This is a genomic window from Citrobacter sp. wls711 (assembly GCF_005281055.1).
Classification (GTDB): domain Bacteria; phylum Pseudomonadota; class Gammaproteobacteria; order Enterobacterales; family Enterobacteriaceae; genus Citrobacter; species Citrobacter gillenii.
Genome location: NZ_SZXC01000023.1, coordinates 1 through 56715, shown reverse-complemented (window position 1 = coordinate 56715; position 56715 = coordinate 1). Strand labels below are relative to the sequence as shown.

The 56715-nt window shown below is 53.2% G+C and carries 59 protein-coding genes (1 of these 59 only partly in view); 34 read left to right on the top strand and 25 right to left on the bottom strand.

Annotated features, from left to right (window positions below):
- Positions 1–108 carry the beginning of a high-affinity branched-chain amino acid ABC transporter substrate-binding protein LivK gene (gene livK, locus FDW98_RS08810; protein ID WP_096759228.1) on the bottom strand. Its footprint begins 1002 nt before the window's first position, so 108 of the gene's 1110 nt are visible here — the first part of the coding sequence; its start codon is at positions 106–108; its stop codon lies off the left edge, out of view.
- 424 nt (positions 109–532) lie between these two features.
- On the opposite strand from livK, the gene panM reads away from it, so the two are divergent.
- The gene (panM, locus tag FDW98_RS08805; protein ID WP_096759501.1) at positions 533–916 is read left to right on the top strand and encodes an aspartate 1-decarboxylase autocleavage activator PanM; all 384 of its coding nucleotides are present in this window, start codon (positions 533–535) and stop codon (positions 914–916) included.
- Between the two features lie 86 nt (positions 917–1002).
- Here the strand turns inward: panM and FDW98_RS08800 are convergent, their stop codons facing one another.
- The 5 genes from FDW98_RS08800 to ftsY form a co-directional block, all read right to left on the bottom strand.
- Positions 1003–2106: a branched-chain amino acid ABC transporter substrate-binding protein gene (locus FDW98_RS08800; protein ID WP_138140553.1), complete on the bottom strand. Its 1104-nt coding sequence runs from the start codon at positions 2104–2106 to the stop codon at positions 1003–1005.
- A 322-nt stretch (positions 2107–2428) separates the two neighbouring features.
- Positions 2429–3283, bottom strand: coding sequence for an RNA polymerase sigma factor RpoH (gene rpoH, locus FDW98_RS08795; RefSeq protein WP_096759226.1), 855 nt, complete (start codon positions 3281–3283; stop codon positions 2429–2431).
- Between the two features lie 253 nt (positions 3284–3536).
- The gene (ftsX, locus tag FDW98_RS08790; protein ID WP_096759225.1) at positions 3537–4595 is read right to left on the bottom strand and encodes a permease-like cell division protein FtsX; all 1059 of its coding nucleotides are present in this window, start codon (positions 4593–4595) and stop codon (positions 3537–3539) included.
- The gene (gene ftsE / locus FDW98_RS08785) at positions 4588–5256 is read right to left on the bottom strand and encodes a cell division ATP-binding protein FtsE (protein ID WP_096759224.1); all 669 of its coding nucleotides are present in this window, start codon (positions 5254–5256) and stop codon (positions 4588–4590) included. The genes ftsX and ftsE overlap by 8 nt, the downstream gene beginning before the upstream one ends.
- 2 nt (positions 5257–5258) lie before the next feature.
- The gene (ftsY, locus tag FDW98_RS08780; RefSeq protein ID WP_096759223.1) at positions 5259–6779 is read right to left on the bottom strand and encodes a signal recognition particle-docking protein FtsY; all 1521 of its coding nucleotides are present in this window, start codon (positions 6777–6779) and stop codon (positions 5259–5261) included.
- A 150-nt stretch (positions 6780–6929) separates the two neighbouring features.
- Between ftsY and rsmD the strand changes: the two genes are divergently transcribed.
- Together rsmD and FDW98_RS08770 are read left to right on the top strand one after the other, a co-directional pair.
- Positions 6930–7526, top strand: coding sequence for a 16S rRNA (guanine(966)-N(2))-methyltransferase (gene rsmD, locus FDW98_RS08775; RefSeq protein ID WP_096759222.1), 597 nt, complete (start codon positions 6930–6932; stop codon positions 7524–7526).
- Positions 7516–7791: a DUF1145 family protein gene (locus FDW98_RS08770; RefSeq protein WP_096759221.1), complete on the top strand. Its 276-nt coding sequence runs from the start codon at positions 7516–7518 to the stop codon at positions 7789–7791. The genes rsmD and FDW98_RS08770 overlap by 11 nt, the downstream gene beginning before the upstream one ends.
- Before the next feature lie 66 nt (positions 7792–7857).
- On the opposite strand, the gene FDW98_RS08765 is transcribed toward FDW98_RS08770, so the two are convergent.
- The gene (locus tag FDW98_RS08765) at positions 7858–8229 is read right to left on the bottom strand and encodes a DUF2500 domain-containing protein (RefSeq protein ID WP_096759220.1); all 372 of its coding nucleotides are present in this window, start codon (positions 8227–8229) and stop codon (positions 7858–7860) included.
- 141 nt (positions 8230–8370) lie between these two features.
- On the opposite strand from FDW98_RS08765, the gene FDW98_RS08760 reads away from it, so the two are divergent.
- Complete coding sequence (locus FDW98_RS08760; RefSeq protein WP_096759219.1) at positions 8371–8997, top strand: lysoplasmalogenase; 627 nt, start codon at positions 8371–8373, stop codon at positions 8995–8997.
- Positions 8998–9072: 75 nt separating this feature from the next.
- On the top strand, positions 9073–11283 hold the full coding sequence (zntA, locus tag FDW98_RS08755) for a Zn(II)/Cd(II)/Pb(II) translocating P-type ATPase ZntA (RefSeq protein WP_096759218.1): 2211 nt from the start codon (positions 9073–9075) through the stop codon (positions 11281–11283).
- A gap of 101 nt (positions 11284–11384) precedes the next feature.
- Here zntA and tusA read toward each other — a convergent pair whose 3' ends face one another.
- Positions 11385–11630 (bottom strand): sulfurtransferase TusA, encoded by a 246-nt coding sequence (gene tusA, locus FDW98_RS08750; RefSeq protein WP_003827551.1) that lies wholly within the window; start codon positions 11628–11630, stop codon positions 11385–11387.
- Between the two features lie 169 nt (positions 11631–11799).
- Here tusA and FDW98_RS08745 point away from each other — a divergent pair, with 169 nt between their 5' ends.
- Positions 11800–12465 carry a 7-cyano-7-deazaguanine/7-aminomethyl-7-deazaguanine transporter gene (locus tag FDW98_RS08745; protein ID WP_096759217.1) on the top strand — a complete coding sequence of 222 codons (666 nt, stop codon included), beginning with the start codon at positions 11800–11802 and terminating at the stop codon, positions 12463–12465.
- A gap of 72 nt (positions 12466–12537) precedes the next feature.
- A complete protein-coding gene (locus FDW98_RS08740; protein WP_096759216.1) occupies positions 12538–13095 on the top strand; it encodes a DcrB family lipoprotein in 558 nt (185 codons plus the stop codon).
- Positions 13096–13098: 3 nt separating this feature from the next.
- Here FDW98_RS08740 and FDW98_RS08735 read toward each other — a convergent pair whose 3' ends face one another.
- A complete protein-coding gene (locus FDW98_RS08735; protein ID WP_096759215.1) occupies positions 13099–14316 on the bottom strand; it encodes an MFS transporter in 1218 nt (405 codons plus the stop codon).
- A 132-nt stretch (positions 14317–14448) separates the two neighbouring features.
- Between FDW98_RS08735 and FDW98_RS08730 the strand changes: the two genes are divergently transcribed.
- The 20 genes from FDW98_RS08730 to acpT all read left to right on the top strand — a co-directional run bounded on the left by FDW98_RS08730 (position 14449) and on the right by acpT (position 31640).
- The gene (locus FDW98_RS08730; RefSeq protein ID WP_096759214.1) at positions 14449–15498 is read left to right on the top strand and encodes an AI-2E family transporter; all 1050 of its coding nucleotides are present in this window, start codon (positions 14449–14451) and stop codon (positions 15496–15498) included.
- A gap of 415 nt (positions 15499–15913) precedes the next feature.
- On the top strand, positions 15914–16291 hold the full coding sequence (locus tag FDW98_RS08725) for a hypothetical protein (protein WP_137398837.1): 378 nt from the start codon (positions 15914–15916) through the stop codon (positions 16289–16291).
- A gap of 68 nt (positions 16292–16359) precedes the next feature.
- On the top strand, positions 16360–17421 hold the full coding sequence (locus FDW98_RS08720; protein ID WP_096759212.1) for a class I SAM-dependent methyltransferase: 1062 nt from the start codon (positions 16360–16362) through the stop codon (positions 17419–17421).
- A 40-nt stretch (positions 17422–17461) separates the two neighbouring features.
- On the top strand, positions 17462–18184 hold the full coding sequence (locus FDW98_RS08715; RefSeq protein WP_096759211.1) for a beta-ketoacyl synthase chain length factor: 723 nt from the start codon (positions 17462–17464) through the stop codon (positions 18182–18184).
- Positions 18181–18996, top strand: a complete 816-nt coding sequence (locus FDW98_RS08710; RefSeq protein WP_096759210.1) for a 1-acyl-sn-glycerol-3-phosphate acyltransferase — start codon at positions 18181–18183, stop codon at positions 18994–18996. The genes FDW98_RS08715 and FDW98_RS08710 overlap by 4 nt, the downstream gene beginning before the upstream one ends.
- Positions 18977–19234 carry a phosphopantetheine-binding protein gene (locus FDW98_RS08705; RefSeq protein WP_096759209.1) on the top strand — a complete coding sequence of 86 codons (258 nt, stop codon included), beginning with the start codon at positions 18977–18979 and terminating at the stop codon, positions 19232–19234. The genes FDW98_RS08710 and FDW98_RS08705 overlap by 20 nt, the downstream gene beginning before the upstream one ends.
- A 12-nt stretch (positions 19235–19246) precedes the next feature.
- On the top strand, positions 19247–19498 hold the full coding sequence (locus tag FDW98_RS08700) for an acyl carrier protein (protein ID WP_096759208.1): 252 nt from the start codon (positions 19247–19249) through the stop codon (positions 19496–19498).
- Positions 19499–19504: 6 nt separating this feature from the next.
- Positions 19505–20086 carry a hypothetical protein gene (locus tag FDW98_RS08695; protein ID WP_096759207.1) on the top strand — a complete coding sequence of 194 codons (582 nt, stop codon included), beginning with the start codon at positions 19505–19507 and terminating at the stop codon, positions 20084–20086.
- A complete protein-coding gene (locus FDW98_RS08690; protein WP_096759206.1) occupies positions 20083–21444 on the top strand; it encodes an AMP-binding protein in 1362 nt (453 codons plus the stop codon). The genes FDW98_RS08695 and FDW98_RS08690 overlap by 4 nt, the downstream gene beginning before the upstream one ends.
- Positions 21431–21784, top strand: coding sequence for a hydroxymyristoyl-ACP dehydratase (locus FDW98_RS08685; protein ID WP_096759205.1), 354 nt, complete (start codon positions 21431–21433; stop codon positions 21782–21784). Before FDW98_RS08690 ends, FDW98_RS08685 begins: the two co-directional genes overlap by 14 nt.
- Complete coding sequence (locus tag FDW98_RS08680) at positions 21775–23466, top strand: glycosyltransferase (protein WP_096759204.1); 1692 nt, start codon at positions 21775–21777, stop codon at positions 23464–23466. The genes FDW98_RS08685 and FDW98_RS08680 overlap by 10 nt, the downstream gene beginning before the upstream one ends.
- Positions 23467–23468: 2 nt before the next feature.
- Positions 23469–23891 carry a thioesterase family protein gene (locus tag FDW98_RS08675; RefSeq protein ID WP_096759203.1) on the top strand — a complete coding sequence of 141 codons (423 nt, stop codon included), beginning with the start codon at positions 23469–23471 and terminating at the stop codon, positions 23889–23891.
- Entirely contained in the window at positions 23888–24493 is a 606-nt protein-coding gene (locus FDW98_RS08670) for an outer membrane lipoprotein carrier protein LolA (RefSeq protein ID WP_096759202.1), read from the top strand. Before FDW98_RS08675 ends, FDW98_RS08670 begins: the two co-directional genes overlap by 4 nt.
- Positions 24462–26783: an MMPL family transporter gene (locus FDW98_RS08665; RefSeq protein WP_096759201.1), complete on the top strand. Its 2322-nt coding sequence runs from the start codon at positions 24462–24464 to the stop codon at positions 26781–26783. The genes FDW98_RS08670 and FDW98_RS08665 overlap by 32 nt, the downstream gene beginning before the upstream one ends.
- Positions 26776–27450, top strand: a complete 675-nt coding sequence (locus FDW98_RS08660) for a DUF3261 domain-containing protein (RefSeq protein WP_226794594.1) — start codon at positions 26776–26778, stop codon at positions 27448–27450. Before FDW98_RS08665 ends, FDW98_RS08660 begins: the two co-directional genes overlap by 8 nt.
- A 1-nt stretch (position 27451) precedes the next feature.
- Positions 27452–28621 (top strand): beta-ketoacyl-[acyl-carrier-protein] synthase family protein, encoded by a 1170-nt coding sequence (locus tag FDW98_RS08655; RefSeq protein WP_096759200.1) that lies wholly within the window; start codon positions 27452–27454, stop codon positions 28619–28621.
- Positions 28618–29094 (top strand): 3-hydroxy-fatty acyl-ACP dehydratase, encoded by a 477-nt coding sequence (locus tag FDW98_RS08650; RefSeq protein WP_096759199.1) that lies wholly within the window; start codon positions 28618–28620, stop codon positions 29092–29094. The genes FDW98_RS08655 and FDW98_RS08650 overlap by 4 nt, the downstream gene beginning before the upstream one ends.
- Positions 29091–29822, top strand: coding sequence for a 3-ketoacyl-ACP reductase FabG2 (locus FDW98_RS08645; protein WP_096759198.1), 732 nt, complete (start codon positions 29091–29093; stop codon positions 29820–29822). Before FDW98_RS08650 ends, FDW98_RS08645 begins: the two co-directional genes overlap by 4 nt.
- Entirely contained in the window at positions 29819–31048 is a 1230-nt protein-coding gene (locus tag FDW98_RS08640; RefSeq protein ID WP_096759197.1) for a beta-ketoacyl-ACP synthase, read from the top strand. Before FDW98_RS08645 ends, FDW98_RS08640 begins: the two co-directional genes overlap by 4 nt.
- A gap of 1 nt (position 31049) precedes the next feature.
- Positions 31050–31640: a 4'-phosphopantetheinyl transferase AcpT gene (gene acpT / locus FDW98_RS08635; RefSeq protein ID WP_096759196.1), complete on the top strand. Its 591-nt coding sequence runs from the start codon at positions 31050–31052 to the stop codon at positions 31638–31640.
- Here acpT and FDW98_RS08630 read toward each other — a convergent pair.
- The gene (locus FDW98_RS08630; protein WP_096759195.1) at positions 31632–32138 is read right to left on the bottom strand and encodes a phenolic acid decarboxylase; all 507 of its coding nucleotides are present in this window, start codon (positions 32136–32138) and stop codon (positions 31632–31634) included. The genes acpT and FDW98_RS08630 overlap by 9 nt on opposite strands.
- A 99-nt stretch (positions 32139–32237) precedes the next feature.
- Between FDW98_RS08630 and FDW98_RS08625 the strand changes: the two genes are divergently transcribed.
- Both FDW98_RS08625 and nikR read left to right on the top strand, forming a co-directional pair.
- Positions 32238–33098: a LysR family transcriptional regulator gene (locus FDW98_RS08625; protein ID WP_096759194.1), complete on the top strand. Its 861-nt coding sequence runs from the start codon at positions 32238–32240 to the stop codon at positions 33096–33098.
- Between the two features lie 82 nt (positions 33099–33180).
- Positions 33181–33582: a nickel-responsive transcriptional regulator NikR gene (nikR, locus tag FDW98_RS08620; protein WP_096759193.1), complete on the top strand. Its 402-nt coding sequence runs from the start codon at positions 33181–33183 to the stop codon at positions 33580–33582.
- Between the two features lie 505 nt (positions 33583–34087).
- Here the strand turns inward: nikR and rcnR are convergent.
- On the bottom strand, positions 34088–34360 hold the full coding sequence (gene rcnR / locus FDW98_RS08615) for a Ni(II)/Co(II)-binding transcriptional repressor RcnR (RefSeq protein ID WP_000019951.1): 273 nt from the start codon (positions 34358–34360) through the stop codon (positions 34088–34090).
- A 122-nt stretch (positions 34361–34482) separates the two neighbouring features.
- On the opposite strand from rcnR, the gene FDW98_RS08610 reads away from it, so the two are divergent.
- Positions 34483–35598 (top strand): nickel/cobalt efflux protein RcnA, encoded by a 1116-nt coding sequence (locus FDW98_RS08610; RefSeq protein WP_001572377.1) that lies wholly within the window; start codon positions 34483–34485, stop codon positions 35596–35598.
- A gap of 257 nt (positions 35599–35855) precedes the next feature.
- Here FDW98_RS08610 and FDW98_RS08605 read toward each other — a convergent pair whose 3' ends face one another.
- The 7 genes from FDW98_RS08605 to pcoA form a co-directional block, all read right to left on the bottom strand.
- A complete protein-coding gene (locus FDW98_RS08605; protein ID WP_000723070.1) occupies positions 35856–36290 on the bottom strand; it encodes a hypothetical protein in 435 nt (144 codons plus the stop codon).
- 217 nt (positions 36291–36507) lie between these two features.
- Positions 36508–37908, bottom strand: coding sequence for a copper resistance membrane spanning protein PcoS (gene pcoS / locus FDW98_RS08600; RefSeq protein WP_001211180.1), 1401 nt, complete (start codon positions 37906–37908; stop codon positions 36508–36510).
- Positions 37905–38585 carry a copper response regulator transcription factor PcoR gene (pcoR, locus tag FDW98_RS08595; protein WP_001188930.1) on the bottom strand — a complete coding sequence of 227 codons (681 nt, stop codon included), beginning with the start codon at positions 38583–38585 and terminating at the stop codon, positions 37905–37907. Before pcoR ends, pcoS begins: the two co-directional genes overlap by 4 nt.
- A gap of 54 nt (positions 38586–38639) precedes the next feature.
- Entirely contained in the window at positions 38640–39518 is an 879-nt protein-coding gene (pcoD, locus tag FDW98_RS08590) for a copper resistance inner membrane protein PcoD (protein WP_229692861.1), read from the bottom strand.
- Between the two features lie 55 nt (positions 39519–39573).
- The gene (gene pcoC / locus FDW98_RS08585; RefSeq protein ID WP_000025662.1) at positions 39574–39954 is read right to left on the bottom strand and encodes a copper resistance system metallochaperone PcoC; all 381 of its coding nucleotides are present in this window, start codon (positions 39952–39954) and stop codon (positions 39574–39576) included.
- A 39-nt stretch (positions 39955–39993) separates the two neighbouring features.
- On the bottom strand, positions 39994–40884 hold the full coding sequence (pcoB, locus tag FDW98_RS08580) for a copper resistance outer membrane transporter PcoB (RefSeq protein WP_074133539.1): 891 nt from the start codon (positions 40882–40884) through the stop codon (positions 39994–39996).
- Between the two features lie 5 nt (positions 40885–40889).
- On the bottom strand, positions 40890–42707 hold the full coding sequence (pcoA, locus tag FDW98_RS08575; RefSeq protein WP_000925242.1) for a multicopper oxidase PcoA: 1818 nt from the start codon (positions 42705–42707) through the stop codon (positions 40890–40892).
- A gap of 234 nt (positions 42708–42941) precedes the next feature.
- On the opposite strand from pcoA, the gene FDW98_RS08570 reads away from it, so the two are divergent.
- Both FDW98_RS08570 and FDW98_RS08565 read left to right on the top strand, forming a co-directional pair.
- Positions 42942–43391, top strand: a complete 450-nt coding sequence (locus tag FDW98_RS08570) for a copper resistance protein (RefSeq protein WP_001023257.1) — start codon at positions 42942–42944, stop codon at positions 43389–43391.
- Between the two features lie 288 nt (positions 43392–43679).
- Positions 43680–44417 (top strand): peptidoglycan DD-metalloendopeptidase family protein, encoded by a 738-nt coding sequence (locus tag FDW98_RS08565; RefSeq protein WP_000287501.1) that lies wholly within the window; start codon positions 43680–43682, stop codon positions 44415–44417.
- A gap of 33 nt (positions 44418–44450) precedes the next feature.
- Here FDW98_RS08565 and FDW98_RS08560 read toward each other — a convergent pair whose 3' ends face one another.
- The 7 genes from FDW98_RS08560 to silC all read right to left on the bottom strand — a co-directional run bounded on the left by FDW98_RS08560 (position 44451) and on the right by silC (position 54119).
- Entirely contained in the window at positions 44451–44648 is a 198-nt protein-coding gene (locus FDW98_RS08560) for a DUF2933 domain-containing protein (RefSeq protein ID WP_000843494.1), read from the bottom strand.
- A gap of 40 nt (positions 44649–44688) precedes the next feature.
- Positions 44689–47136, bottom strand: a complete 2448-nt coding sequence (silP, locus tag FDW98_RS08555; RefSeq protein ID WP_023331515.1) for an Ag(+)-translocating P-type ATPase SilP — start codon at positions 47134–47136, stop codon at positions 44689–44691.
- Positions 47137–47262: 126 nt separating this feature from the next.
- A complete protein-coding gene (locus tag FDW98_RS08550; RefSeq protein ID WP_137397184.1) occupies positions 47263–47703 on the bottom strand; it encodes a DUF411 domain-containing protein in 441 nt (146 codons plus the stop codon).
- An 86-nt stretch (positions 47704–47789) separates the two neighbouring features.
- Positions 47790–50936 (bottom strand): Cu(+)/Ag(+) efflux RND transporter permease subunit SilA, encoded by a 3147-nt coding sequence (gene silA, locus FDW98_RS08545; protein WP_137397185.1) that lies wholly within the window; start codon positions 50934–50936, stop codon positions 47790–47792.
- A 10-nt stretch (positions 50937–50946) separates the two neighbouring features.
- Positions 50947–52239 (bottom strand): Cu(+)/Ag(+) efflux RND transporter periplasmic adaptor subunit SilB, encoded by a 1293-nt coding sequence (gene silB / locus FDW98_RS08540; protein WP_000157620.1) that lies wholly within the window; start codon positions 52237–52239, stop codon positions 50947–50949.
- A gap of 113 nt (positions 52240–52352) precedes the next feature.
- Complete coding sequence (cusF, locus tag FDW98_RS08535) at positions 52353–52706, bottom strand: cation efflux system protein CusF (RefSeq protein WP_137397186.1); 354 nt, start codon at positions 52704–52706, stop codon at positions 52353–52355.
- Between the two features lie 27 nt (positions 52707–52733).
- On the bottom strand, positions 52734–54119 hold the full coding sequence (silC, locus tag FDW98_RS08530; RefSeq protein WP_137397187.1) for a Cu(+)/Ag(+) efflux RND transporter outer membrane channel SilC: 1386 nt from the start codon (positions 54117–54119) through the stop codon (positions 52734–52736).
- A 189-nt stretch (positions 54120–54308) separates the two neighbouring features.
- Here silC and silR point away from each other — a divergent pair, with 189 nt between their 5' ends.
- Both silR and silS read left to right on the top strand, forming a co-directional pair.
- Complete coding sequence (silR, locus tag FDW98_RS08520) at positions 54309–54989, top strand: copper/silver response regulator transcription factor SilR (RefSeq protein ID WP_137397188.1); 681 nt, start codon at positions 54309–54311, stop codon at positions 54987–54989.
- The gene (gene silS / locus FDW98_RS08515; protein WP_032433718.1) at positions 54982–56457 is read left to right on the top strand and encodes a copper/silver sensor histidine kinase SilS; all 1476 of its coding nucleotides are present in this window, start codon (positions 54982–54984) and stop codon (positions 56455–56457) included. The genes silR and silS overlap by 8 nt, the downstream gene beginning before the upstream one ends.
- Positions 56458–56715 lie beyond the last annotated feature (258 nt).

Here is a 56715-nt window from a genome sequence, read left to right as displayed (position 1 = left end):
ACCTGACATTGCCCCGACCACAGCGACTTTGATCTCCTCCGCCATAGCCGTGTGCGACATTGCCAGTGCGATTACCCCTGCGATGATTGTCTTCGCATTCCTTTTCATTCCTGAATCCCCATTCGTGATGTTGTGTATTTATTTTGTATTTATATGGTTAAAAAGCAGACTGTGCTTTTTTTGAACTGTACTATTTTTACCAGTCTCATTAATGGTTTAGCACAGTTTTTTAAGCAAAATAACGCTAAAATCTCTATTTTTCAGTCGATTAAGAAAAGATAATATTCTGCTTTTCACTATAGATAAACAAAAAAAAGCACGCTTGTCAGCATAAAATAATGGCACAAAGAGCGGAATAAAATGCTGCATTCCAGGGTAATATCCTGCCTGTTTTTCAATGCCTAATGTTTCAAACTGTCATTATCGTTGTTATAAAATTAATCACCTGGTTATTCACATAAAAAAGAGAAAGCATCCGGGGGAAGTATTTCGGTACACTGATTTCATCTTTTGTGACTTGGACATGCTGTCAATGAAGCTGACCATCATTCGTTTAGAAAACTTTAGCGCTCAGGACACTATCGATCTGGGCAAAATCTGGCCGGAATATTCCGCCTCATCTCTACGCGTCGATGACGCTCACCGGATCTATGCCGCGCGGTTTAATGAACGCCTGTTAGGCGCAGTACGCGTAACCCTGAGCGGTACGCAAGGCGCGCTGGATTCCTTACGCATACGCGAAATCACCCGCCGTCGCGGCGTCGGGCAGTATTTGATCGAAGAAGTGATCCGCGAAAACCCTGACGTGAGTTCATGGTGGATGGCAGATGTAGGCGTGGAAGACCGCGGCGTGATGGCCGCATTTATGCAGGCATTAGGGTTTAGCGCACAGGCGGATGGCTGGGAGAAGCGGTAATAAAAAAGCCGGATGGCGCTGACGCTTATCCGGCCTACGAAGTGCTCGCTGTAGGCCCGGTAAGCAAAGCGCCACCGGGCAGTTACTCATTTAGCGTCTGTAGCCGTACCATTAGCATGCCAGTCAAACACGCCGAACTCGAAGCCTTTCAGGTCACCCTTCGCATCCCATGATAGCGGCCCCATCACGGTTTCAACAGAGTTTGCTTTCAGGTATTTAGCAATTTCAGCCGGATCGTCGGAATGGTTCAGACCAGCCTGCAATGATTGCAACGCAGCGTAGGTGGTCCAAACAAACGCGCCGCTTGGATCCTGTTTCTTGGCCTTGATGGCATCCACGATCGGTTTGTTCGCCGGAACCTGGTCATAGTTCTTCGGCTTGGTCACCAGTAAGCCTTCCGCAGATTCACCGGCGATGTTAGACAGCGACACGTTCGCCACCCCTTCTGGTCCCATAAACTGGGTTTTCAGGCCAGCAGCACGCGCCTGACGCAGGATCTGCCCCATTTCCGGGTGGTAGCCACCGTAGTAAACAAAGTCGATGTTATCTTTCTTCAGACGCGCCACCAGGGTGGAGAAGTCTTTCTCACCGGCGGTGATACCGTCAAAGAACACCACATCAGCATTCGCTTTCTTCAGATTGTCTTGCACAGAGCGCGCCAGACCTTCGCCGTACTGCTGCTTGTCGTGAACGATGGCAATGCGTTTCGGCTTCACTTTTTCAACAATATATTTAGCGGCGGTTGGCCCCTGATCAGAGTCCAGGCCAGTGGTACGCATCACCAGATTATAGCCACGCGCGGTCAGTTCCGGCGCGGTTGCCGCCGGGGTGATCATCAGAATGCCTTCGTCTTCATAGATATCTGACGCGGGCTGAGTAGAAGACGAGCACAGGTGACCGATAACGTATTTAATCCCGTCGTTAACCACTTTGTTGGCAACCGCTACCGCCTGTTTCGGGTCACAGGCATCGTCGTATTTCACCACGACCAGCTTGTCACCCTTCACGCCGCCTTTGGCGTTAATGTCTGCAATCGCCTGTTCTGCACCGGTAAACTCCTGGTCGCCATACTGCGCCACCGGACCCGACATCGCGCCGACGACGGCAACTTTAATATCCTTAGCAAAGGCCATATTGCTCAAAGACAGGGCGATACATCCTGCCAATAACGCTTTACCCTTCATATTCATCCTGACAATCCCCATTATTGTGGTTATTACGTGTGTTGTGATGTTGTTGTTCAGCACTTTATTTCGATTATTGGATAGCTACCCGTGCTTTAGCAGCATACTCTGCTAAAACATACCCGATTTTTATTATTTTGGAATAGCTAATTTTACATCCAGATAACAGATTCGTGTCGGTGGGAGGGGAGGAAAGGCCCGTTTGCCCGATAAGCGAAGCGCCATCAGGCAAACGTGTTGCCGGATGGCAGCGTAAACGCCTTATCCGGCCTACAAAAAACAAAACCCCCGAATTCACATTCGAGGGTTCATTGGCAATTCGCGAAAATTACGCTTCGATTGCCGCGCGGAGTTTTTTCATCGCGTTCTTTTCAAGCTGACGCACACGTTCAGCGGAAACACCGTAGCGATCGGCCAGCTCCTGCAACGTCGACTTGTTGTCTTCGTCGAGCCAACGGGCACGGATGATATCCTGGCTACGTTCGTCCAGACCTTCCATCGCGTAAGTCAATTTGTTCGCCGCCTGCTCTTCCCAGTTATCGTCTTCAATGCCGTCAGCAAAGTTAGACGATTTGTCCTGCAGATAAAGCACCGGAGCCATCGGCTGGCTGTCGGACTCGTCGTCCGAAGACATGTCAAACGTCATGTCCTGCGCCGCCATACGGGATTCCATTTCGCGGACGTCTTTGCTGGAAACCCCCAGCTCGCGAGCGACCATTTCAACTTCATCCTGGTTAAACCAGCCCAGACGCTGCTTAGTTTTACGCAGGTTAAAGAACAGCTTACGCTGTGCTTTGGTGGTCGCGACTTTAACGATACGCCAGTTACGCAGAACGTATTCGTGGATCTCTGCTTTGATCCAGTGCACGGCGAAAGACACCAGGCGCACACCCACTTCCGGGTTGAAACGGCGCACGGCTTTCATCAGGCCGATATTACCTTCCTGAATCAGATCCGCCTGCGGCAGGCCATAGCCCGCGTAGTTACGAGCAACATGAACAACAAAGCGCAGGTGAGACAGGATCAGCGTTTTAGCTGCTTCCAGATCGCCCTGGTAATGCAGCTTTTCAGCCAGTGCCCGCTCCTCGTCAGCCGACAACATCGGCCACGCGTTTGCAGCCCGGATGTAAGATTCCAGGTTACCAACAGGGGCTAAAGCTAAATTTTGCATTTCTTTGGTCATTCAAATCCTCTCAATCTATATCATCTGGCGCGTTGAAAAATCGACAGCAACAACCATGCCAGAGCTTATGAGCAACGAGAATATCATTCAATCTTTTATCAGACAGTGATTTTATCCACAAGTTCCATGTCGTACTGTGTATACATTACGCACAAAATGTGACATCACAATGACTATGTCGGGAAGAGACAACAGGACTCTTTCCCTGCAGAGCGAACTTCTCAGTGCAGGGAAAGATTATACCAGAGATTTTTTAATCGGGGGTAAAGTGGCGTAAATGTTGGACCGTGGCAAGCCAGGCTGCCACCCAGCCAATCATTGAGCACACCAGCAGCAGCAGCAGGCACTCGTCGAATGATAAGCCGTTGATATCAAATTTAGTTCCAAAAACCTGTGCCACTTCAGTGACCGCTGAAGACAGACGCATCACCAAAATTTCTGACAAAATCAGTGAAAGAAAAGCGCCCGAAAAGCCAAGCAGCGCTCCGCCGTAGAGGAACGGTCGCAGGATAAACCCATCCGTTGCGCCAATCAGTTTCTGTACGTTGATGGTATCGCGACGGGCAAAAATGCTCAGTCGTACGCTGTTGCCGATAACCAGGAACACCGCAGCCACCATCAGCACGCCAATCATTGCCGAAACGCGCCCCACCAGACTCGTCAACGCCGCCAGCCGCGCAAACCAGCTGTCATCCATGCGCACTTCATCAATACCATTGATTTGTGCCACCCGATCACGCAGCGTGTTCAGCGACTCCGTGCCCTGGAAATCCAGTTTTGGGATAACCACCGCCACGGCCGGCAGCGGGTTCTCTTCCAGCATATCCAGCGCACCGCCAAAACCAGACCAGTTACGGAATTCACCCAGCGCATCGTCGCGGGAAAGATAATTCACCTTCTCCACGCCCTGCTCGGCCTGCAATTGACCAACCACCCGCGCCGCCGCGTCATCATCCAGCGTTTTCTGCAAATACACGGTGATCTGTGGGGACGGATAATACTGGCTTGCCGCCTGGTTTACGTTCTTATAGACCATGTAACACACGCTCGGCAGCGTCAGAGAGATGGCGATCACCATCACCGTCAGGAACGTCGCCAGCGGCTTACTTTTCAGGTCCTGTAACGCGCCCTGGAACGCATAGCGCACCTGCTCGTTAAAGACATTGGTTTTACGTGAGTTCGGCTTTGGTGAGGATTTTGCCCGCTTCGGCGCGTTGCGTCCCCCGTCACCTGGCGCACCGCCCGATTTACGAAAACGATCCAGTCGCCCGCCGAACTGTTTGATTTGATTAATAGCGTCACGTCTATTCATGCGCCAGGCCTCCATGCAGGTGTCCGTCGCTCAGGACCATCTGGCGATAGGAACGACGGGAGATCAGCCCAATGTCGTGCGTCGCCATTAATACCGTAACCCCGACGCGGTTGAACTCTTCGAACAGGCGTAAGATCCCCTCCGACAACGCGTCATCAAGGTTCCCGGTCGGTTCATCCGCCAGCAGTACTGCAGGCTTATTCACCACCGCACGGGCGATCCCCACGCGCTGTTGTTCACCGCCGGAGAGTTGAATCGGGAAATTCTTCGCTTTGTCCAGCAGCCCGACCTTGTCCAGTGCCGCTGACACGCGGCGACGAATATCGTCCCCGCTGGCACCCGCGATAATCAGCGGAATCGCCACGTTGTCAAAAACGGTCCTGTCCATCAGCAGATGGTGATCCTGAAAAATCATGCCGATCTGGCGACGCAGAAACGGCACTTCACGGTTTTTCAAACGGCTGATGTCATGCCCGCTGAAGGAAATTTTCCCGGCACTGGGCCGTTCAATCCCACAGATCAGCTTCAGCAGGGTACTTTTCCCCGCACCGGAGTGGCCGGTCAGAAACGCCATCTCGCCAGGCTGCATATGGAATGTGACTCCCTGCAGCGCTTGTCTCCCACCGAGATAGGCCTTGCTGACATGTTCAAAGCGAATCATTGTTAATCCTCTCGGGCAAAAAGTGCCTCTATAAAATCGTCCGCTTTAAACGGACGTAAATCCTCGATACGTTCGCCCACACCGATGTAGCGGATAGGGATGCCAAACTGGTCGGCAACCGAGAAAATTACCCCACCTTTCGCCGTACCGTCTAGCTTGGTCAGGGTAATACCGGTCAAACCCACCGCTTCATGGAACAGTTTGGCCTGGCTTATAGCATTCTGCCCGGTACTGGCATCAAGGGTCAGCATAATTTCATGCGGCGCATCTTCGTCGAGCTTTTTCATCACGCGAACGATTTTTTTCAATTCTTCCATCAGATGCGCTTTGTTCTGCAAGCGACCTGCGGTATCGGCAATTAACACGTCTACGTTACGCGCCTTCGCCGCCTGGATGGCATCAAAGATAACAGACGCGGAATCCGCGCCGGTATGCTGTGCAATCACCGGAATGTTGTTACGCTGACCCCAGACCTGCAGCTGCTCGACCGCCGCCGCACGGAAGGTATCTCCCGCTGCCAACATCACCGATTTGCCCTGCTGCTCGAACTGACGTGCCAGCTTGCCAATGGTGGTGGTTTTACCCACGCCGTTCACACCAACCATTAAGATAACAAACGGCGTCTTACCATCCACATTTAGCGGTTCATCAACCTTCGCCAGAATCTCGCCCATTTCATCTTTCAGCAGACCGTACAGCGCTTCAGCATCTTTAAGCTGCTTGCGGCTGGCACCTTCCGTCAGGTTGGCGATGATCTTCCGGGTGGTTTCGACCCCCACATCGGCGATCAGCAACTGCTCTTCCAGTTCTTCAAACAGATCATCGTCGATCTTTTTACCGCGGAACAGACTGATAAATCCGGAACCGAGGTTTTCTTTGGTTTTTAGCAGGCTGCGTTTCAGACGCGCAAAGAAACCTTCTTTCGTCGGTTTCTCCTGTTCCTGTACCGCTTCTTCTTCTGCTGGCTCTTCTACAGCAGGTTCTTCTACGACAGGTTCTTCTACCGGCACAACCATGACGGCTTCTTCTGCCGCTTCAGCAGCCAGCGCCTGCGCTTCCAGTTCTTCGTCGGTCAGCTGCGGTTCGTTTTCCGCTTCTTCTTCAACCGCTTCAACAATTTCAACAGTTTCCGCTTCCGCCTGCCATTCTTCTGGCGAAATTTCTTCGGTTTTTACTTCTTCCGGCAGCGGTAACTCTTCGTGTTCGATAACCGCCGTTGGCGCAGGGGCTTCAACAACCGGTTCAACCTCCGGCTGCGGTTGCTCGACCACAGGTTCCGGCTCAGGCTGCAGTTTTTCGATTTCTGCAACCTGTTCAGTGACCTCCACAACCTCAGCCGCAAAGGCCTCCGTTTCGGCTTCGCTATGGGTTTCCTGCGCGCGCGGCTGTTCCTCAACAACGGCAGCTTCTTCTACAACCTGTTGTTGTTCTTCGTTTTTTAATTCTGTCTCGTTTTCCGGTGCCTGCTCTTTTTGACCAAAGCCCAGCCAGGAAAAAAAGCCACGTTTTTTCTCTTTCGCCATTTGCGACTACACTCCCCGCTGTTGCTTCATGGCACAGCGTCAACGCTATGTACATAGCAGCTAAAAAAATGATGAAATAGTCTATCACTTAACTTAACTCACATCACCGCCTGGAATGACATGCTATAGGCGGATTGAGCAATAATAGAAATGAAAAAACCGAATCACTCAGGCAGCGGCCAGATCCGCATTATTGGCGGGCAATGGCGCGGCCGTAAACTCCCGGTTCCGGACAGCCCGGGTCTGCGACCCACTACTGACCGTGTCCGCGAAACGTTGTTTAACTGGCTGGCACCAATGATGGTCGATGCCCAGTGTCTGGACTGCTTTGCTGGCAGCGGTGCGCTGGGGCTGGAAGCACTCTCCCGTTATGCCGCAGGCGCAACGCTTCTGGAAATGGATCGGGCGGTGTCTCAGCAGCTACAAAAAAATCTCGTCACGCTGAAGGCCAATCACGCCCGCGTCGTCAACACCAATACGCTGGCGTTTCTGGCTCAGGCAGGGTCGCCGCATAATGTAGTGTTTGTTGACCCGCCGTTTCGTAAAGGATTACTGGAAGAAACATTAACGCTTCTGGAAACGAATGGCTGGCTGGCAAACGAGGCGTATATTTACGTTGAGAGCGAAGTCGAAAACGGCCTGCCGCCGGTTCCGGTTAACTGGTCGTTGTATCGTGAAAAAGTCGCCGGCCAGGTTGCCTATCGCCTGTATCAACGTGAAGCACGAGGAGAACACCATGCTGATTAACCTGGGACGCCTGCTGATGCTGGGCGTCTGGGCATTCTTGCTGCTCAATCTTTTTCAGCCCTTCCCGCGCCCGCTCAATATCTTCGTTAACGTGGCGCTGGTGTTTATGGTGCTGATGCACGGCATGCAGCTGGCGCTGCTAAAAAGCACCCTGCCGAAAGACGGCCCGCAGATGACCACCGGCGAGAAAGTGCGTATTTTCCTGTTCGGCGTGTTTGAGTTGCTGGTGTGGCAGAAGAAGATTAAAGATCAGTTGAAGAAGTAGCCGTGATCTTTTCGCCCGGCGGCGCGTTGCGAGTCGGGCCCACAGACTTGTAGGCCGGATAAGGCATCAGCCGCCATCCGGCAGTCGTTGGGTAAAATCAACAAAGCGCGACCCTTTGTAACTCAGCGTGCCTTTATCGCCGACCGTTAACGCATGATACTGCTGTGCATCCAGGCGAAAGGTCTGCTCCATTCCCCCGCTAAGTGACTTAAAGCTCGCTTCATAACGCATGCTGGTACCCGCTGGGGTCACTTCCTGCTGGCGCGAACGTCGGTCATTCAGCGGTTTTTCCCGCTTATTGCTCACCACAACCTGCTTTTGCACCAGTGGCGCGGCATCATTATCCGCTTTTTCCCGGCGCTGCTGGACAAAGCGAAACGACGCGGCGACAACGATTAATACAATGATAACAATGAAAAAAAGGGGTGGCTTACTCATTTTATTAACCCATCAGAAAATGCGGAAATAAGCATACCCTGCCTGTTATGGTGTTGTCATCTGGCGGTATCGGCCTCTACACTGGACAGAAGAGCCGTAGGCACCCCGCTTACGAAAAAATAACGAATTCAAGGAACTAAGATGCTTTGGTCGTTTATCGCTGTTTGTCTTTCCGCATGGCTGTTCGTGGATGCGTCCTATCGTGGCCCCACCTGGCAACGCTGGGTCTTTAAACCCCTGACATTATTGCTGCTGTTGCTGCTGGCCTGGCAGGCGCCAATGTTTAATGCCATCAGCTATCTGGTGCTGGCCGGCCTGTTGGCCTCGCTGCTCGGCGATGCGCTGACGCTGTTGCCGCGTCAACGTCTGCTGTACGCCGTAGGGGCGTTTTTCCTGTCGCATTTGCTCTATACCATCTATTTCGCCAGCCAAATGACGATGTCATTCTTCTGGCCTCTGCCGCTGGTGCTGCTGGTGTTGGGTGCCCTGCTGATCGCCGTGATCTGGACGCGGCTGGAAGAACTGCGCGTCGCCATCTGCACCTTTATCGGCATCACTCTGATGATGGTCTGGATGGCTGGCGAGCTGTGGTTCTTCCGCCCAACCGCCCCGGCGCTGTCGGCATTTATGGGTGCCTCATTGCTGTTCATCGGCAATATTGTCTGGCTGGGTAGTCATTATCGCCGCCGCTTCCGCGCCGATAACGCCATTGCCGCCGCCTGCTACTTCGCCGGACATTTCCTGATTGTACGTTCACTGTACCTTTAAAAACGCTTGACTCTGGAGTCGACTCCAGAGTGTATCCTCCGGTTAATACGAAATGATTATCAACCGGAGGATGCCATGTCGACGCCCGATACCAATGGCAAAAAGGCCCCACAATTTTCTTCATTCAAGCTCGCACCAGCACCGCAGAAGGTTGATGACTGCTGCAGTGAAGGCCGTTGTTCTACAGCCACACCCTCACCCACGCCCGTATCCAATACGGTGGACGGCACGCGCTATAGCTGGAAAGTCTCAGGCATGGATTGCGCCGCCTGCGCGCGTAAAGTTGAAAATGCGGTCCGCCAGGTCAGCGGCGTCAACCAGGTTCAGGTGCTGTTCGCTACCGAAAAACTGGTGGTCGATGCCGGGGGCGATATTCGCCAGAACATAGAAAACGCGGTGCAAAAAGCGGGCTATACCCTGCGCGATGAGCAAGCACCGGAAGCCGCACCCGAGTCGCGGTTTAAAGAAAATCTGCCGCTGATCACGCTCATCGTCATGATGGCGATTAGCTGGGGGCTGGAGCAGTTCAATCATCCCTTTGGTCAGATGGCGTTTATCGCCACGACGCTGGTCGGGCTGTATCCCATTGCCCGTCAGGCGCTGCGCCTGATGAAAACCGGCAGCTACTTTGCCATTGAAACGTTAATGAGCGTCGCCGCCATTGGTGCGCTGTTTATTGGTGCCACGGCGGAAGCCGCGATGGTACTGCTACTGTTTTTAATTGGCGAACGCCTGGAAGGATGGGCTGCCAGCCGCGCCCGCAAAGGGGTCAGCGCGCTGATGGCGCTAAAACCCGAAACCGCAGTCCGCCTGCGCAATGGCGAGCGCGAAGAGGTGGCCATTAACAGCCTCCAGCCCGGCGACGTGATTGAAGTGGCCGCAGGTGGGCGCTTACCCGCCGATGGCAAACTGGTCTCCGGCTTTGCCAGCTTTGATGAAAGCGCCCTGACCGGCGAATCTATTCCGGTCGAACGCGCCACGGGCGATAAAGTCCCGGCGGGCGCCACCAGCGTTGACCGCCTTGTCACGCTGGAAGTCCTGTCTGAACCAGGCGCCAGCGCCATTGACCGCATCCTGAAGCTGATAGAAGAAGCCGAAGAGCGTCGGGCCCCTATTGAGCGATTTATTGATCGCTTCAGCCGCGTTTACACTCCGGCCATTATGGCAATCGCCCTGCTGGTCACTCTTGTTCCCCCACTGCTGTTTGCTGCTTCCTGGCAGGAGTGGATTTATAAAGGGCTGACGCTGCTGTTGATTGGCTGCCCGTGTGCGCTGGTGATCTCAACGCCTGCCGCAATTACCTCCGGGCTGGCGGCGGCAGCGCGGCGTGGGGCGCTGATTAAAGGCGGAGCCGCGCTGGAGCAATTAGGCAGAGTCACTCATGTGGCATTCGATAAAACCGGTACCCTGACCGTGGGTAAACCGCGCGTGACGGCGATTCATCCGGCGAGCGGCATCAGCGAGTCCGAACTGCTGGCGCTGGCGGCAGCGGTTGAGCAAGGTGCCACGCACCCGCTGGCTCAGGCGATTGTCCGTGAAGCACAGACCCGTGAATTGACCATCCCGGCAGCACAAGCGCAGCGGGCGTTGGTGGGTTCGGGTATTGAAGCGCAGGTCAACGGCGAGCGGATACTGATTTGCGCAGCGGGCAAACAGCCTGCCGAAGCCTTTGCCGGACAGATTAGCGAACTGGAAAGTGCCGGGCAAACGGTGGTACTGGTGCTGCGCAACGATGCGGTGCTCGGCGTGCTGGCCTTACAGGATACACTGCGTGACGACGCCCTGACCGCCATCAACGAGCTTCATCAGTTGGGCGTAAAAGGCGTGATCCTGACCGGGGATAACCCACGTGCGGCGGCAGCAATTGCCGGTGAGTTGGGGCTGGAATTCAAAGCAGGCCTGCTACCGGAGGATAAAGTTCGGGTAGTGACCAGCCTGAACCAGCAGTCCCCGCTGGCGATGGTTGGGGACGGGATTAACGACGCGCCGGCAATGAAAGCGGCCACCATCGGCATTGCGATGGGAAGCGGCACCGACGTCGCGCTGGAAACGGCGGATGCCGCCCTGACCCATAACCGCCTGCGCGGCCTGGTGCAAATGATCCAACTGGCACGCGCCACACACGCCAATATTCGCCAGAACATTGCCATTGCGCTGGGTCTGAAGGGGATTTTCCTGATAACCACGCTACTGGGGATAACCGGATTGTGGCTGGCGGTGCTGGCAGATACAGGGGCAACGGTACTGGTGACCGCCAACGCGCTGCGGCTGTTACGAAAAGGGTAGTGCCTGTTTCTCGCCTGATGGTGCTTCGCTTATCAGGCCGACTGGTTGTTCGTCATTCGTAGGCCGGATTAGGCGCTTGCGCCGCCATCCGGCAAACAAGCTTACTGACCTTTGCGCACTAAATAGCGGTACGGCAGAGAGTCGGTCTCTTTGGCCACCAGCTCATGTTCCATAAACGTACAAAAGCCGGGAATGTCGCGGGTTGTCGCCGGATCGTCCGCGACAATCAGCAGCGTTTCACCGGCCTGCATGCCGCGCACAGTTTTACGCACCATCATCACTGGTTCCGGGCAGCGCAGCCCTTGGGCATCAAGGGTATGGTCGGGAGAGGTAAACAAATCGCTCATCGTTGTCTCGTTCAATAAAAAACGGCGTTATTTTACGCTCTGTTGGTCAGTAAGCCAATCAGGTTAACGATTGCGTGAAAAACAACCATTGCAAAGCCCTGTTAAAGCAGTATCATGCGACCGTTTTATTGGGTTCCCTCACCCCAATTCTTGACTAAAAAGGTACAATATGACTCCGTTTACACAAACTCAGCGCGTAAAAGCGTTGTTCTGGCTATCGCTATTCCATCTACTGGTGATCACATCCAGCAACTATCTGGTACAACTGCCGATCACCATCTTCGGTTTCCATACCACATGGGGCGCCTTTAGCTTTCCGTTTATTTTCCTCGCCACCGACCTGACCGTTCGCATTTTTGGCGCACCGCTGGCACGACGCATCATTTTTGCGGTCATGATCCCCGCGCTGTTGATCTCCTATGGGGTTTCCGCGCTGTTTTATATGGGGTCCTGGCAAGGATTTGACGCGCTGCTGCACTTTAATCTGTTTGTCGCCCGTATCGCCGCCGCCAGCTTTATGGCCTACGCACTGGGTCAAATTCTGGATGTGCACGTCTTTAACCGCCTGCGTCAAAACCGCCGCTGGTGGCTCGCACCTACCGCCTCCACGCTGTTTGGCAACATCAGCGATACGCTGGCCTTCTTCTTTATCGCCTTCTGGCGTAGCCCGGATGCCTTTATGGCCGAGCACTGGATGGAAATCGCGCTGGTCGATTACTGTTTCAAGGTGCTGATCAGTATTATTTTCTTCCTGCCGATGTACGGTGTGTTGCTGAATATGTTACTGAAAAGGCTGGCAGATAAATCCGAAATCGCGGCATTACAGACGAGTTAAAGGTTCATTTTCCGAGTTGTGATAAGATGGACGAATGAGCCGTTATGGCCGTTTATCGAAAGGAAGAAGTCAATGCGCAATCTGGTTAAATATGTCGGTATTGGCCTGCTGGTTATGGGGCTTGCGGCCTGTGATAATAGCGATACCAAAGCGCCAGCCGAGGGTGCTGCCGCACAAAGTAACGCCGCCGGACAACCGGTCAGCCTGCTGGACGGCAAGCTCAGTTTTTCCCTGCCAGCAGATATGACCGATCAGAGCGGCAAGCTGGGTACTCAGGCCAACAATATGCACGTGTATTCTGACGCAACCGGCCAGAAAGCAGTGATTGTGATTGTCGGTGATGACACCAGTGAAGACCTGACCGTGCTGGCCAAACGCCTGGAAGATCAGCAGCGTAGCCGTGACCCGCAGCTGCAGGTCGTCACCAACAAGTCGATTGAGCTGAAGGGCCATACCCTGCAGCAGTTAGACAGCATCATCTCCGCCAAAGGCCAGACCGCTTACTCTTCTGTGGTGCTGGGTAAAGTGGACAACCAGCTTCTGACCCTGCAGATCACGCTGCCTGCTGACGATCAGCAGAAAGCGCAGGCGACCGCAGAGAACATCATTAACACGCTGGTTATCCAGTAACGGTTAAGACGATGACACGGCCTCCGCAGAGTCTTCCGGGGGCCGTTTTTTTAACCGCCAGGTCAGCAACAACGCCACCGCCACCAGCCCGGCTGCCGCCAGATAAATAACCGGTACGCCCGCCCACGTCATCACCAGTCCCGCCAGCGGCCCGGTAATCCCCAGTGAGAGATCCATAAATACCGTGTAGGTCGCCAGCGCAGCGCCCTGATTCTGCTGCGGCACCGCTTTTACCGCCACCACGCCCAGCGCCGGGAACACCAGCGAGAACCCCGCACCTGCCAACAGAACACCTACTTTTGCCATCCACGGCAGATCCGCCATCCCTACCAGCAGCAGCCCAACTATTTCCACGCTAAAGCAGATCATCGCCACATTTAACCCGCCTAAGCGGTTAATACCGTTTGGGAATAACAGGCGGGTCCCGACAAACGTACAGCTAAACAGCGTCAACGCGAATGCCGCGCCGTCCCAGCCTTTAGCGTCATAAAACAGCGTGATAAAGGTGGCGATCACCCCAAAACCAGCGGAAGCCAACGCCAGCGCCATACCGTACAACCAGACGCGCCCGAGCACCGCGCGAAACGGCATCGGCTTGCCCTTGCTGGCCTTCACCGCCGGACGTGGCAGCGCCAACAGTATTGCTAACAGAGCCACCGCCATGATGGTCAGCGCCAGTCCCTGCAAACCACCCCAGGCGTAACACAGCACGCCCAGCGGAGCACCTATCGCCATCGCCCCGTAGGTGACGATACCGTTCCATGAAATCACCCGCCCAATGTGTATTGAGCCCACCACACCCACGCCCCACAGCGTTGAACCGGTACCGGCAAAACTTTGCCCAATCCCCAGAATCACGCGCCCGAGGCACAGCAACAGTAAGCTCACCATCGGCCAGCCGCTGGTTGTTCCCGCCAGCAAATAGCCCAGGCCACTTAAAAAACAGCCGCACAGCCCGAACACGACAATCTTTTTCGGCCCCAGCAGATCGGCGTATCGCCCCGCATGCGGGCGGCTCAACAAGGTGGCGAAATACTGCAGGCTGATCACAAGCCCAGCCCAGAAGGCGCTAAAACCCATAACATCATGAACATAGCCGGGTAGCACCGCGAGCGGCAAGCCAATAGTCAGGTAGCTGGCGAAGTTAAACATCACCACCGAGACAATGCGCAGATTGAGACGAAATCCGTTAAGCGCCGGTTCAGCGACGGGTTCGGGCATGAAGGGTCACCACATTTTTACAACAGTGTTTCATTTCTACCATGTTGCCGGGCAGAAATCAGCAGACAGTTTAGGAATATAGGTCGTAAGCCAGCCGCTACACTTAGAGCAAAACGTAAAAAGGAAGAACACATGACAAGCGCTCAGCCTGATAAAACAGGTTTGCATATTTTGCTCAAACTGGCCGCCCTGGTGGTGATCCTCGCAGGTATTCATGCGGCTGCCGACATTATTGTGCAGCTGCTGCTGGCCCTCTTTTTTGCCATCGTCCTGAACCCGCTGGTGACCTGGTTTATTCGCCGGGGGCTGCGTCGCCCGATTGCCATTACGCTGGTGGTGGTAGTGATGCTGTTCGTGCTCACCGCGCTGATCGGCGTTCTCGCATCTTCAATCACGGAATTCATGGACATGCTGCCAAAGTACAACAAGGAGCTGACGCGCAAGGTCCTCTACGTGCAAGAGATGGTGCCCTTTCTTAACCTGCACATGTCGCCAGAACGTCTACTGCAACGTATTGACTCCGACAAGCTAATGACCTTCACGACCACGCTGATGACCGGGCTTTCAGGCGCAATGGCCAGCGTCTTCCTGCTGGTAATGACGGTGGTGTTTATGCTGTTTGAGGTGCGCCATGTTCCTTACAAGCTGCGCTTTGCGCTGAATAATCCGCAGATCCATATTGCGGGTCTGCACCGTGCATTGAAGGGCGTTTCTCACTACCTGGCGTTAAAAACATTGCTCAGCTTATGGACCGGGGCTATCGTCTGGCTGGGACTGGCGCTAATGGGCATTCAGTTTGCGCTGATGTGGGGCGTACTGGCATTCCTGCTTAACTATGTACCCAATATTGGCTCGGTGATTTCCGCCGTCCCTCCTATGCTGCAGGCGCTGCTGTTCAACGGGATTTACGAATGCGTGCTGGTCGGCGCCCTGTTTCTGGTCGTACATATGGTGATTGGCAATATCCTCGAGCCGCGTATGATGGGCCATCGTTTAGGCCTGTCGACGCTTGTTGTCTTCCTGTCCTTACTGGTATGGGGATGGCTGCTCGGCCCGGTCGGCATGTTACTTTCCGTGCCGCTTACCAGCGTGTGTAAAATCTGGATGGAAACTACCAGGGGTGGCAGCAAGCTGGCAATTTTGCTTGGCCCCGGTAGACCGAAAAGTCGATTACCGGGATAAACTACCAGACAAGGTAGTTTATCTATTAAGAATAAGATGGTAATAACGCAGATATTACCATCTTAACTTAAATAAAAAACCAATATACAAAGTAAAACCATAATAACTAAAATAAAAAATCTTCCAAAAACACATCTTCGGCACTAACCCCTATATTTAAAAACCATTTAAATTGATGCGTTTAGCTTGATAACGTATACTTCGCGCCAATCATGTTGCTGCAAAATTTTCTACTGAAGAAAATCATAAAATATTAAGACATCATGCCGCCAGCACCGGGTTATCTGTCATGTGGAATACAACTATAATTTAGCTTAAATAAAGATACAGATGATGAAAGGCGAAAAATAATTTCATCACTTATTATTTCAATCGTATAAAAATACCGTGATAGGGAGTTTTAATGAAACAGTATATTAAGTGGTTTGCCGCTATTGCGGTTGTCGGCGCGCTGGCAGGCTGCGCGCGTACTGCGCCGATCGATCAAGTTCACTCAAGCGTTAGCGCGGGGCACACTCAGGACCAGGTTAAAAATGCCATTCTGAAAGCCGGCATTCAACGCCAGTGGATCATGACGGAAGTTAACCCTGGGGTGATCAAAGCTCGTCAACAGACACGCGATCACGTGGCCGAAGTCCGTATCACCTACACCGCGACCAGCTACGACATCAAATATGACAGCAGTCTTAACCTGCAGGCTTCAGGCGGAAAAATTCATAAAAACTATAACCGTTGGGTGCGCAATCTGGACAAAGACATTCAGGTCAATCTGGCAGCCGGTGCCAATCTGTAATTATGCCTAAAGTCGGGTCGATAAGGCCCGATAACCTCACTATCTGCCACTCAACAGGTTGTTCCCACATGTACGAACAGGACTCGCTCAGCGCACTGGATGCTATTACTGAAGCACAACGTATCGCATTTGCCCCTATGCTTTTTCAAACCGCGTTGTGCCTGCGAAATGCGGGAGTACTGACCTGGCTGGATAAGCAAGGTAAACGCGGCGCTACGCTCGACGAAATTACCGAAAACAGCACCATCAACGAATATGCCGCCAGCATATTGCTGGATATGGGATTAAGTGGGCGCATCATTACCCACAAAGAGGGATATTATTACCTCGCCAAAATCGGTCATTTTCTTTTACATGACACGATGACCAGAGTGAACATGGATTTCACTCAGGATGTTTGCTATCAGGGCCTGTTCTATCTGGAAAATGCGCTGAAAGAAGGTAAACCCGCCGGATTAAAAATATTTGGCGACTGGCCAACCATTTATCCCGCCCTGTCGCAATTACCGCTGGCGGCGCGTGAAAGTTGGTTTGCTTTTGATCATTACTATTCAGACGGGGCATTTGACGCGGCATTACCGTATGTATTCGCCAATGCTCCTGCAACCCTGTACGATGTCGGCGGAAATACCGGAAAATGGGCATTACGTTGTTGTCAGCATGATGACAATATCGCCGTCACGTTATTAGATTTACCACAACAAATTGCGCTGGCCCGTGAAAATATCGAAAATGCAGGATTATCTCATCGCATAAAGTTCCATGCTGTGGATATGCTTAGTGACTCGCCTTTACCCGCAGAGGCTGATATCTGGTGGATGAGTCAATTCCTGGACTGTTTTTCCCCGGAGCAAATTATCGCCATGCTGAGCAAGATTGCTGGCGTAATGAAACCCGGTGCCAAACTCTGCATTATGGAACTGTTCTGGGATGCGCAGAAATTTGAAGCGGCCTCATTTAGCCTGAATGCGTCTTCGCTTTATTTTACCTGTATGGCGAACGGCAACAGTCGTTTCTACAGCGTAGAGAAGTTTTATCACTATCTGAACCAGGCAGGTTTTCAGGTAGATGAACGCCACGATAACCTGGGCATTGGGCATACTTTATTGATATGCCAGAAGAAAAAATAACAAACAACTGGAATAACCGATTTATCGCGGACGCGCGTTGATGAAATTTGCATTAAACATTACCGACTGGCAGGCAAAAGCTCCAGGATTAAGCGAAGCGGCACAGTGGCATGAATGGTCACGGCTTTCGCACACCATCGATCCAGCCGCGCCACAGGGAAAACTCAGTGAATTACCGATGATGACCGCCCGCCGCCTCAGTTCGGGTAGCAAGCTGGCCGTCGAGTGCGGGCTGGCAATGCTCCGTCGTCATGCGATCGATGCTGTCCTCTATACCAGTCGTCACGGTGAACTGGAACGTAACTACCGCATCCTGCACGCATTGGCGACAGAGCAGCCGATCTCTCCGACCGATTTCGCCCTGTCCGTGCATAACTCTGCCGTCGGCAACCTGACCATCGCCGCAAAAAAACCGATCGTCTCCTCCTCGCTCTCAGCAGGCAAAGACACGTTCCAGCAAGGGTTATGCGAAGTGATGGGCCTGCTACAGGCGGGATATCAGCGGGTGTTAATGGTCGATTTCGATGGTTTCCTGCCTGAGTTTTATCACCCGCAGCTGCCTGCTGACATGCCGACCTGGCCATTTGCCGTCGCGTTGGTTATTGAACCAGGTAATCAGTGGCGGTGTGAAACCCGCCCATACCGCGACCACGGCGAGTCCACGTTGCCGCAAAGCCTGCTGTTTTTACAACACTATCTGCGAGATGCCCCGGCGTTTACGCTGACGGGTGAACGCGTACAGTGGCAATGGAGTCAGGGATGAGCGCGGTGTTCCAGCCCCTTAACCGGGCATGGCGACTGGTGATGACCGGTTTATGCTTCGCCCTGTTTGGCATCGGTGGACTGCTCCTTTCCACTATCTGGTTTAACGTATTGTTAATCACAGTATGGAATAATTCCAGACGTCGGCGCATTGCCAGACGCAGCATAGCCGCCAGTTTTCGTCTCTTTTTAACGGTGACGAAGAGGCTTGGCGTGCTGGATTACCACATTGAAGGGCGTGACGTTTTGCTCAAGGAACGAGGATGTCTGGTCGTCGCCAACCATCCGACGCTCATCGACTATGTGCTACTGGCTTCGGTCATGGCAGAAACAGACTGTCTGGTGAAAAGCGCACTCCTGAAGAATCCGTTCCTCGGCGGCGTAGTCCGGGCGGCGGATTATCTGATTAACAGCCAGGCTGATGCCCTGTTGCCCGCCTGCCAGCAGCGGCTGGAACAAGGCGACACAATATTGATTTTCCCCGAGGGGACACGCACGCGCCGCGGTGAGGAAATGACGCTCCAGCGTGGTGCGGCAAATATCGCCGTGCGCTGCCACAGCGACTTACGCATAGTCACGATTAGCTGCAGCGAGCAAATGCTTGATAAACAAAGCAAATGGTATGACATTCCACCGGCTAAACCCGTGTTTACCATTTCCGTCCGCGCACGGGTAAAAATCGACCAATTTTACGATGCAAATTCACAAGAACCGGCGCTGGCCGCAAGGCAGTTGAACCGGCATCTTTTGCTTCAATTACAACCAGGTACGTTACCTCTTTCAGGAATTAATGATGCAAGCGCTTTATCTTGAAATCAAAAATCTCATTATAACGACATTGAATCTCGACGAACTTACTGCTGACGATATTGAAACCGACGCAGCGCTGTTTGGCGATGGCTTAGGGCTGGACTCCATCGACGCCCTGGAGTTAGGCCTGGCGGTGAAAAATGAGTATGGCGTGGTTCTCTCGGCTGAGAGCGAAGAGATGCGCCAGCACTTCTTCTCCGTCGCCACGCTGGCATCTTTCATTCACGCGCAACGTGCCTGAGGAAAGTCCGTCATGACTGAACAAAAAGCCATTTACGAAGAAGTCTCCGCGCTGCTGGTTAAGCTGTTTGAAGTCGACCCGCAGGACATTAAGCCCGAGGCGCGCCTGTACGACGATCTGGAACTGGACAGCATTGACGCTGTTGACATGATCGTGCATCTGCAAAAGAAAACCGGCAAGAAAATCAAGCCGGAGGAATTTAAAGCGGTGCGGACTGTGCAGGATGTCGTCGATGCGGTAGAACGCCTGCTCAAAGAAGCATAACGCATCATGTCGGGCGCGCGTTCGCTGCCAGTCGTACAACTGCTGACAGGCTTACTGCTGTTGGCCTGGCCATTTTTAATCTGGTTTGGCCTGGCACATAACGGCCTGCACTGGCTGCTACCGCTGATGGCATTGCTGCTGTTTGTACGCTTTCGCCAGACCCGGCGACAGGCGGGACCATTGCGCGTCGTGACGCAGATAGTGGCGGTAGCGGGCATCACGCTTTGCGTTACCAGCTATCTGCTCAAAACGCACCAGTTACTGCTGTTTTATCCGGTGGTGGTCAACGGGGTCATGCTGGCAGTCTTTGGTGGCTCACTCTGGTCTACCATGCCGGTTGTCGAACGCCTGGCACGGCTGCGCGACCCCAATCTACCCGCAGCAGGCGTGCGCTACACGCGCCGCGTGACACAAATCTGGTGTGCCTTTTTCATCCTTAATGGCAGCATTGCGCTCTGTACTGCGCTGTATGGCGACATGTCCCTGTGGACGGTGTGGAACGGCATGCTCTCCTACCTGCTGATGGGAACGCTGATGGCAGGAGAGTGGCTGGTGCGCCGCCAGGTGATAAAACGAGATAACCCATGAAGCAGCCCCTTCCACTCTCTGAGTGGCTCAGCGCTCCACGTCCATCCGACGTACCCGTTGCGTGGTTAGAAGACGCGACCTGGACACTCGGCCATCTACGCCACGATGTTGCCCGGTTGATAACGCACCTGCAGCAGCAGGAGGGTGAACGCTGGGCACTGTGCTTTGAGGACAGCTATCTGTTTATCGTGGCACTGCTGGCAACGCTCCATGCTGGCAAAACGCCGGTGATCCCGGGCCATTGTCGCGTTTCATTATTGAACGAGCAGCACGCGCTGTTTGACGGCGTATTGAGCGATAAAACGCTGGACTGGCAGGGTCCGCTACAGGTTGTCCAGTCTGCCATGACGGCTGCCACAGACGACGTGACGTTCCCCCCCATCCGCAGCGACGCCTTTGTGGAACTCTTCACCTCCGGCTCTACCGGCCAGCCGAAGCGGGTCGTTAAACCGATCGGTCGTCTCGATAACGAAGCGGCGTTGCTCACCGCGCGCTTTGCCGATCGTTTAACAGGTTGTCGGGTGGTAGCATCAGTGTTGCCACAGCATCTGTACGGCCTGACATTTCGTATCTTCCTGCCGATGTCCTTGGGCCTGCCGCTACACGCGGCAATGCTCTGGTACGCCGAACAACTGGCGGCGTTGGGCCATGAGCATAAGTATGCGTTTATCAGCAGCCCGGCATTTCTGAAACGCCTCGACCACCAGCTTGCCGCGCCGCCGGTCCGGATGGTTCTGTCAGCGGGCGGTATGCTGCCCTGGCAGGACGTCACGCAGACCGCAGACTGGCTAAACGTCTGGCCTGATGAGATCTACGGCAGTACTGAAACCGGCATCCTCGCCTGGCGTTATCGCCAGCAGGATGATGTGGCATGGCAGCCCTTCCCCGACGTCAGATTCCAGTCAGAAAATGACGCGTTTCGCGTATTTTCCCCGCTGATTGCTGCTGATGATGGCCTGTTGCTTGACGATATTCTGCATTTTGCAGAAAACGGTCAGTTCCGCCTGATGGGACGGCGGGGCCGGGTGGTCAAAATTGAAGAGAAGCGTATTTCGCTAAGCGAAGTAGAGCGCCGTCTGCTGGCACTGGACGGCATCTGCGACGTTGCAGCTATGCCTGTCTTACGCGGCGGGCGCCAGGGCGTTGGCGTCCTGCTGGTTCTGGATGACGAAACGCGTCAACGCTGGTATCAGCGCGGAGGGAAACCACAAGAACTGAGCTGGCGGCGCGCGCTGCGCCCATGGCTGGAGCCAGTTGCTGTTCCCCGCTACTGGCGGGTGATTGACGAAATCCCGGTGAACAGTATGAACAAGCGTGTCTATGCGCAATTACAGGAGTTATTTCATGAAACCCCATGAAATTGAGCGCCATCAGGCACAACCTCATCAGGTTGAAATCATTTTGCATCTCGACCCTTCTCTGTTCTGGTTTCGTGGACATTTTGCCGTGCAGCCGCTGCTGCCCGGCGTTGCGCAGATGGACTGGGTAATGCATTACGCCACCACGCTGCTCGCCCCCGGCTGGCATTTTCACAGCATTCAGAACGTGAAATTTCAGGCCCCGCTGTTACCGGAAAACACCGTCACGCTAGCCCTGAACTGGCAAGAAGAGCGCCAGATACTGACCTTCAGCTACCAGCGCCACGACGGCGAAGCGCGCCATACCGCCAGCAGCGGGAAGATCCGGTTATGCCGTTAACGTTTTCTCCCTGCGTGCTGATCCCCTGCTACAACCATGGCGCAATGATGGCCAGCGTGCTGGCACGTTTGCAGCCGTTTGGCCTGCCCTGCATTGTGGTGGATGACGGCAGCGACACCACCACGCGGAATGAACTGGCTCGCCTGGCGGTAGCTCATCCCCAACTGACCTTAATTCGTCTGCCTGAAAACGCAGGCAAAGGCGCGGCGGTGCTTAGCGGTATGCAGGCAGCGGCAGCGGCCGGGTTCAGCCACGCGGTGCAGGTAGACGCCGACGGCCAGCATGCCATTGAAGATATCCCGCAGCTGCTTGCGCTGGCAGAGCTTCACCCTACAGCGCTGATTTCCGGGCAGCCGATTTACGATGACTCCATACCCCGCTCGCGCCTGTACGGACGCTGGGTAACTCACGTCTGGGTGTGGATTGAAACGCTCTCGCTCCAGCTCAAAGACAGCATGTGCGGCTTTCGGGTTTACCCGCTTGCGCCGACGCTGCACCTGGCGCAGCGTGTGACTCTCGGCCAGCGAATGGACTTTGATACCGAAGTGATGGTGCGCCTCTACTGGCAGGGCAACACCAGCTATTTTGTCCCCACCCGCGTCACCTATCCGCTGGACGGGCTATCGCATTTCGATGCCCTCAAAGACAACCTGCGCATTTCACGGATGCACACACGCCTATTTTTTGGCATGTTGCCGCGCATCCCGTCGCTGCTGTTTCGCCGCGCATCGCCACACTGGGCACGCCAGCAGGAAGTAAAGGGATTATGGGGGATGCGCCTGATGCTACTGCTCTGGCGCTTACTGGGGCGCAAAGCATTCTCCCTGTTGCTCTACCCGGTGGTCGGCGTTTACTGGCTCACGGCCCCCACCGCCCGCCAGGCCTCGCAACGCTGGATTAGCCGCGTGCGCGAACAGCTAACCGCCCGCCAGATGCCGCTGCCGCCATCACTCACCAGCTATCAGCACTTCCTGCGTTTTGGCGATGCAATGCTGGATAAAATTGCCAGCTGGCGCGGCGAGCTGCGATTAGGCCGCGATGTGGTCTTTGCCCCAGGCGCAGAAGAGACGCTCAACGTCGATTCACCGCGCGGCAAGCTGCTGCTGGCCTCGCATCTCGGCGATGTCGAAGCCTGTCGGGCGCTGGCGCAATTACAGGGCAGTAAAACCATCAACGCGCTGGTGTTCAGCGACAACGCCCAGCGCTTTAAACAGGTCATGCAGGAAATGGCCCCGCAGGCCGGGCTGAATCTGCTGCCGGTAACCGATATTGGCCCGGATACCGCGATCCTGCTTAAAGAGAAGCTGGATCGCGGCGAGTGGATTGCCATCGTCGGCGATCGTATTGCGGTCAATCCGCAACGCGGCGGCGAATGGCGCGTCTGCTGGAGTCGCTTTATGGGGCAAGCGGCCCCCTTCCCGCAGGGACCTTTTATTCTCGCCTCGATTTTGCGCTGCCCGGTGGTTCTGATTTTTGCCCTGCGCCAACAAGGGAAACTGCGTATTCACTGCGAGCCTTTCGCCGACCCGCTACTGTTGCCGCGCGCCGAACGGCAAAACGCGTTACAGCACACCGTCGATCGCTACGCCGAGCGTCTGGAGCACTACGCGCTACAGTCGCCGCTCGACTGGTTTAACTTTTTCGATTTCTGGCAGCTGCCGGATACCAAAGACAAGGAGTAAGGGTGCTTAACGATCCCCGCTTTACGGCTGAAGTCGAGCTGACCATTCCGTTCCACGACGTCGATATGATGGGCGTGGCGTGGCACGGCAACTATTTCCGCTATTTCGAAATTGCCCGCGAGGCGCTGCTGAATCAGTTCGATTATGGCTATCGGCAGATGAAAGAATCCGGCTATCTGTGGCCGGTGGTCGATACGCGCGTGAAGTACCGCCACGCGCTGACTTTTGAGCAGCGCATTCGCGTGCGTGCGCGTATTGAGGAGTTCGAAAACCGCCTGCGCATCGGTTACGAAATTTTCGATACCGAAACCGGAAAGCGAACCACCACCGGTTACACCATCCAGGTGGCGGTAGAAGAGAACAGCCGCGAGCTGTGCTTTGTCAGCCCGGATATCCTGTTTGCCCGGATGGGGGTCACGCCATGAGATTTTTACCGCTGCTGGCGCTGCTTATCAGCCCATGGGTCAGCGCCCTGACGCTGGATGATCTGCAACAGCGCTTTACCGAACAACCGGTCGTTCGCGCCCACTTCGATCAAACCCGCACCATCAAGGATCTGCCGCAGCCGCTGCGATCGCAGGGCAACATGTTGATCGCCCGCGACCAGGGATTGCTGTGGGATCAAACGTCCCCGTTCCCGATGCAGCTGCTGCTCGATGACAAACGGATGGTGCAGGTGATCAACGACCAGCCGCCGCAAACCCTCACCGCTGAGAACAACCCGCAGATGTTCCAGTTCAACCATCTGCTGCGCGCACTGTTCCAGGCGGATCGTAACGTGCTGGAACAGAACTTCCGCGTGGCGTTTGCCGACAAAGGTGAAGGCCGCTGGACGCTGCGCCTGACGCCGATCACCACGCCGTTGGATAAGATTTTCGCGACCATTGATTTAGCCGGAAAAACCTATCTGGAAAGTATTCAACTGAACGATAAACAGGGCGATCGCACCGATATCACGCTTTCCCAACACCAACTGACGCCCGCACAGCTGACTGATGATGAACGCCAACGCTTTGCCGCCCAGTAAACGTCCCGCGCTGCTGTGGGGAATCGCCTGTCTGATCCTGCTGGGCGTGTTGCTGAGCCTGCTGCCACAGGCGCGGCTTAACAGCAGCGTGCTGGCAATGCTGCCCAAGCAGACGCTGGGGGCGATCCCGCCGAGCCTGAACGACGGCTTTATGCAGCGTCTCGACCAACAGCTGGTCTGGCTGGTGAGTCCGGGGAAGAAAGCCGACCCGGCGGTTGCCCGCAGCTGGCTGTCGCTATTACAAAAATCGCAGGCGCTGGCTGAGGTCAAAGGCCCGATGGACGCCGACAGCCAGCAGGCCTGGGGCGCCTTCTTCTGGCAGCACCGCAACGGCCTGATTGATAGCGACACCCGCGCACGCCTGCAAAACGGCGGCGAAGCCCAGGCGCAATGGATACTTTCCCAGCTCTACTCTGCTTTTTCCGGCGTCAGCGGCAAAGAGCTGCAAAACGACCCGCTGATGCTGATGCGCGGCTCGCAGTTGGCAATGGCCAAAAACGGCCAGCGCCTGCGGCTGATGGACGGCTGGCTGGTGGCTCAGGATGATCAGGGTAACTACTGGTATCTGCTGCACGGCGAGCTGGCCGGTTCGTCGTTTGACATGCAGCAGACGCACCAGCTGGTCACCACGCTCAATACGCTGGAAGGTGAACTCAAGGCGCAATATCCGCAGACGCAGTTGCTGTCTCGCGGGACCATGTTCTACAGCGATTACGCCAGCCAGCAGGCAAAGCGGGATGTTTCGACCCTCGGCGTTGCCACCCTGTTTGGGGTGATTTTGCTGATTGTGGCGGTGTTCCGCTCCCTGCGCCCGCTGCTGCTGTGTCTGATTTCGATTGGTATTGGCGCGCTGGCGGGCACCGTCGTTACGCTGCTGATTTTTGGCGAACTGCACCTGATGACACTGGTGATGAGCATGAGCATCATCGGGATCTCCGCCGACTACACGCTCTACTATCTGACCGAGCGGATGGTGCACGGTGCGGAAACCTCACCGTGGCAAAGCCTCAGCAAAGTGCGCAATGCCCTGCTGCTGGCGCTGCTGACCACCGTGGCGGCGTATCTGATTATGATGCTCGCCCCTTTCCCCGGCATTCGTCAGATGGCGGTATTCGCGGCGGTAGGCCTGAGCGCCTCCTGTCTGACGGTGATTTTCTGGCACCCGTGGCTGTGTCGTGGCCTGCCGGTACGCCCGGTTCCGGCGATGGTACTGATGCTGCGCTGGCTTGCCGCCTGGCGACGCAATAAAAAGCTATCAGTGGGTCTGCCAGTCGCGCTGGCGCTGTTCTCGCTGGCGGGTCTTGCCACGCTGCACGTTGATGATGACATCTCCCAGCTCCAGGCGCTGCCGCAGCAGATTCTTGCCCAGGAAAAAGCGATTACCGCGCTGACCGGTCAGAGCGTCGATCAGAAATGGTTCGTGGTGTACGGCCAATCTGCACAGCAAACGCTGGAGCGGCTGGAACTGTTTGCCCCCGCGCTGGAGCAGGCGAAAAAAGAGGGATGGCTTGGCGGGTATCGCACTATTCCGCTGAATTCACTCGCCCGACAGCAGCAGGATCTCAGCCTGCTGAAAAACGCTGCGCCAGCCGTCATCAAAGCCCTGAACAACGCCGGGCTGGCGACGGTAAACCCCGATCTTAACACCATGCCGGTAACGGTCGATGCCTGGCTTGCCAGCCCGGCCAGCGAAGGCTGGCGGCTGCTGTGGATAACGCTGGCCGATGGCGAAAGCAGCGTGTTGGTACCGGTTGAAGGGGTGAAAGACAGCGCTGTATTAAACACCCTCAGTACCCAATACACCGGCGTCGCATGGGTGGATCGGAAAAGCAGCTTTGACGAACTGTTCGCCCTTTATCGCCATATCCTGACCGCCCTGCTGTTGGTGGCACTGGCGGTGATTGGCTGCGGCGCAGTGGTGCGGCTTGGCTGGCGCAAAGGGCTGACAAGCCTCGTTCCTTCAGTGTTATCGCTGGGCTGTGGTCTGGCGGTGCTGGCGCTCAGCGGTCACGCGGTCAATCTGTTCTCGCTGCTGGCGCTGGTGTTGGTGCTCGGCATCGGCATTAACTACACGCTGTTTTTCAGCAATCCGCGCGGCACACCGTTAACCTCATTTTTAGCGATTACGCTGGCGATGCTGACCACGCTGCTGACCCTCGGCATGCTGGTTTTCAGTGCCACCCAGGCTATCAGCAGCTTTGGTATTGTGCTGGTGAGCGGCATTTTCACCGCCTTCCTGCTGTCACCGCTGGCGATGCCAGTGAAAAAGAGAAAAAAAGACGATGAGTAAACCGATACTTCACTGGTTGAGTGGGCTTTTGCCGGATGGCGGCGTTGCCTTATCCGGCCTACGTCAGCACATCAATTGTAGGCCGGATAAGCGCAGCGCCATCCGGCGGGGCCTGCTCGTCGCCACGCTGCTGCTGGCCGGTTGCAGCCACTCGCAGCCCGAACAAAAAGGCCGACCACAGGCGTGGCTGGAGCCGGGCGCACGCATCACGCTACCCGCGCCGGGGATCTCTCCGACGGTCAATTCACAACAATTGCTCACCGGCAGTTTTAACGGTAAAACCCAGTCGCTGCTGGTGATGCTGAATGCCGACGATAAGAAACTCACCCTTGCCGGACTGTCGTCCGTCGGTATCCGCCTGTTCCTTGTGACCTACGATGAAAAAGGGCTGCATGCCGAACAGTCGATCGTGGTGCCGCAGTTGCCGCCAGCCAGCCAGGTGCTGGCCGACGTGATGCTCAGCCACTGGCCGATTAGCGCCTGGCAGCCACAGCTGCCGAAGGGCTGGACGCTCACCGATCTCGGCGACAAGCGCGAGCTGCGCAACGCCCGCGGCAAGCTGGTCACCGAAATCACCTACCTGAACCGCAAAGGCAAGCGCGAGCCAATTAGCATCGAACAGCACGTGTTTAAATACCACATCACCATTCAATATCTGGGTGACTGAGATGATCTACATTTCTTCCGTTGGCATGATTAACGCGCTGGGCAACAACCTCGATGAGATTGCCGCCAACCTGACGTGCGGCGTGGCTCCCGGTATGCGCCCGCGCACCGGCTGGCTTCAGGGCCATCCGCACGCGGTGTTAGCCGGCGTTGACGGCGAACTGCCGACGATTCCTGATGAGTTTAGCGCTCACCGTTCGCGCAATAATCAGCTGCTGCTGGCGGCACTGGCGCAAATCCAGCCGCAGGTGGATGACGCTATTGCGCAATTTGGTCGCGATCGTGTTGCGATCGTGCTCGGCACCAGCACCTCCGGGCTGGATGAAGGTGACGTGCATGTTGATCTCACGCTCAACGGCAAAGCGAGCAGCGCCTGGCAGTACCCGCAGCAGGAGCTGGGCGACCCGTCGCGCTTTCTCAGCCACTGGCTGGCATTGGACGGCCCGGCATTTACACTCTCTACCGCCTGCTCCTCCAGCGCCCGCGCGATCATGAGCGGACGCCGCCTGATTGAATCCGGGCTGGCGGACGTGGCGATTGTCGGCGGGGCGGACACGCTCAGCCGGATGCCCATCAACGGCTTCCACAGCCTGGAATCACTCTCACCAACGTTATGCCAGCCGTTCGGCCGTGACCGCTGCGGCATTACCATCGGCGAAGGCGCGGCGCTGATGCTGCTGACCCGCGAACCGCAGCCGATTGCACTGCTGGGCATCGGCGAATCCAGCGACGCGTACCATATTTCAGCCCCACATCCGCAGGGCGAAGGGGCGATCCGCGCCATTACGCAGGCGCTTAACGACGCGGGGATGACGGCAGAGCAGGTGGGCTACATCAATCTGCACGGCACCGCCACGCCGCTGAACGACAAAATTGAGGCTAACGTAGTGAACACGCTATTTGGCGAAAGCGTCCCGTGCAGTTCGACTAAACATCTGACCGGGCACACGCTGGGTGCGGCAGGGATCACCGAAGCTGCCATCAGTATGCTGATTATGCAGCATAACCTGCCGCTGCCGCCGCAGGATTTCAGCCAGTCACCGCGCGATGAAACTCTGCCTGCCTGTGGGATCATCGAACAGCCACAGCCGCTGGCGCAGCCAGTTATCCTGTCAAACTCCTTTGCCTTTGGCGGCAATAACGCCAGTATCCTGCTAGGGAGAATTTCATGAGCCGCTATTTAGCACCCGGCGACTATCTGCCGCACGACGCGCCGATGCTACTGCTTGAAGAAGTGGTCAGCGTGACAGACGACTCTGCCACCTGCCGCGTCACGGTATCGCCCGACGGCGTACTGGCTCCGTTTCTCGATGGCGAGGGCAATCTGCCCGGCTGGTTCGCCCTGGAGCTGATGGCGCAAACCGTTGGCGTCTGGTCCGGCTGGCACCGTCATCAGGCGGGCCAGGCCAGCATCTCCTTAGGCATGGTGCTCGGCGCACGTGAATTAGTCTGCGCGGCGGGAATATTGCCCGGCGGCCTGACGCTGGATATTAGCGTCACGCTACTGATGCAAGATGCACGTTTTGGCAGTTTTGAATGCACCATTCAGGCTGATGAACAGACGCTGGCAAGCGGTCGCGTCAACACCTTCCAGCCGACAGCGGAAGAACTTAACATCCTATTTCAACAAGGAGCGTCCACATGAGTCGTTCAGTTTTGGTTACCGGCGCCAGCAAAGGCATCGGTCGCGCCATCGCCCGCCAACTGGCGGTGGACGGCTTTGTGGTCGGCGTCCACTATCATCGCGATGCACAAGGTGCCCAGCAGACGTTGGATGCAATTATCAATGCTGGCGGCGCAGGGCGTCTGCTGACGTTCGACGTCGCCAACCGCGAGCAGTGCCGTGAAGTACTGGAGCAAGATAACGACGCGCACGGTGCATGGTACGGCATTGTCAGCAACGCCGGTATTACCCGCGATGCGGCCTTTCCGGCACTTAGCGACAACGACTGGGATGCGGTGATCCACACCAACCTCGACAGCTTCTATAACGTCATCCAGCCGTGCATGATGCCGATGATTAGCGCCCGCCAGGGTGGGCGCATCATCACGCTATCTTCGGTTTCCGGTGTGATGGGCAATCGCGGTCAGGTCAACTACAGCGCCGCCAAGGCGGGTATCATCGGTGCCACCAAAGCGCTGGCGATTGAGCTGGCGAAACGCAAAATCACCGTCAACTGTATCGCGCCGGGGCTGATTGATACCGGGATGATCGAGATGGAAGAGGCCGTGCTGAAAGAGGCGATGTCGATGATCCCAATGAAACGGATGGGCCAGGCCGATGAAGTAGCCGGGCTTGCCAGCTATTTAATGTCGGATATCGCGGGTTACGTCACCCGTCAGGTGATTTCCATCAATGGAGGGATGTTATGACACGTCGCGTCGTGATCACAGGCATGGGCGGCGTCACCGCCTTTGGGGAAAACTGGCAGGATGTCTCCGCCAGGCTACTGGCGTATGAAAACGCGGTGCGCAAAATGCCGGAGTGGCAGGTTTATGACGGGCTGCATACGCTGCTTGGCGCGCCTGTCGACGACTTTACCCTGCCGGAACACTACACCCGCAAGCGTATTCGCGCCATGGGTCGCGTGTCGCTAATGTCCACCCGCGCAACAGAACTGGCGCTGGAGCAGGCCGGGCTGATTGGCGATGCGGTATTGACCAACGGCGAAACCGGGATCGCGTACGGCTCGTCAACCGGCAGCACCGGTCCGGTGAGCGAGTTCGCCACCATGCTGACCGAGAAGCACACCAACAATATTACCGGCACCACCTACGTGCAGATGATGCCGCACACTACCGCCGTCAACACCGGGCTGTTTTTCGGTTTACGTGGACGCGTAATCCCCACCTCCAGCGCCTGCACCTCCGGCAGCCAGGCGATTGGCTACGCATGGGAAGCCATTCGTCACGGCTACCAAACGGTGATGGTCGCCGGCGGCGCGGAAGAGTTGTGTCCGTCGGAAGCGGCGGTGTTTGATACCCTGTTCGCCACCAGCCAGCGCAACGATGAACCAAAAACCACGCCCTCGCCGTTTGATGAACATCGCGACGGGCTGGTAATTGGCGAAGGCGCAGGCACGTTGATTCTGGAAGAGCTTGAGCACGCCAAAGCGCGCGGCGCGACAATTTACGGTGAGATTATCGGTTTTGCCACCAACTGCGATGCGGCGCATATCACCCAGCCACAGCGCGAGACGATGCAGATTTGCATGGAGCAGTCGCTGAAAATGGCGGGCTTACGCGCGCGGGATATCGGTTATATTTCAGCCCACGGCACGGCGACCGATCGAGGTGATATTGCAGAAAGTCAGGCAACCGCCGCCATTTACGGTGATAATGTGCCGCTGTCCTCGCTCAAAAGTTATTTTGGCCATACCCTTGGCGCCTGTGGCGCGCTGGAAGCCTGGATGAGTTTGCAAATGATGCGCGAAGGCTGGTTTGCGCCTACGCTAAATTTAAGCCAGCCTGATGCCAACTGTGGCGCGCTGGATTACATTATGGGTGAAGCCCGCAAGATTGATTGTGAGTTCCTGCAGAGCAATAACTTTGCGTTTGGCGGCATAAATACTTCTATTATCATCAAACGTTGGCCCTGATATGTACCGGATCGTTGTTGGGAAAGTTTCTGTTTTAAGCGCTGGCGCCCTGCCTCGCGCGTTGTATGAACAGGCGCCGCAAGGTGCGCGCCGCACGCGCTGGCTGGCTGGCCGCGTGCTACTTTCCCATGCCCTGTCGCCACTGCCTGACATTGTCTATGGTGAGCAAGGAAAACCGGCATTCTCAGGCGACACGCCGCTGTGGTTTAATCTCAGCCACAGCGGGGATGACATCGCCCTGCTGCTCAGTGATGAAGGGGAAGTCGGCTGCGATATTGAAGTCGTGCGCCCCCGTGATAACTGGCGGACGCTGGCGAATACAGTATTCAGCCTTGGGGAACATGCCGAAGTCGAAGCTGAACGCCCGGACCACCAGTTGGCGGCGTTCTGGCGCATCTGGACGCGCAAAGAGGCCATCGTTAAGCAACGTGGCGGCAGCGCCTGGCAAATTGTCAGCGTCGACAGCACCACCCTGACGTCCTCACTCTCTGTCAGTCAGTGCCAGCTCGATACCCTGAGCCTGGCCGTGTGTACGCCAACGCCGTTTACATTGACTGCCGATACCGTGCAGAGACTGGATACCTTAGCGTAAATTTTCCGGGAAGTTATCCGGCAATTCGCTGGCAGCACAGGCAATAACGCTGTCATTATTCGCCCCGCAGTCACGCACGAAGGTAATGGTCGCGAACTCATCAATCACCTCGGTTGGATACGCCGGGCCCGCATCACGATACGACATCATCAGCGGAACATGCTCATTCTGGAAGCAGACCGTTTTCTCCGGATTGTTGATCACCCAGCGTGGAAAGAAGATGGTGCCGTGAAAAAGTTTGTCGCCCAGGTTAACGATCAAGCTGACGTCGGTTCCGGTCGGTTCGGTCCATGAAATTTTATAAACGCTCTCCCCGACTCGCACAATGTACGCCCGCTGATCTTTCACCCAACGGTTAGCCACAATACCGCTGTGAATACGGTAATCCAGCGTGGTGTCATTTTTCACGTAGATCTCGTAATTCCAGCCATTATCGTAGGTATAGACCAGATGTTTGCCGACAAACCCGTTCAAATCATGTTTATCAAAAGCGCTCATATGCGTTCTCCTCTCAGTTGATGGGGCGATCTTAACGCTTCAAAAATTGGATGAATAACGCTATGTTTACATCATATTCATTCAATTTTTAGATGAGTTATGCATAAGACAACCCTGGAGCAGTGGGCCCTGCTGGAAAAAGTGGTGGAGCTGGGTAGCTTTACTAAAGCAGCGGAAGAGACCAACCGTAGTCAGTCTTCGGTGAGCTACAATCTGGCGCTGTTACAGGAGCGTCTCGGCGTGACGCTACTGACGCCGGAAGGCCGCAGAGCTGTATTAACTCCGGCAGGCGAGGTACTGCTCAATCAGGTCAAACCGCTATTGAAGGCTTTTTCATGGGTGGAAACCCGGGCGGCGACTTTACGCGATGGCACGCGAACACGACTGGATTTGATGGTAGATAGCATCTTCCCACGCAAACGCCTGTTCGCGATCCTCAAGCAGTTCCAGCAGGCGTGGCCGCAGACGCAGGTGCGTCTGACTGAAGTGCTGGAGAATGCTGACGATCGGCTGGCGGCACATGCCGATGCGGACGTGATGGTTCTGACCCGGCGTCAGGATGTCACCGGACGCGGTGAATGGTTGATGAATATTGATTTCGTGGCCGTTGCCCACCGCGATCACCCGCTCTGCACGCAGGATACCCCGCTGGATGAAGACGCTTTACGCGCCTGGCCGCTGATACGTATTGCCGATCGCGACAACCCACAGCAGGCGGTTCGCGATGCCTGGACCTTCTCTACCATTGATGCCGCTATTGATGCGGTACTGTATCAGGTCGGTTACGGCTGGTTGCCCGAGGAGCGCATTCAAGCGCAGCTTGATCAGGGGCTATTACGTTCGCTGCCGTTAAGTCACGGCGCTCGCCGTGCCACACCGCTGCATCTGATCGTCAAAGAGACGCTCGCGCCGCTGGATGAGCAGGTAAGCACCCTGCTACGTTTATTGCGAGCGCATTAACCTTTTCCCCAGATGCCGCACGTGTGTTACAAAATACGCTATTTCCGCATGCCCTGTACGCCACATAAAAGGTTAACTTTAGATGCAACGAGTCACCATTACTCTCGATGACGATTTACTGGAAACGCTGGACAGCCTGAGCCAGCGCCGGGGTTATAACAACCGTTCCGAAGCCATCCGCGACATTTTGCGCGGCGCGCTATCCCAGGAAAGCACGCAAGAACACGGCACCCAGGGCTTCGCGGTGCTCTCCTATGTTTATGAACATGAGAAGCGTGACTTAGCCAGCCGTATTGTCTCGACTCAGCATCACCACCACGATTTGTCGGTCGCCACGCTGCATGTCCACATCAACCATGACGACTGCCTGGAAATCGCCGTGCTAAAAGGGGACATGGGTGACGTTCAGCATTTTGCCGATGACGTTATCTCCCAACGCGGCGTGCGCCACGGTCATTTGCAGTGCCTGCCGAAAGAAGAGTGACGTCTATTACGTTGCCGGCCACGACTACATCAGATGACGCGTAATATTAAAACGTTATACGGTTTACCTACACCGTCAATCCCCGGACACTTGTACACAGACATTAAAGTTGTCTCCTTTAACATGAAAAAGACTTTAAAGTTGTCTACTTCTTCAGATAGACCTACTTAACAGGATACTAAGTAGGTCATCTCCTTTCTCGCGTAGCATCTCTCGACGTTCACAGCAGAGGACACGTTTCAAAATGTCATCCAAAATTTTTTTCCATTATCTGACGTTGGGTGATTTTGATGGTCAGCGAGTAGAGGCTTTAACAATGTGGGTTGCCCTGAGCAAAGTAAGGGAAGTAGATGTACCAGAAATGTACGCGTTTCCTTGCATGAAGGGGGGCATCTTAAAGCTCATTGATTAAACAAACTCACTATGCCGCTACAAACAGCCCAAAACCGTCACTTGATAACGTGTTATTTAGATAAATTAATGCTCAGGGCTTTTAGCCAAACTGTCACTTGATGTAAGAATCCAGAACCTTCAGCACAACGTCCAGGTCTTCTTCTCGTTTCTGTTCTTCACTTTCATGAACAATATGTTCAGTCAAATGTCCTTTAATCACTTCACGCAATAAACCATTCACGGCACCACGTATGGCGGCTATTTGTTGCAGTACAGCGGCACATTCGTGAGGTTCATCAAGCATTTTTTTCAGCGCAGCAACCTGCCCCTGGATCTTGCTTGTACGTGCTTTCAGTTTTTGTTTATCGCGGATGGTATGTGACATGTGGGCTCTCACTCTCCTGGATATTTTATGTAACTATACCAGCGTTATTCTACTGGGGGGTAGTATATTTTACTGGGGGGGAGTAGAATCCGGCCTACACTTAATAACCAAGAATGATTCTCATGAACGAATTTACGACACTTCTTCAGCAAGGCAACGCATGGTTTTTCATCCCCAGCGCCATTCTGCTTGGCGCGCTTCATGGACTGGAGCCCGGGCACTCCAAAACAATGATGGCAGCATTCATCATTGCTATAAAAGGCACCGTACGTCAGGCCGTGATGCTGGGTGTCGCGGCAACATTGTCGCACACTGCAGTCGTATGGCTGATTGCTTTTGGAGGGATGTATATCAGTAATAAATTTACCGCAGAATCAGCCGAACCCTGGCTACAGATGGTCTCTTCAGTGATCATCCTTGGTACGGCTTTTTGGATGTTCTGGCGAACCTGGAGCGGTGAGAAAAACTGGCTGGAGGGAATGCAGGAGAATGAACATCATCACCATGACGAAACAAGGTTGATCGATACTGGCCATGGAAAAGTTGAACTGTCCATTTTTGAAGAAGGACAACTTCCCCACTGGCGGCTACGCACTCTTAGTGGCCAAAGATGGGCTTCTGAAGATATCTCATTAACCACACTTCGGGAAAACAGTACGATCTCTCAGACTTTTGAATTTGTTGATCATGGTGATTATCTGGAGTCAACATCTCCCATCCCTGAGCCTCACAGTTTCAACGTACGTCTGTCTCTGGGACATCGTGGTCATGTCCATGACTATGATGTGGCGTTCGCTGAACACGACCATGACCATGACCACTCTGAGCTTGATGGGCTGGATGTGAATTCGAAAGAGTATCAGGACGCTCACGAACTGGCTCATGCCAATGACATAAAACGCCGCTTCGACGGGAAAGAAGTAACCAACGGGCAAATCCTGATATTTGGACTGACAGGAGGGCTTATCCCTTGCCCGGCAGCTATAACTGTATTGTTGATCTGCCTTCAGCTTAAAGCGCTTACGCTGGGTGCCACACTGGTTGTTTGTTTCAGTATCGGCCTGGCATTGACCCTCGTAACGGTTGGAGTGGGTGCGGCGATCAGCGTTCGTCAGGTCGCCAAACGCTGGAGTGGCTTCAATACCATCGCCAGAAGAGCCCCCTATATTTCAAGCGCCCTGATTGCTGCTGTTGGGATTTACATGGGTATACATGGCTGGAATGGGCTGGTGCATTAACACCGGTACTGATGACACACACTCTGGGTACTTACAAAGTACATCCTAAGCGCCACCGTTGAGGTTATGAGCAGAAAAACCCGGAATATAAAGCTGCTCTTTCCGGGACTTGTTGCTGAGGCAGGGATTAAGTAACTGATTAAATCCATTCCCATAAGACTCAATGATAAATGAAAGAATAAAAAAAACGCTCCCGAATGGGAGCGTAAGCCAGTGACTTCGGCGTCAAATGAGGGTCTAACAAGTGGAGCTGCGGGTTAATTCTGGGTGATCTGGCTGCGATGCTTTTCAGCCTGCTGCTGATGAATAACGGAAGACTGACCATTATTCGCCTTCTCGTGCACAACAGCGGCTTTTTCATGCTCGTTCATTTCTGAAAATGACGTTGCTGATTCGTTGGTGGCCCCTGGTTTGCCTTTCATCATTTTTTTATGCATCTCCGCCATGTCCTGGTGGGCAGAAGCGTTGCCGTTTTGCATCATTTCATGGGACATTGCAGCCTGATCGTGTCCGCTCATATCCATCATTGTCATACTGTCTCCCTGAACAGCGCTTTTTTCAGAGGTTGACTGCATCTGATGGGCGGGTGCCTGGGCATTATTTACCTGGTCATGCATGTTCATTGTCTCTGCAGCCATGGCGGATGAAGCGACAGCCATAATGGCAACAAATGATACAAGGATCTTTTTCATGGTTGGGTCTCCGGTGTTTTCATACCCAAACAATCAACGGCTTATAACAGAGAAAGCATTTGATCTCAGGGCGGGTTATTCATCACTCCAGGAACCAGGCGATTGCGTTATCACTCTGCTCCTGATTTATGTATGATTATAAAAAACCGCCTCTGTTTATCGCGTGACTGAATGATGACAATTTTGTCACCTTCCAGGTTTCTCCTGAAGAACGGGATTAATCCATTAACAGGCGCACTTTGAACACAATTTCCCGCCCCTGCTGTTCTGCTGACAGCTCGCCGCCGTGAGCATGAATGATCGACCTTGTAATTGATAATCCCAGCCCCGCGCCTTCCGTGTTGTAGAACCTTGATGAGTCTGCGCGATAGAACCGGTCAAACAAACGTTCCAGATTAGCGGGAACCTGGCCGGACATCGTATTCGTAATCATCACGTTCACACAGTCACTGTCACGCTCAAGGTGTATCGCTGTACAGGTGTTATCGGGAGAATACTTGATTGCATTGGAAAGCAGGTTACTGAAAGCACGTCGGAGCATATCGCTGTCTCCGGCAACAACGCCCTCTCCTTCAACCGTGATTGTCTTTCCTGTTTCGTCTGCCAGGGGCTCGAACAACTCACGTAATTCATTCAGTTCGGCTGCCAGATCCACATCATGTTTATCCAGCCGCAGCAGACCATGCTCTGAACGTGCCAGAAAAAGCATGTCACTGGTCATTCGTGACAACCTTTTCAGTTCTTCCAGGTTAGCGAATAAAATTTCGCGGTAATGCGAAACATCCCTTTCCTTAGCCAGTGCAAACTGCGTCTGCATCATCAGATTACTGACTGGTGTGCGCAGCTCATGCGCGATGTCAGACGAGAAATCTGACAGTTTCCGGAATGCCCCCTCCAGGCGATCAAACATATTATTGAACTCCTGCATGGTCTCAGAGATTTCCGGCGGAGCCAGATCGGGATTTAGACGCTGATCCAGGCTGTGTACAGTCATGGAGGAAGCCAGACTGGTCATTTCCCGTAACGGTTTCAGACCAATACGTGTGGTCAGCCAGCCCAGAAAAACAGAAATAAAGACCAGACCGATATTGAACCAGAACAGCCAGGTACTGAGTTTGTCCATAAACAGGGTGTGATACCCAGTATCCGTGGCAACCGTAATGATGACATGTTTGCTTTTACCCTGTTCCGGCGTCACGGCAACCCGCCGCGAGATACTGCGGTACACGGTGTTATTTTCTTCCGTCTGGATCATATAGTCGAGAATATCACCCGACTTATTAAGCAGGACCGCTGGAACAACAGAATTTTTGGCATAGAGTTCAACAATTTTTTCATTTTCCATGTTTTTTATAGAAATGAATAAACCATTGTGCCCTACCATCGCATCGTTTATTTTTTCTGATAATGACTTAATATCCGTTTTGTTCCGGAACGTCTCTGTTTTAAGAAACTCTTCGGTGAGCTGAAGTTTACCTGTCAGAAAATCGCGGTCCTGATTATCGAAATAGCCATTAAGGGTGCTAATCAGGATAAAACTTGATAACCACCATACCGTAAGCATCACCGCAGAAAAAATCAGGCTCAGGCGTGTGGTCAGGGAAATTTTGAACCTCACTCTTCTCTGATCTCCAGGACATATCCGGCACCGCGAACGGTATGGATCAGTTTTGGCTCAAAGTCATCATCAATTTTACTTCTCAGACGTCTCACGGCGACATCAATCACATTCGTATCACTGTCAAAATTCATGTTCCAGACCAGGGACGAGATAAGACTCCTGGGTAACACTTCTCCGGTGCGTTGCAGCAGCAACTCAAGCAGAACGTATTCTTTACCGGTGAGATGGATCTTCTTCCCCGAACGGATCACGGTCCGGCGCACCATATCAACGGTCATATCGGCGATGGTGCAGACTGTTGCGGCCTGCGAGCGTGCCCGGCGCAGTAGGGTTCTTACACGTGCAACCAGCTCCGTAAAATCAAAGGGCTTAATCAGGTAGTCATCTGCGCCAAGCTCCAGTCCTTTCACTTTGTCCCGCACGTTGTCCTTTGCGGTTAAAAACAGGACCGGTTCTTCGTGCCCGGACTCCCTCAGTGCGCTGATGATTTGCCACCCGTCGAGGAAAGGCAGCATCACGTCCAGTATTATCAAATCATACTGTCCCTTCGACGCGGCCCCGAGACCATCGCGGCCATTATTAAAGAGATCGGCCTGATAGCCTTCCTCAACCAGTCCCTGCTGCAGGTAACGACCTGTTTTTTGTTCGTCTTCAACGATTAAAATACGCTGCATGGTCAACTCGCTGATATGAAAGTAAAAATCTCACGCATGAGCTTTGGCTGTCCCCTAGCTGACCTGAGACGGAGCAAGCATTCCGAGCCACGCTACGGCGCCCAGAATGATAATCGCAACAACGAATTCTGTCAGGATGCTGTTTCGCATCAGGGCAACGCTGCGATCATAATTCCCTTCCCTGACCATAACTTCAAGCCGGGGACCCAGGTGAAACCGGTTTGCTGCAGCCAGAAGAAGCATCAGAACAAACAGAGCCGTCTTGGCAAGCAATATCCTCCCCCAGGAACTGTTGAATAAGGGAGTTAAGTTACCCTCAGCAATATACAGATAGTTGACCAGCGCACTCAGGATCAGGGCTACAACAATCACCGTTCCTGCCGTGGCAAATTTTGCCAGGGAGTCAGATATCACAATGACGCTCTGTGCATTATGCTCGTTTCTGCGCATCAGCAGGATAGCAAATGCAACCAGAGCACCTGTCCAGGCACCTGCAGCACCGAGATGGGTCAGATCGCTCAGTAAATGGAGATAGTAATGCAGACCGTCATGCATAACGGCGTGTCCTCCCCAGGCAAGTGTAGCCAGCGCCACGCCCCCACTCATCGTCATCAGCAGGCAGGACAATACTCTCTTATTAGTGTAAAGGAACAAAGCACCGAGTGTGGTAAACAGGGCACAGAGCCTGACAATCCAGCTAATACCCACATCAGTTTCTTCTATCACCATCTCGATAACATGGATGGATAATTCTCTGAGGTCAGTTACTCCACTCATGGCATTAGATACCAGGAGCATATTAATGCCAGTAAGAATGATGCCTGTAACAACAGCAAAGGTTATAAACGACCTGAAATTAGTCAGGTTATAGGTTTCATGTCTGACACCGCTTATTCCATATATCTGAAAAAATGGCAATCCAAATATTACCATCAAATCCAGATAAAGAAGAAAACGAATAACAATCATAATCAGGTCGTTCATAATATTACTTCACTGTAAAGGTGTAATTACCGGTAATAGGGTGCGTATCTGAAGAAACCGCGCGCCAGTCAACACGATAAGTGCCAGCGGGTAAAGGCTCTCGCGGAATAATGACCATCGATTTAGGGTCAGCGCCTGGCGCCACTTTTGCCGCGACCGGCATCGGAGAATGTGATGACATGCCTTTCATACCCGTCATCGTTAATTTTGCACCTGAGAATTTCACGGTCAGATTTTCCGAGAAATTAAGCTGAATCTTTTCCGGGGCCGCTACGGCTGAATCAGCCTGTGGCACAGAGCTTTTTAATTCCGGATGGGCCATAGCAGAGAAAGCAACGCCCATAACGAGGCCACCTGTAAGAATGGCTTTATTTAAAATCGACATTTTATTTACCTGTTTAGTTGAGTGTTTTATATCAGTGCGTTAAAACCAGATTCTGGCTCCCGCCAGGAATACTACCTGATGGTCTTTCTCACCTTCTCTTTTCGCCATATCGGATGTTTTCCCGTAAAGTTGATTCCAGGAAACGCCTATATAGGGTGCAAACTCACGGCGTATTTCATAGCGCAGCCGGAGCCCCAGCTCTGTGTCAGTCAGTCCCCTGCCGCGACCCCGCGATTCATCATCCTGACTGTAGAAATTCACCTCATAGGATGGCTGGAGTATGAGCCGGTTAGTCAGTAAAACGTCGTATTCTCCTCCCAGACGAAGGGCTGCTTTTCCGCCATTACTGACAAAACCCGTAATTTCAGACTCAAAATTATAGAGTGCCAGCCCCTGAAAACCGACAGCAGCCCAGGTCCGGGCAGAAGCAGGTCTGAAATCCTGCCTGACACCCGCAACCAAATCCCACCATGGGCCAACCGCATGTCCCCAGAGTAACTGCGCTTCAGCCGCCTCCGTTTCCCCATTGCTTCGTTCACCTTCACTCTTTAGCCAAATCCGATCTGTGTCGCCTCCAATCCAGCTGTTAACACTCCAGCTGAAATTGTTGGTGTTATCCGACCGTTGCCATTCCAGTTGATCCAGCAGAACCAGATAATTAATCGCACTGTCGTGAATCGCATGCCCCTGTAAATTGCCGAATGCAGCCTTCCGGTCGGCATCGGTAACAGGCGGAATTGGCGTTCTGCTCTCAGTTACAATGGGCTCCATTGACGTCATCTCAGTGAAATTCTCATCTGCTGGCATCTGCATGGCAGACATGTCGTGCCCGGCGTGGGGATCTGCAGAGACGGAGCCCGCCGCAATAGAAAGCGGTGAGGTAAACAAACCGGCGACCAGAACAGGTATGGCCTTCAAATTTCTCTTCATTCGCATCATTCCTCCACCCGGACTTCACGAAACATTCCCATTTCCATGTGATAGAGCAAATGGCAATGATACGCCCAGCGGCCAAGCGCATCTGCTGTCACTCTGTAACTGCGTTTTGTACCAGGGGGAACATCTATTGTGTGTTTACGAACCATAAAATTACCGTTTTCATCTTCCAGATCGCTCCACATACCATGCAGGTGAATGGGGTGAGTCATCATGGTATCGTTGATCAGCGTGATCCTGAGCCGCTCACCGTATTTCAGCAGCACCGGTGCGGCATCTGAAAACTTGATTCCGTTAAATGACCAGGCAAACTTTTCCATGTGGCCGGTTAAATGCAGTTCTATGGTACGGCCAGGTTCACGTCCGTCAGGATCCTCAAAGCGGCTTTTCAAATCCGCGTACGTGAGAACCTTTCTTCCGTTATTTCGAAGACCAATACCCGGATCATTTAATTTCGGAGAGACGCTCATCGCCTGCATATCAACCAGTGGGTTATCCGTTTCTGACGCAGGATGACTTTGCATACCCGGCATTCCGGCCATCCGGGAATGATCCATACCGGCCATGCTGCTGTGATCCATGGGCGCGGAGGATGTCCCGCTATCCGGAAGGTCAGCACCGTCCATAGACATCATCTCTCCGCTGTTATCCATGCCTCCCATCTGGCTGTGGTCCATTCCTGCCATATCATGTCCCATTCCCCCCATACCCATATCTTCCATGGTCAACAGAGGACGGGGATCGAGGGGGGGAACGGCAGCACTTAACCCCTCTCTCGTGGCCAGTGTCCCTCGAGCGTAACCGGTCCTGTCCATGGATTGTGCGAAGATGGTATAGGCCTCACCCTGAGGCTCCACAATGACATCATAGGTTTCGGCAACGGCAATCCTGAATTCGTCAACGGTAACCGGGTTTACATACTGGCCATCTGCAGCCACGACCGTCATTTTCAGCCCGGGGATACGGATATCGAAATAGGTCATTGCCGAGCCGTTGATAAACCGTAAGCGTATCTTTTCACCGGGACGGAACAGTCCGGTCCAGTTTTTCAGCGGGGCCTGCCCGTTCATGAGATAGGTGTAGGTGTAGCCACTGACATCCGCGAGGTCAGTCGGATTCATTTTCATTTCAGCCCACATTTTCCGATCGGCAATGGTGGCTGACAGCCCCCTGGTATTCACGTCGCGGAAAAAAGAGCCAACGGTTGGTTTATTGAAATTGTAGTAATCCGACTGTTTTTTTAATTTTTTCAGCAGGCTGTGAGGATTTTCATCGGTCCAGTCAGACAACATGACCACATGCTCACGATCGTAAGCAAACGGTTCTGGCTCCCTGGCATCGATGATAATGGCACCGTATACCCCCTCCTGTTCCTGCAGACCGGAATGGCTGTGGTACCAGTAAGTCCCGTTCTGCTTAACCTTAAAGGTGTAAACGTAGGTATCATCAGGCTCTATGCCCATAAAACTCAGCCCCGGAACACCATCCATATTGGCCGGAAGAATAATGCCGTGCCAGTGAATGGACGTCTGTTCATTAAGACGGTTTTTGACCTTCAGGGTAATGGTGTCACCTTCTTTCCAGCGAAGAACGGGCCCCGGCAGGCCTCCATTGATTGTTTTGGCCTGACGCTCACTGCCCGTGATATTGACGGCCGTTTCACCAATGGTCAGGTCAAACTGAGTACCCTGCAGGGATGCGGCAACTGGCAGGCTCAGACTGGAACGCGCATTGAAACTCCATACGCCAAGACTTCCGGCTACGCCAGAGAGGGTTAACCCCTTCAGGAAAGTTCGTCGAGACGTTTTCAACAGCATGCGCATTCCCTTATTTAAAGTATGGTTACTGACAGAATTCGAGAACCGATTTAAATTAAATTACTGGTTCATCCACTTACAATGAAATGAATCTAGCACACCTTAAGAAACAAATTCATTACAATCGTGTAATGTACATAGCTGTATTACATTTACGTCATCTTCCCCACAGGTTGATTATTTTTATATATGATCATAAGGACATCTTTTATGTACCTCAGAAGGTAATTACACATGAATATATTAATCACGACCACTGCGTTTACAGCTTTATTTTGTGGGGCAGCTTTTGCTCAGTCCAGTGATATTGCCCATGAAGCACATCGATTTGTTAATAATGCCTCAGCCGTCAGTCATGTGAATTCCTCGACGCATGAAAACTTACCGGACAGGGTTAATAAAAACAACACGCCCTCATTCTCTGAAATGAATGAACATGAAAGGGCCATTGTTGCTCATTCATTTATGAACAACAGCGCGTCCTATGCGCATCAGAAAATGATTGAGGAACATAAAAAAATGCTGTCCGGCAGTGATGCAAATTCAAAGACCTCGTCTTCTTCTTTTAACGAACTGAATGCCGGAGAAAAAGCCGCTCTCGTGCATGAGCAGGTCAATAATGCCGGTGCGGAAGCACATCAGACGCAGGCAAGAAAGCTTCGCGGGCTGTATTCGACCAGGTAACTGCAGGCGGGTTAGTGCTTAGCGTCAGGTGCGCAGCAGGGCTTTACTGACGGGTTACGTAGCAGGACATGAGCCCCATATTGCTCTGCCGTAACCTGTTTCAGTCCCGTTAATCATCACCGTCGGGCTGGTCATACAGTTCCCAGAGCTTCAGGAGCAAACGGGAAACAAGATATGTTACAAAAATGACGACCATCAACGGTGCTCCCGATTAACTGACAGATGACACGCCTCCTGAAAACCCCTAGCATACGCCGCAGTGTTCATGCTAACGGCGAATTCCAGTAAATGTATTCTACCGATGTCGTAAAAGAAAATGCCTACCTTTCAGCCACCCGCTCGGGGCTGGAATCGAACGAGATCGCTACTCTTCAGCGCTCCTTGCCTTCCCGGTTTAATCTGCGGCATTTGAAAAAAAATGAATCATTAAAACTCGTACTGCAAAAGAAAGCGGGAAAATCACGTGTCGTGGCCTATAAATTTACGTCCGGTTCATTTAATTACACGGCGTATCGTATATCAGATAAAAAGTTCTATAACCTTTCCGATACTTCCGGGAAAGGCAGTCTCGATTATCCGTTACCGGCCACAGCAAGACTCAGTTCGCCTTTCAATCCTGCAAGGCTTAACCCGGTATCGGGAAAAGTGAGTCCCCATAATGGCATTGATTATTCCATGCCCATGAACACGAAAATAGTCAGCGTCATCGACGGAAAAATCACCCGGGCCGAATACAACAGTACCATGGGATATTTTGTTGAAGTAACGGGAAAAGCCGGTGTTAAAACTCGCTATCTCCACCTCAATAAAATACTCGTTACTAAAGGGGCCAGGGTTACACGGGGAGGTGCTATTGCGTTATCCGGTAACAGCGGACGTTCATCCGGTCCTCATCTGCATTACGAGCTGGTCATCAATAACAACCCTGTTAACTCTCTGGCGTTCCGGGCAGCGGCACCCGCTGATAACAAACTCGAACAGCATGCCTTTGCGCATGCCAGAGACTACGAACGATACCTGGACTGATAACGGGACCGCGACGCGGCCCCGTCTGCCGGATTAATTTTTTTTATCGTTTTCACTTCCGTGATGTTGATGATCTCCATGCCCTCCGTGGCCGTGGAAAAGATGCATTAGCGGGCAGACCAGCAATAACAGATATGGCCAGTAACCTGCCACATGTGACCAGTGTTCGCGCAGGAGGGCAAATGCCGCGATCGCGGCGACAGCAATAAGCGCATAGGTGGTACTTTTCATACTGGACTCCTTCTGTTCGTAACTGACCCTTCACTCAGTGTTATTTCCCGAGCCTGACACTTTTCAGACGCAACGCATTCACAATGACGCTGACGGAGGAAAGAGCCATGGCCGCCGCCGCAATAACTGGCGACAGCAGTATTCCATACACAGGATAAAGCAGACCTGCAGCCACAGGCACGCCAAGTGCGTTGTAGATAAATGCAAAAAACAGATTCTGACGGATATTTTTCATGGTGATCTCTGACAGATGACGGGCCCTGTTCAGTATCATCAAGTCGCCTTTGAGAAGGGTGACTCCGGCACTTTCAATTGCCACATCTGTACCCGTTCCCATGGCTATACCCACGTCAGCCGCTGCCAGCGCCGGGGCATCATTCACACCGTCTCCGGCCATCGCAACCACATGGCCAGACTCTTTCAGTCGGGTTATCACTGCTTTTTTGCCATCCGGCAGAATTCCGGCTTCAACCTCATCTATTCCCAGTTTCCGTGCGACTGCTTCAGCAGTAAGCTGGTTATCCCCGGTGAGCATAACAATGCGGATCCCCGCCTGACGCAAAGCTTTAAGCGCATCCGGCGTGGTTGTTTTCACGGGATCCGAGATAGCTATCAGGCCTGCAAGGTCCCCGTCTGTGGCCACATAGATAACGGTAGCGCCTTCCATCCGCAACGTATCCGCAACGGCCTTTTGATTATCAATAACGATACTGTTTTCCTGCATAGCCAGTTCATTACCAATAACAACCCGTTGACCTTCGACATCGCCTGAGACACCTTTACCCGACGGTGCATCGAAATGAGTGACTGCGGGTATTGCGATCCCCTTTTCCTGTGCTGCTTTAACTACTGCCATACCCAGCGGATGCTGCGAGCCTTTTTCCACTGCGGCTGTTACACGCAAAAGAGATGTTTCCCCACCCGGATTGAGACTGATAATCCCTGTCACCGTAGGCGAACCTTCCGTGAGCGTGCCTGTTTTGTCGACAACCAGCGTGTCCACTTTTTCAAGACGCTCAAGGGCTTCGGCATTCCTGATTAACACCCCGGCCTGGGCTCCTTTGCCCACCCCCACCATTATCGACATCGGCGTGGCCAGCCCCAGCGCGCAGGGACAGGCAATAATCAGGACCGACACAGCCGCAATGAGACCGTGCGCCATCCTGGGCTCGGGCCCCCAGACAGACCAGATCACGAAAGCAACAACCGCGATAAGTATCACCAGAGGAACAAACCAGCCTGAAACGCTGTCAGCCATTCTCTGGATGGGGGCACGCGAACGCTGTGCATCAGCGACCATCTGAACAATTCGTGAGAGCATTGTTTCATCACCGACTTTCTCTGCACGGATGATGAGACTCCCTGTCTGATTAATGGTCCCCCCGATGACAGGGTCACCCTCCGTTTTGGTAACCGGCATAGATTCCCCGGTCACCATCGATTCATCAACGGTTGTTTTGCCTTCGATCACAATACCGTCGACCGGAATACTCTCTCCTGGTCTGATGCGGAGCTTATCGCCAGGCAGAACATCTTCCGCATTAATATCCGTTTCATGACCGTCATGATCCAGCCGCCTGGCGGTTTTGGGGGCAAGATTCAGTAGTGCAGTAATGGCACCTGAGGTTTGTTCCCGTGCCCGCAGCTCAAGAACCTGTCCCAGCAGAACAAGCACCGTAATAACTGCTGCGGCTTCAAAATAAACGGCCACCAGGCCATCCATGTTTCTGAACGATGCAGGAAACCAGGAGGGGAAGACGGTTGCAATGACGCTGTACACCCAGGCTACGCCGGTGCCCATTGCAACAAGGGTAAACATATTCAGGGAGCGGTTACGTAACGACATTCCGGCCCGGGCGAAGAATGGCCAGCCACACCACAACACGACAGGAGAGGCCAGAAGCAGCTGCAGCCATGTGTTGTACTGTGGCGGTACTGTATTCCTCAAGGCGGGAAACAGATGAGATCCCATTTCGAGTACCAGAACCGGAAACGCCAGCAACAACCCCAGCCAGAAGCGTCTTGTCATGTCGCGAAGTTCATCACTTGGCCCCGTGGATGCCGTAGCTACGAGCGGCTCCAGTGCCATTCCACAGACAGGACAGCTTCCGGGACCACTGCGGCGTATCTCCGGGTGCATCGGACATGTCCACACACCTTCAGAATTCTCTTTCTCCGCCTGGTGGTGAGGCTGTTTTATCTGATCAGGGCTGACTTCGTGATGATCGTGGTGATGGTGATGGGAATGTTCACTGGCATCTTCGGTAAGATAACGATCGGGATGGGCTTTAAATTTACTCTCACAGCTGGCGGAGCAGAAATAAAGTTGATGGTCCTGGTATCGAATGCTGCTGTGCGCCCTGTCGGGCAGGATGTCCATCCCGCACACGGGATCTCTCACCTTATGCAATACGTGGCCCTCGTCCGGGGATAATGTCTGCTCAGAAGCAGTCTGGTTGTTGTGTTGCACTGCATTGTCATTTTTCACAGTAACTCTCCTTATGCATACCGAAGCATCTTCTGTCTTCAGGGTATGTCATGGATGCGATTACCACGAATGCCGCCGGCATAAGAGTGCCTGCTGCCGGCGTCCCGTTATCAGCCGTTCCGCTGACTATTCGATTCGCTGGAAGACTTTTTTACTTCCATCCGGTGAGAATGCGATAACATCGTAAGCCTCTTTTCGGGCTCCCATCTCCATTCCAGGACTTCCTGCTGGCATACCGGGGGTGGCGAGACCGTATATACCTGAACCAGACTGCATTGCCTTATGTATCGTTGTCGCAGGCACATGGCCTTCAATGATCAAATTACCGGCAACCGCGGTATGACAACTTCGCAGTCCTGCAGGAATAGCATGCTTTTCTTTCAGGGCTGACAGCACCTGATCATTCATGACGTGAGTTCGTACTTCAAACCCGTCTTTTTCTATCGCCTTGCCCCACAGGGAACAACAGCCACAGTTTTCAGATTTGTACATATCAATCACTTTTTCACTCGCCATCGCGGGCAGTGAAAGGCCGAGAGCCAGCGCCATCAGAACCACTTTTTTCATACTCACCTCTGTATATTATCGATTTAAACCCTGACGTCAGGGTGAATCAGTAAAGAAGGACACCCACAGGGGGTGCCCTTTCAGGTTCAGGACACGCTTTTTTTATGTCTGCGCAGCCAGATTAATTTGTAGGCGGCAGGAATAATGAACAGGGACAGCAGCGGAGCCGTGATCATCCCACCAATCATGGGTGCCGCGATACGGCTCATGACTTCTGAACCTGCACCGGTTCCCCAGAGTATTGGCAGCAGACCCGCAATGATCACCGCCACGGTCATGGCTTTCGGCCGGACACGCAGTACGGCACCATGATAGAGGGCTTCATCAAGGCCTTCCGGTGTGAACGTCTCTTTACGGGACAATTCCGGGTGCGCTTCAATGGCATGACGCAGATACATCAGCATGACCACGCCAAACTCTGCTGCCACCCCGGCCAGAGCGATAAACCCCGTTCCGGTTGCGACTGACATATGGAAGCCCTGCCAGTACAGGAACCATATCCCGCCAACCAGGGCGAACGGCAGGCTCATCAGGATCAGCAGGGCTTCATCAACCCGGCGGAATGCCAGATACAACAGGATGAAGATGATCATCACCGTCATCGGCACCATCAGCTTCAGTTTCTTGTTGGCATGCTCAAGCAGTTCAAACTGTCCGGAGAATGACACGCTGGTACCCGGTCTCAGTTTCACTTTCTGACTGATCGCCGTTTTAATGTCATTAACCACCGACACCATATCCCTGCCGCGCGCGTCAATGTAAATCCAGCTGGCTGGACGGGCATTTTCCGTTTTCAGCATAGTCGGCCCGGAAACGACCTTAATATCCGCAACATCGCCCAGCGTGATCTGCTGCTTCATCGGGGTCAGGATCGGCATCTGTTTCAGGGCCTGCGGGCTGTTCCGGTAATCCTGCGGATAGCGGATATTAATCGGGTACCGGGCCACGCCTTCAACCGTTTCCCCTACCGTCGCGCCGCCGATGGCTGATGAGATGAACAGCTGCACATCGCCCACCGTCATTCCGTAGCGGGAGGCTTTTTCCCGGTTGATATCCACATCAATGTAGCGCCCGCCTTCCAGTCGCTCTGCGAGAGCAGACACTACGCCGGGTACGGTTTTGGCGACCGCTTCGATACTCTGCGCCGTTGCATCGATATCGGACAGAACCGTTCCGGACACCTTGATACCTATCGGGCTTTTGATCCCGGTTGAGAGCATATCAATACGGTTACGGATTGGCGGCACCCAGAGGTTTGCCAGCCCCGGTAAACGGACGGTCCTGTCGAGTTCTTCAATAATCTTGTCAATCGTCATGCCTGGACGCCACTGATCCTCAGGTTTGAGCTGGATCGTGGTTTCAACCATTTCGAGCGGTGCGGAATCCGTGGCGGTCTCTGCTTTACCGGTCTTGCCAAATACAGAGGCCACTTCAGGAACGCTTTTGATTAACTTGTCCGTCGTCTGCAGGAGCGCTGCAGCTTCAGCCGGAGAGACACCCGGCAGGGTCGACGGCATATACAACAGGTCGCCCTCGTTAATCTTCGGCAGAAACTCACCGCCCACCTGGCTCAGCGGCCAGATAACGGTGAAAATGGACAAGGCCGCAACCAGCAGGGTTGTTTTTGGCCAGTGGAGAACCCGCAACAGCAATGGATGATACGCTTTGATCAGTACCCGGTTCAGGGGGTTACTGGTCTCTGCAGGAATTTTCCCCCGGATCCAGAATCCCATCAGAATCGGAATGACGATGATGGCCAGCACGGCCGCGCCCGCCATGGAGTACGTTTTCGTGAATGCCAGCGGGCCAAACAGACGTCCTTCCTGACCTTCCAGGGTAAAGATAGGAATAAAGGACAGGGTGATGATCAGCAGGCTGATAAACAGTGCGGGTCCCACTTCAACGGAGGCATCGGTAATCACCTTCCAGCGGGTGGCGTTGTCAATCTGCTCACCCGGATGCTGATGATCCCACTCCTCAAGCCGCTTATGCGCATTCTCAATCATCACAATGGCGGCATCCACCATCGCACCGACGGCAATCGCTATCCCTCCCAGCGACATGATATTGGCGTTCAGTCCCTGGAAGTGCATGACGATAAAGGCGATACACAGACCAAGCGGCAGAGAGATAATCGCCACCAGGGCAGAACGTACGTGCCACAGGAACAGGGCACAGACGATGGCCACCACGATAAACTCTTCCAGAAGTTTGGAACTGAGGTTATCAATCGCCCGGTCGATGAGCTGGCTGCGATCGTAGGTGGTCACGATTTCAACGCCTTCCGGCAGGCTGGCCTTCAGCGTCTCAAGTTTATCCCTCACTGCCGTGATAACGTCGCGTGCATTTTTACCCGACCGCAGGATCACCACGCCGCCAGCGACTTCGCCCTGGCCGTTCAGCTCGGCAATACCACGCCGCATTTCAGGCCCGGTCTGCACGCGGGCAACATCCCGCAGATAAACCGGCACGCCGTTCTCGCCTGTTTTCAGGACGATGTTATTAAAATCATCAATGCTCTGAAGATAACCGCTGGCACGGACCATATACTCAGCTTCGGCCATTTCAACGGATGAGCCACCGGCCTCCTGGTTAGACGATTCAAGGGCCTGTTTCACTTCGGGCAGGCTGATACCATACTGAGACAGTTTTACCGGATTGACCTGAATCTGGTACTGTTTCACCACGCCGCCAACCGAAGCGACCTCAGCCACGTTCGGGATGGTTTTCAGCTCAAATTTCAGGAACCAGTCCTGCAGAGAACGCAGTTCTGAAAGGTCGTGTTTTCCGCTGCGATCGACAAGGGCATATTCAAATATCCAGCCCACCCCCGTGGCGTCCGGACCGATTTCAGAACTCACACCGGCGGGCAGTTTTCCCTGTACCTGGTTCAGGTACTCCAGCACGCGGGAACGGGCCCAGTACAGATCGGTGCCGTCTTCAAAAATGACATACACATACGAATCACCGAACTGTGAAAAACCACGCACGGTTTTTGCGCCAGGCACGGACAGCATGGTGGTGGTAAGTGGATAGGTGACCTGGTTTTCTACAATCTGCGGGGCCTGGCCGGGATAGCTGGTTTTGATAATGACCTGCACATCTGACAGGTCAGGCAAGGCATCGACAGGCGTGTTAATAATCGTCCATGTGCCCCAGATGCTGAGAAACAGGGCCCCCATCATGACCAGGAAACGGTTGGCGACAGAGCGCCGGATAATCCATTCAATCATCGTCGTCTCCTCAGTGCCCTGAATGCATATTTACAGGCTGGTCAGACATTGCTGGCATACTGCTTTCTGTTTTTTCAGGGTGGCGCATACGTTCCAGTGCGCCCGTAATATTGGCTTCAGAGTCAATGAGGAACAGGCCACTGACCACCACGGTATCGCCTTCATTCAGGCCGGAGCCGATGCCGGACTGTTGCTGTGACTCATGCAGAACGTGGATCTGTTTCGGCACAAACTTGCCTTCATCATCAACAGTAATCACGCGCTGTTCTTTGCCGGTATCGATAACGGCCTGGCTTGGTATCAGCAGCATCTCCTGGCTTCTGGTATTCAGTTTCAGATAGGCATTCATGCCCGGCTTGAGAAACTCATCCTTATTAGAAACCTGGAGACGGACCTGAAGCGTACGGGTTGTCTGATCCACGCTGGGAAGAATATTCCATTTTTCGACATGGAATGTTTTATCCGGATAAGCCGGTACCGAAATTTCAAACTGCGACGTATCTTTCAGCAGATAGGCGATAGATTCTGGCACTGCAGCGCTGATCCAGACCGGGTCCATTCCCTGAATCTGAGCCACCACCTTATCTTTCGAAATATTCATGCCGGTGCGCAGGTCAAATGCAGTAATGACACCATCAATAGGTGCTTTAATGGTAAAACGGGTCTGAATGCTCCGGGTAGAACGCAGTCTCTGAATATCCTCTTCCGGCATACCTGCCAGGCGAAGCCGTTCCAGAACGCCTTTAATTTGCGTGGAAGTACCACCGGTGCTGGATAACAGAAGGAATTCACTCTGTGCTTCCACCCAGTCCGGAATGGTAATATCGATAAGTGGCGTCCCCTTCTTCACATGATCGCCAATCGTCATGGGGTAGACTTTTTCGACAAACCCGTCAGAACGCGCCTGCACAATAACAAACTGATACTCGTTATAGCTGACATTAGCCGGGATTGTCTGAGAATAATTCAGCATTCCTCGCGTGACTTTTTGCGTTTTTAATCCCAGATTCTGAACCTGGGTTGGGTCGATACGGATCCCGCCACTGCTTTTATCGCCACTGTCATCAGCATATTTTGGCACCAGGTCCATATCCATAAAGGGCGATTTTCCGGGTTTATCAAATTTGGTATCCGGTTTCATTGGGTCATACCAGAAAAGCACCTTTCGTTCCGGTGCCTTTTGTTCTGTTTTTTCTGTCTTTTGTGCTGAGTTTACATACTGCCAGGCAGTAACCGATATCAGCCCCCCTGCTATGAGGCTGCTGATAATTATTGCAGCATATTTTATCTTTAAAGAAGCCATACAATTTTCCGCTAAAAAATCAAAACACCTGGCATATGCGCCTGACGGTTAACTCACACATATACCTATGTGAATGTACAGGCGCACAGGATGTAATCGCTCCGGACAGCCAATCAGGACTGCGTCACGTTAATGCTTTTGAGTAAGGAGATATTGCCCTGCTGAATAAACGAGAAATCGACATGGTTGCCTGTTTTCAGGGCATTAATAGCATCGTCTGCATTAACAAAAGTAAAGCGCATGGTCATTGCAGGCCAGCCCACCGCTGGAATTGCTTCATGCGAAATGGTGATTTTCTTAGTATTCATATCAATGTCTTTAACGACACCGGTGCCCTTGATAACCTGCTGTACCGAAGCATCACTGGCAGTATTCATATCGCCATGCTGATGTGTTTCAGCATGAAGACCGGTAGAAAACATGACAGAGAAGGCACCAAATAAAACGGCTTTAAGTGAATTACGCATTTTAATTTCCTGATTAATTAAATAAATTTACTCTACCCAACCGCCACCCAGCGCGGTAAACAGATTAATTTCGTTAACCTGCCGGGAATAGGTAAGATCGAGAATGGTTTGCTGGGTAGCGAAGAGGGAACGTTCTGCATCCAGCACTTCGATGTAACTGACAGCACCACTTGCATACAATCCTCTGGCACGCTGGAGAGTTATCTGAAGTGAATCAAGATAACGCTGCTGTGACTCAAGTTGCTGGCTAAGGCTGTCGCGCAGCGCAAGCGTGTCGGAAACATCCTTAAAGGCTGACTGAATTTTTTGTTCGTAATTAACCACCGACTGTTGCTGGCGAATTTCAGCCAGCTTCAGATTGGCTTTATTCCTGCCAGCATTAAATATAGGAATTTCAATTTTAGGGATAAAATTCCACATTCCACTTCCTGACGTAAACAGGCTGGACAGCTCCGTACTGCTTGCGGAAAGACCACTGGTCAGGGTAATGGAGGGGAAAAAGGCCGCTCGCGCTGCGCCAATATTGGCATCAGCCGCTTTCAGCTGATATTCCGCTTCCATAATATCCGGTCGCTGCAGCAAAATTTGTGAAGACAGATTTGGTGGCAATTTTACTGGGGCTATCTCCCCGCCTTTCATCCCTTTTTCTGACGGAAGTGCGCGGTACGTTCCCAGCACCAGTTGCAGGGCATTGTTTGCCTGAGCCAGATCGCCTTCTCGTTTGGCTATTTCGGCGCGGGTACTTTCGATTTGTCCTCGCGCCTGTTCAAGTGCCAGAACGTTCGTACTCCCGGTCACGAGCTGCTGCTCAACGAAAGCATAGGACTGTTGATAATTTTTCAGCGTTTCCCGCGCAATACGAAGTTGTTCGTACGCCAGTTGCTGGCTGAAATAGCTTTGTGAAACGTTGGATACCAGCAGGATGTGTACGGCCCGACGGGCTTCTTCGCTGGCAAAGTAGTTCTGGCGATCAGCATCACTCATGTTCTTAAGTTTGCCGAAAAAATCGAGCTCATAACTGAACTTCAGACCTGCGTCGTACCCCTGTGTGGTCGGCTTGTCACCTTTCAGACCACCGCTGTATGTGATCCCGGATGAGGCATTCAGCTGGGGATAACGATCTGCATCCGTGACGTTGAACTGGGCCCGGGCCTCTTCAACCTTCAGTGCAGCCATTCTCAAATCACGGTTATTAGTCAGGGCTTCAGTAATCAGCCGGGTGACCTGGGGATCGACAAAAAAGTTACGCCAGCCCGTATCCTGATAGCCATTCACCGCTGGCGTCAGGCTGTTACGGGACAGTGAAAACTGCTGGGGTACCGGTGCTGCCGGACGCTGATATTCAGGCGCCAGAGAGACACAACCAGCCAGAATGAAGATTGTGCTGATGCTGAGTAGTTTTAATTTGAACATATTGCTTCTCGTCCAGGCAGACCTGGTAAATGGTTCAAATGAAGTTCAGAGTATTACCAGGGTTACTTTACAGAATGCACTCTGTTTGTCGGGTGACAGAATAATGACAATGTTGTCATTTTTACGGTAATTCGTTGATTACGATCGTGTGCGCAATAGAATGACATTAGCAGCCAGACGGGGAGCAAGATGAAAATATTGATCGTCGAAGACGAAATTAAAACAGGTGAATATCTCAGCAAAGGGCTTACAGAGGCAGGGTTCGTAGTGGATCACGCTGATAATGGTCTTACCGGATATCATCTCGCCATGACAGCCGAGTATGATTTAGTCATTCTGGACATCATGCTGCCTGATGTGAACGGCTGGGATATCATCCGCATGCTGCGCACTGCCGGAAAGGGTATGCCGGTCTTACTACTGACGGCCCTCGGCACGATCGAACACAGGGTCAAAGGACTGGAACTGGGTGCGGACGATTATCTGGTTAAACCCTTTGTGTTTGCCGAACTGCTGGCCCGGGTGAGAACCCTTCTGAGGCGGGGAAACACGATGATCACGGAAAGCCAGTTTAGGGTGGCTGATCTCTCGATGGATCTCGTATCCAGAAAAGTCAGTCGCGCCGGAAACCGCATTGTGCTCACCAGTAAAGAGTTCAGCCTGCTGGAATTTTTCATTCGCCATCAGGGCGAGGTTCTTCCCCGTTCCCTGATTGCCTCTCAGGTCTGGGACATGAATTTTGACAGCGACACTAACGCGATTGATGTCGCCGTAAAGCGACTCCGCGCTAAAATAGACAACGATTACGGGACAAAGCTGATCCAGACTGTCCGGGGCGTGGGCTATATGCTGGAGGCCCCGGATGCATAGCAAACCTTCCAGGCGCCCTTTCTCACTCGCCCTGCGGCTGACCTTTTTTATCAGCCTGTCCACGATACTGGCTTTTATCGCCTTCACCTGGTTTATGCTGCATTCTGTTGAAAATCATTTTGCCGAGCAGGATGTCAGCGATCTTCAACAAATCAGCACTACCCTGAACCGTATACTGCAGTCCCCGGTGGATCCGGATGAAAAAAAAGTAAGCAAAATAAAGGAGTCGATTGCCAGCTACCGCAACGTTGCCCTTTTGCTCCTCAATCCCAGGGGGGAAGTGCTCTTTAGTTCAGCGCAGGGGGCGGCACTACACCCGGCCGTGAATTCCGCAGATTTTAGCGAGCACAGCCGCGCACGGGATGTCTTTCTCTGGACGGTGGAGGATCCTGCGAGACCGATGGATACCGGGTCTGAAATGAAGATGGAAACATACCGGATTATCGCCTCCTCTGGCCAGGCGATATTTCAGGGCAAACAGCAGAATTATGTCATGCTGACTGGCCTCTCCATTAATTTCCATCTCCATTACCTCGATGCGCTGAAAAAAAATCTGATTGCGATCGCCGTCGTGATAAGCCTGCTGATTGTTCTGATCATTCGCATCGCTGTCCGTCAGGGGCACCTGCCCCTTCGTAATGTCAGCAATGCCATTAAAAACATCACCTCCGAGAATCTTGATGCGCGGCTGGAACCGACACGCGTTCCCATTGAGCTGGAGCAACTGGTTATCTCGTTCAATCATATGATTGGAAAGATTGAGGACGTCTTTACCCGCCAGGCCAATTTCTCTGCCGATATCGCGCATGAGATCAGAACGCCCATCACCAATCTGGTGACGCAGACTGAAATCGCACTGAGTCAGGATCGAACCCAGAAGGAACTTGAGGATGTCCTCTACTCCAGTCTTGAAGAGTATAACCGGATGACCAAAATGGTCAGCGACATGCTGTTTCTGGCACAGGCGGACAATAACCAGCTTATACCTGACAGGGTCCGTTTTGACCTCAGAGCAGAAGTCATGAAAGTCTTCGAGTTTTTCGAAGCCTGGGCCGAAGAACGCAATATCACGCTCAAATTTAACGGGATGCCCTGCCTGGTTGAGGGAGATCCACAAATGTTCAGAAGAGCGATCAATAATCTGTTATCCAATGCCCTGCGTTATACCCCGGAGGGACAGGCCATCACCGTCTCAATAAGAAAGCAGGAGAGCTTTTTTGACCTTGTGATTGAAAATCCAGGGAAACCGATCCCTGAAGAACATTTATCAAGGCTGTTTGACCGTTTTTATCGGGTGGATCCATCCAGACAACGAAAAGGAGAAGGCAGCGGCATCGGCCTTGCGATTGTGAAGTCAATCGTGGAAGCACATCACGGAAGAGTGCAGGTGGAATCAGACGTACGCTCCACGCGTTTTATCTTATCCGTGCCCAGACTGGAGAAAATGATCCCGGAAACCCAATGCTGAAAATAAAGATGTAAATGACAAAGATGTCATTAGCCTGTCATGCAGCAAACAGAAGCCATTCGATATAATTAGTGCAACTTATCAGGAAGGCTGGATTGCTTCATCAATACCCGGCGTCAGAGTACGCCAGGAAATGAATATCCAGCCCTCTTCCGGAGAAATAAACGCTGCCGAACCTGTTTCAGTTATGGAACTGAAAACACCGGTTGTACTTCCCCGGACATCACTAATTCAGAAATGGAGAGTTATCATGAAAAA

What these genes read in the sequence shown, in the direction of transcription:
- FDW98_RS08705 (WP_096759209.1), top strand. Translation starts at nt 18,977, where the DNA reads ATGCAAGCGCTTTATCTTGAAATCAAAAATCTCATTATAACGACATTG.
- FDW98_RS08710 (WP_096759210.1), top strand. Translation starts at nt 18,181, where the DNA reads ATGAGCGCGGTGTTCCAGCCCCTTAACCGGGCATGGCGACTGGTGATG.
- pcoB (WP_074133539.1), bottom strand. Translation starts at nt 40,884, where the DNA reads ATGAAGAGAAATTTGAAGGCCATACCTGTTCTGGTCGCCGGTTTGTTT.
- ftsY (WP_096759223.1), bottom strand. Translation starts at nt 6,779, where the DNA reads ATGGCGAAAGAGAAAAAACGTGGCTTTTTTTCCTGGCTGGGCTTTGGT.
- ftsE (WP_096759224.1), bottom strand. Translation starts at nt 5,256, where the DNA reads ATGATTCGCTTTGAACATGTCAGCAAGGCCTATCTCGGTGGGAGACAA.
- FDW98_RS08740 (WP_096759216.1), top strand. Translation starts at nt 12,538, where the DNA reads ATGCGCAATCTGGTTAAATATGTCGGTATTGGCCTGCTGGTTATGGGG.
- FDW98_RS08685 (WP_096759205.1), top strand. Translation starts at nt 21,431, where the DNA reads ATGAAACCCCATGAAATTGAGCGCCATCAGGCACAACCTCATCAGGTT.
- silR (WP_137397188.1), top strand. Translation starts at nt 54,309, where the DNA reads ATGAAAATATTGATCGTCGAAGACGAAATTAAAACAGGTGAATATCTC.
- silA (WP_137397185.1), bottom strand. Translation starts at nt 50,936, where the DNA reads ATGATTGAATGGATTATCCGGCGCTCTGTCGCCAACCGTTTCCTGGTC.
- FDW98_RS08655 (WP_096759200.1), top strand. Translation starts at nt 27,452, where the DNA reads ATGATCTACATTTCTTCCGTTGGCATGATTAACGCGCTGGGCAACAAC.
- rsmD (WP_096759222.1), top strand. Translation starts at nt 6,930, where the DNA reads ATGAAAAAACCGAATCACTCAGGCAGCGGCCAGATCCGCATTATTGGC.
- panM (WP_096759501.1), top strand. Translation starts at nt 533, where the DNA reads ATGAAGCTGACCATCATTCGTTTAGAAAACTTTAGCGCTCAGGACACT.
- FDW98_RS08730 (WP_096759214.1), top strand. Translation starts at nt 14,449, where the DNA reads ATGACAAGCGCTCAGCCTGATAAAACAGGTTTGCATATTTTGCTCAAA.
- FDW98_RS08745 (WP_096759217.1), top strand. Translation starts at nt 11,800, where the DNA reads ATGACTCCGTTTACACAAACTCAGCGCGTAAAAGCGTTGTTCTGGCTA.
- FDW98_RS08560 (WP_000843494.1), bottom strand. Translation starts at nt 44,648, where the DNA reads ATGAAAAGTACCACCTATGCGCTTATTGCTGTCGCCGCGATCGCGGCA.
- rcnR (WP_000019951.1), bottom strand. Translation starts at nt 34,360, where the DNA reads ATGTCACATACCATCCGCGATAAACAAAAACTGAAAGCACGTACAAGC.
- FDW98_RS08665 (WP_096759201.1), top strand. Translation starts at nt 24,462, where the DNA reads ATGATGAACGCCAACGCTTTGCCGCCCAGTAAACGTCCCGCGCTGCTG.
- FDW98_RS08680 (WP_096759204.1), top strand. Translation starts at nt 21,775, where the DNA reads ATGCCGTTAACGTTTTCTCCCTGCGTGCTGATCCCCTGCTACAACCAT.
- FDW98_RS08630 (WP_096759195.1), bottom strand. Translation starts at nt 32,138, where the DNA reads ATGAGCGCTTTTGATAAACATGATTTGAACGGGTTTGTCGGCAAACAT.
- pcoC (WP_000025662.1), bottom strand. Translation starts at nt 39,954, where the DNA reads ATGTCGATTTTAAATAAAGCCATTCTTACAGGTGGCCTCGTTATGGGC.
- silS (WP_032433718.1), top strand. Translation starts at nt 54,982, where the DNA reads ATGCATAGCAAACCTTCCAGGCGCCCTTTCTCACTCGCCCTGCGGCTG.
- FDW98_RS08765 (WP_096759220.1), bottom strand. Translation starts at nt 8,229, where the DNA reads ATGAGTAAGCCACCCCTTTTTTTCATTGTTATCATTGTATTAATCGTT.
- FDW98_RS08605 (WP_000723070.1), bottom strand. Translation starts at nt 36,290, where the DNA reads ATGAAAAAGATCCTTGTATCATTTGTTGCCATTATGGCTGTCGCTTCA.
- FDW98_RS08700 (WP_096759208.1), top strand. Translation starts at nt 19,247, where the DNA reads ATGACTGAACAAAAAGCCATTTACGAAGAAGTCTCCGCGCTGCTGGTT.
- FDW98_RS08645 (WP_096759198.1), top strand. Translation starts at nt 29,091, where the DNA reads ATGAGTCGTTCAGTTTTGGTTACCGGCGCCAGCAAAGGCATCGGTCGC.
- FDW98_RS08735 (WP_096759215.1), bottom strand. Translation starts at nt 14,316, where the DNA reads ATGCCCGAACCCGTCGCTGAACCGGCGCTTAACGGATTTCGTCTCAAT.
- silB (WP_000157620.1), bottom strand. Translation starts at nt 52,239, where the DNA reads ATGGCTTCTTTAAAGATAAAATATGCTGCAATAATTATCAGCAGCCTC.
- FDW98_RS08660 (WP_226794594.1), top strand. Translation starts at nt 26,776, where the DNA reads ATGAGTAAACCGATACTTCACTGGTTGAGTGGGCTTTTGCCGGATGGC.
- FDW98_RS08715 (WP_096759211.1), top strand. Translation starts at nt 17,462, where the DNA reads ATGAAATTTGCATTAAACATTACCGACTGGCAGGCAAAAGCTCCAGGA.
- FDW98_RS08550 (WP_137397184.1), bottom strand. Translation starts at nt 47,703, where the DNA reads ATGAAAAAAGTGGTTCTGATGGCGCTGGCTCTCGGCCTTTCACTGCCC.
- FDW98_RS08690 (WP_096759206.1), top strand. Translation starts at nt 20,083, where the DNA reads ATGAAGCAGCCCCTTCCACTCTCTGAGTGGCTCAGCGCTCCACGTCCA.
- FDW98_RS08650 (WP_096759199.1), top strand. Translation starts at nt 28,618, where the DNA reads ATGAGCCGCTATTTAGCACCCGGCGACTATCTGCCGCACGACGCGCCG.
- FDW98_RS08640 (WP_096759197.1), top strand. Translation starts at nt 29,819, where the DNA reads ATGACACGTCGCGTCGTGATCACAGGCATGGGCGGCGTCACCGCCTTT.
- FDW98_RS08720 (WP_096759212.1), top strand. Translation starts at nt 16,360, where the DNA reads ATGTACGAACAGGACTCGCTCAGCGCACTGGATGCTATTACTGAAGCA.
- FDW98_RS08670 (WP_096759202.1), top strand. Translation starts at nt 23,888, where the DNA reads ATGAGATTTTTACCGCTGCTGGCGCTGCTTATCAGCCCATGGGTCAGC.
- cusF (WP_137397186.1), bottom strand. Translation starts at nt 52,706, where the DNA reads ATGCGTAATTCACTTAAAGCCGTTTTATTTGGTGCCTTCTCTGTCATG.
- pcoR (WP_001188930.1), bottom strand. Translation starts at nt 38,585, where the DNA reads ATGCAGCGTATTTTAATCGTTGAAGACGAACAAAAAACAGGTCGTTAC.
- pcoA (WP_000925242.1), bottom strand. Translation starts at nt 42,707, where the DNA reads ATGCTGTTGAAAACGTCTCGACGAACTTTCCTGAAGGGGTTAACCCTC.
- FDW98_RS08695 (WP_096759207.1), top strand. Translation starts at nt 19,505, where the DNA reads ATGTCGGGCGCGCGTTCGCTGCCAGTCGTACAACTGCTGACAGGCTTA.
- FDW98_RS08565 (WP_000287501.1), top strand. Translation starts at nt 43,680, where the DNA reads ATGTATTCTACCGATGTCGTAAAAGAAAATGCCTACCTTTCAGCCACC.
- tusA (WP_003827551.1), bottom strand. Translation starts at nt 11,630, where the DNA reads ATGAGCGATTTGTTTACCTCTCCCGACCATACCCTTGATGCCCAAGGG.
- rpoH (WP_096759226.1), bottom strand. Translation starts at nt 3,283, where the DNA reads ATGACCAAAGAAATGCAAAATTTAGCTTTAGCCCCTGTTGGTAACCTG.
- acpT (WP_096759196.1), top strand. Translation starts at nt 31,050, where the DNA reads ATGTACCGGATCGTTGTTGGGAAAGTTTCTGTTTTAAGCGCTGGCGCC.
- pcoD (WP_229692861.1), bottom strand. Translation starts at nt 39,518, where the DNA reads ATGGTAATATTTGGATTGCCATTTTTTCAGATATATGGAATAAGCGGT.
- ftsX (WP_096759225.1), bottom strand. Translation starts at nt 4,595, where the DNA reads ATGAATAGACGTGACGCTATTAATCAAATCAAACAGTTCGGCGGGCGA.
- FDW98_RS08570 (WP_001023257.1), top strand. Translation starts at nt 42,942, where the DNA reads ATGAATATATTAATCACGACCACTGCGTTTACAGCTTTATTTTGTGGG.
- FDW98_RS08770 (WP_096759221.1), top strand. Translation starts at nt 7,516, where the DNA reads ATGCTGATTAACCTGGGACGCCTGCTGATGCTGGGCGTCTGGGCATTC.
- FDW98_RS08800 (WP_138140553.1), bottom strand. Translation starts at nt 2,106, where the DNA reads ATGAATATGAAGGGTAAAGCGTTATTGGCAGGATGTATCGCCCTGTCT.
- FDW98_RS08625 (WP_096759194.1), top strand. Translation starts at nt 32,238, where the DNA reads ATGCATAAGACAACCCTGGAGCAGTGGGCCCTGCTGGAAAAAGTGGTG.
- silC (WP_137397187.1), bottom strand. Translation starts at nt 54,119, where the DNA reads ATGTTCAAATTAAAACTACTCAGCATCAGCACAATCTTCATTCTGGCT.
- FDW98_RS08760 (WP_096759219.1), top strand. Translation starts at nt 8,371, where the DNA reads ATGCTTTGGTCGTTTATCGCTGTTTGTCTTTCCGCATGGCTGTTCGTG.
- zntA (WP_096759218.1), top strand. Translation starts at nt 9,073, where the DNA reads ATGTCGACGCCCGATACCAATGGCAAAAAGGCCCCACAATTTTCTTCA.
- FDW98_RS08610 (WP_001572377.1), top strand. Translation starts at nt 34,483, where the DNA reads ATGAACGAATTTACGACACTTCTTCAGCAAGGCAACGCATGGTTTTTC.
- nikR (WP_096759193.1), top strand. Translation starts at nt 33,181, where the DNA reads ATGCAACGAGTCACCATTACTCTCGATGACGATTTACTGGAAACGCTG.